The 57,671-nt window shown below is 69.3% G+C and carries 42 protein-coding genes (1 of these 42 running past the window's edge); 28 read left to right on the forward strand and 14 right to left on the reverse strand.

What is annotated here, in order from left to right; translation table 11 throughout:
* Nucleotides 1–271 precede the first annotated feature (271 nt).
* The 7 genes from mdeB to MKK67_RS31180 all read left to right on the forward strand — a co-directional run bounded on the left by mdeB (nucleotide 272) and on the right by MKK67_RS31180 (nucleotide 9,885).
* On the forward strand, nucleotides 272–2,947 hold the full coding sequence (gene mdeB / locus MKK67_RS31150; protein WP_243972872.1) for an alpha-ketoglutarate dehydrogenase: 2,676 nt from the start codon (nucleotides 272–274) through the stop codon (nucleotides 2,945–2,947).
* A gap of 256 nt (nucleotides 2,948–3,203) precedes the next feature.
* On the forward strand, nucleotides 3,204–4,556 hold the full coding sequence (locus MKK67_RS31155; protein ID WP_243972873.1) for a 2-oxo acid dehydrogenase subunit E2: 1,353 nt from the start codon (nucleotides 3,204–3,206) through the stop codon (nucleotides 4,554–4,556).
* Between the two features lie 294 nt (nucleotides 4,557–4,850).
* Nucleotides 4,851–6,533, forward strand: coding sequence for a dihydrolipoyl dehydrogenase (gene lpdA / locus MKK67_RS31160; RefSeq protein WP_243972874.1), 1,683 nt, complete (start codon nucleotides 4,851–4,853; stop codon nucleotides 6,531–6,533).
* 162 nt (nucleotides 6,534–6,695) lie between these two features.
* Nucleotides 6,696–7,373 carry a hypothetical protein gene (locus MKK67_RS31165; protein WP_409568465.1) on the forward strand — a complete coding sequence of 226 codons (678 nt, stop codon included), beginning with the start codon at nucleotides 6,696–6,698 and terminating at the stop codon, nucleotides 7,371–7,373.
* 35 nt (nucleotides 7,374–7,408) lie between these two features.
* A complete protein-coding gene (locus MKK67_RS31170; RefSeq protein WP_243972875.1) occupies nucleotides 7,409–7,807 on the forward strand; it encodes a DUF2147 domain-containing protein in 399 nt (132 codons plus the stop codon).
* Nucleotides 7,808–7,895: 88 nt separating this feature from the next.
* A complete protein-coding gene (locus MKK67_RS31175) occupies nucleotides 7,896–8,171 on the forward strand; it encodes a hypothetical protein (RefSeq protein ID WP_243972876.1) in 276 nt (91 codons plus the stop codon).
* 364 nt (nucleotides 8,172–8,535) lie between these two features.
* On the forward strand, nucleotides 8,536–9,885 hold the full coding sequence (locus MKK67_RS31180) for an IS4 family transposase (protein WP_243972878.1): 1,350 nt from the start codon (nucleotides 8,536–8,538) through the stop codon (nucleotides 9,883–9,885).
* Nucleotides 9,886–10,110: 225 nt separating this feature from the next.
* Here the strand turns inward: MKK67_RS31180 and alaS are convergent, their stop codons facing one another.
* Nucleotides 10,111–12,801, reverse strand: a complete 2,691-nt coding sequence (gene alaS / locus MKK67_RS31185; RefSeq protein ID WP_243972880.1) for an alanine--tRNA ligase — start codon at nucleotides 12,799–12,801, stop codon at nucleotides 10,111–10,113.
* A gap of 325 nt (nucleotides 12,802–13,126) precedes the next feature.
* Between alaS and MKK67_RS31190 the strand changes: the two genes are divergently transcribed.
* From MKK67_RS31190 to MKK67_RS31210, 5 genes are all read left to right on the forward strand, one after another.
* Nucleotides 13,127–14,293 carry a transglycosylase SLT domain-containing protein gene (locus tag MKK67_RS31190; RefSeq protein WP_243972882.1) on the forward strand — a complete coding sequence of 389 codons (1,167 nt, stop codon included), beginning with the start codon at nucleotides 13,127–13,129 and terminating at the stop codon, nucleotides 14,291–14,293.
* Nucleotides 14,294–14,474: 181 nt separating this feature from the next.
* A complete protein-coding gene (locus MKK67_RS31195; protein ID WP_409568469.1) occupies nucleotides 14,475–15,014 on the forward strand; it encodes a response regulator in 540 nt (179 codons plus the stop codon).
* A 75-nt stretch (nucleotides 15,015–15,089) separates the two neighbouring features.
* Nucleotides 15,090–16,019 carry a transglutaminase family protein gene (locus tag MKK67_RS31200; protein WP_243972886.1) on the forward strand — a complete coding sequence of 310 codons (930 nt, stop codon included), beginning with the start codon at nucleotides 15,090–15,092 and terminating at the stop codon, nucleotides 16,017–16,019.
* Between the two features lie 64 nt (nucleotides 16,020–16,083).
* The gene (locus tag MKK67_RS31205; protein WP_243972888.1) at nucleotides 16,084–16,902 is read left to right on the forward strand and encodes a transglutaminase-like domain-containing protein; all 819 of its coding nucleotides are present in this window, start codon (nucleotides 16,084–16,086) and stop codon (nucleotides 16,900–16,902) included.
* A 130-nt stretch (nucleotides 16,903–17,032) separates the two neighbouring features.
* Nucleotides 17,033–17,671, forward strand: a complete 639-nt coding sequence (locus tag MKK67_RS31210; RefSeq protein ID WP_243972891.1) for a L,D-transpeptidase — start codon at nucleotides 17,033–17,035, stop codon at nucleotides 17,669–17,671.
* 393 nt (nucleotides 17,672–18,064) lie between these two features.
* Here the strand turns inward: MKK67_RS31210 and MKK67_RS31215 are convergent, their stop codons facing one another.
* The 3 genes from MKK67_RS31215 to MKK67_RS31225 all read right to left on the reverse strand — a co-directional run bounded on the left by MKK67_RS31215 (nucleotide 18,065) and on the right by MKK67_RS31225 (nucleotide 20,351).
* Nucleotides 18,065–18,673: a Uma2 family endonuclease gene (locus tag MKK67_RS31215; protein WP_243972892.1), complete on the reverse strand. Its 609-nt coding sequence runs from the start codon at nucleotides 18,671–18,673 to the stop codon at nucleotides 18,065–18,067.
* A gap of 638 nt (nucleotides 18,674–19,311) precedes the next feature.
* Nucleotides 19,312–19,683, reverse strand: coding sequence for a hypothetical protein (locus MKK67_RS31220; RefSeq protein WP_243972894.1), 372 nt, complete (start codon nucleotides 19,681–19,683; stop codon nucleotides 19,312–19,314).
* A 179-nt stretch (nucleotides 19,684–19,862) separates the two neighbouring features.
* A complete protein-coding gene (locus MKK67_RS31225) occupies nucleotides 19,863–20,351 on the reverse strand; it encodes a phasin (RefSeq protein WP_243972896.1) in 489 nt (162 codons plus the stop codon).
* Nucleotides 20,352–20,571: 220 nt separating this feature from the next.
* Here MKK67_RS31225 and MKK67_RS31230 point away from each other — a divergent pair, with 220 nt between their 5' ends.
* The 6 genes from MKK67_RS31230 to MKK67_RS31255 all read left to right on the forward strand — a co-directional run bounded on the left by MKK67_RS31230 (nucleotide 20,572) and on the right by MKK67_RS31255 (nucleotide 30,718).
* A complete protein-coding gene (locus MKK67_RS31230; protein WP_243972898.1) occupies nucleotides 20,572–23,259 on the forward strand; it encodes a PAS domain-containing protein in 2,688 nt (895 codons plus the stop codon).
* Between the two features lie 269 nt (nucleotides 23,260–23,528).
* Complete coding sequence (gene acs / locus MKK67_RS31235; protein ID WP_243972900.1) at nucleotides 23,529–25,475, forward strand: acetate--CoA ligase; 1,947 nt, start codon at nucleotides 23,529–23,531, stop codon at nucleotides 25,473–25,475.
* A gap of 124 nt (nucleotides 25,476–25,599) precedes the next feature.
* Nucleotides 25,600–25,974 (forward strand): DUF485 domain-containing protein, encoded by a 375-nt coding sequence (locus tag MKK67_RS31240; RefSeq protein WP_243972909.1) that lies wholly within the window; start codon nucleotides 25,600–25,602, stop codon nucleotides 25,972–25,974.
* The gene (locus MKK67_RS31245) at nucleotides 25,971–27,653 is read left to right on the forward strand and encodes a cation acetate symporter (protein WP_243972911.1); all 1,683 of its coding nucleotides are present in this window, start codon (nucleotides 25,971–25,973) and stop codon (nucleotides 27,651–27,653) included. The genes MKK67_RS31240 and MKK67_RS31245 overlap by 4 nt, the downstream gene beginning before the upstream one ends.
* A 727-nt stretch (nucleotides 27,654–28,380) precedes the next feature.
* Complete coding sequence (locus tag MKK67_RS31250; RefSeq protein ID WP_409568466.1) at nucleotides 28,381–30,063, forward strand: MFS transporter; 1,683 nt, start codon at nucleotides 28,381–28,383, stop codon at nucleotides 30,061–30,063.
* 514 nt (nucleotides 30,064–30,577) lie between these two features.
* Nucleotides 30,578–30,718 carry a hypothetical protein gene (locus tag MKK67_RS31255; RefSeq protein ID WP_243972913.1) on the forward strand — a complete coding sequence of 47 codons (141 nt, stop codon included), beginning with the start codon at nucleotides 30,578–30,580 and terminating at the stop codon, nucleotides 30,716–30,718.
* Here MKK67_RS31255 and MKK67_RS31260 read toward each other — a convergent pair.
* From MKK67_RS31260 to MKK67_RS31275, 4 genes are all read right to left on the reverse strand, one after another.
* Nucleotides 30,710–31,150 (reverse strand): hypothetical protein, encoded by a 441-nt coding sequence (locus MKK67_RS31260; RefSeq protein WP_243972915.1) that lies wholly within the window; start codon nucleotides 31,148–31,150, stop codon nucleotides 30,710–30,712. The two genes, MKK67_RS31255 and MKK67_RS31260, sit on opposite strands and share 9 nt — an antisense overlap.
* A gap of 234 nt (nucleotides 31,151–31,384) precedes the next feature.
* Nucleotides 31,385–32,983 (reverse strand): bifunctional phosphoribosylaminoimidazolecarboxamide formyltransferase/IMP cyclohydrolase, encoded by a 1,599-nt coding sequence (gene purH, locus MKK67_RS31265; protein ID WP_243972917.1) that lies wholly within the window; start codon nucleotides 32,981–32,983, stop codon nucleotides 31,385–31,387.
* A gap of 68 nt (nucleotides 32,984–33,051) precedes the next feature.
* Nucleotides 33,052–34,788, reverse strand: a complete 1,737-nt coding sequence (locus tag MKK67_RS31270; protein ID WP_243972919.1) for a heparinase II/III family protein — start codon at nucleotides 34,786–34,788, stop codon at nucleotides 33,052–33,054.
* 231 nt (nucleotides 34,789–35,019) lie between these two features.
* Nucleotides 35,020–35,958, reverse strand: a complete 939-nt coding sequence (locus MKK67_RS31275) for a metal ABC transporter solute-binding protein, Zn/Mn family (protein WP_243972921.1) — start codon at nucleotides 35,956–35,958, stop codon at nucleotides 35,020–35,022.
* A 148-nt stretch (nucleotides 35,959–36,106) separates the two neighbouring features.
* Here MKK67_RS31275 and MKK67_RS31280 point away from each other — a divergent pair, with 148 nt between their 5' ends.
* The 7 genes from MKK67_RS31280 (at nucleotide 36,107) to MKK67_RS31310 (ending at nucleotide 47,395) form a co-directional block, all read left to right on the forward strand.
* Nucleotides 36,107–36,628 carry a Spy/CpxP family protein refolding chaperone gene (locus MKK67_RS31280; protein ID WP_243972923.1) on the forward strand — a complete coding sequence of 174 codons (522 nt, stop codon included), beginning with the start codon at nucleotides 36,107–36,109 and terminating at the stop codon, nucleotides 36,626–36,628.
* A gap of 119 nt (nucleotides 36,629–36,747) precedes the next feature.
* A complete protein-coding gene (locus MKK67_RS31285; RefSeq protein WP_243972925.1) occupies nucleotides 36,748–38,601 on the forward strand; it encodes an ABC transporter ATP-binding protein in 1,854 nt (617 codons plus the stop codon).
* A gap of 249 nt (nucleotides 38,602–38,850) precedes the next feature.
* Nucleotides 38,851–39,954, forward strand: a complete 1,104-nt coding sequence (locus MKK67_RS31290; RefSeq protein WP_279601936.1) for a branched-chain amino acid aminotransferase — start codon at nucleotides 38,851–38,853, stop codon at nucleotides 39,952–39,954.
* A gap of 289 nt (nucleotides 39,955–40,243) precedes the next feature.
* Complete coding sequence (locus MKK67_RS31295; protein ID WP_243972927.1) at nucleotides 40,244–42,037, forward strand: zeta toxin family protein; 1,794 nt, start codon at nucleotides 40,244–40,246, stop codon at nucleotides 42,035–42,037.
* Between the two features lie 150 nt (nucleotides 42,038–42,187).
* Nucleotides 42,188–43,474: an oxalate/formate MFS antiporter gene (gene oxlT / locus MKK67_RS31300; RefSeq protein WP_243972929.1), complete on the forward strand. Its 1,287-nt coding sequence runs from the start codon at nucleotides 42,188–42,190 to the stop codon at nucleotides 43,472–43,474.
* A 246-nt stretch (nucleotides 43,475–43,720) separates the two neighbouring features.
* Nucleotides 43,721–45,469: an oxalyl-CoA decarboxylase gene (gene oxc, locus MKK67_RS31305; protein ID WP_243972931.1), complete on the forward strand. Its 1,749-nt coding sequence runs from the start codon at nucleotides 43,721–43,723 to the stop codon at nucleotides 45,467–45,469.
* A 354-nt stretch (nucleotides 45,470–45,823) separates the two neighbouring features.
* Entirely contained in the window at nucleotides 45,824–47,395 is a 1,572-nt protein-coding gene (locus MKK67_RS31310) for an ABC transporter substrate-binding protein (protein WP_243972934.1), read from the forward strand.
* Nucleotides 47,396–47,404: 9 nt separating this feature from the next.
* Here the strand turns inward: MKK67_RS31310 and MKK67_RS31315 are convergent, their stop codons facing one another.
* From MKK67_RS31315 to MKK67_RS31325, 3 genes are all read right to left on the reverse strand, one after another.
* Complete coding sequence (locus MKK67_RS31315) at nucleotides 47,405–48,571, reverse strand: HPP family protein (RefSeq protein ID WP_243972936.1); 1,167 nt, start codon at nucleotides 48,569–48,571, stop codon at nucleotides 47,405–47,407.
* 82 nt (nucleotides 48,572–48,653) lie between these two features.
* On the reverse strand, nucleotides 48,654–49,904 hold the full coding sequence (frc, locus tag MKK67_RS31320) for a formyl-CoA transferase (RefSeq protein ID WP_243972938.1): 1,251 nt from the start codon (nucleotides 49,902–49,904) through the stop codon (nucleotides 48,654–48,656).
* Nucleotides 49,905–49,957: 53 nt separating this feature from the next.
* Complete coding sequence (locus tag MKK67_RS31325) at nucleotides 49,958–50,419, reverse strand: PAS domain-containing protein (protein ID WP_409568467.1); 462 nt, start codon at nucleotides 50,417–50,419, stop codon at nucleotides 49,958–49,960.
* 726 nt (nucleotides 50,420–51,145) lie between these two features.
* Here MKK67_RS31325 and MKK67_RS31330 point away from each other — a divergent pair.
* The gene (locus MKK67_RS31330; RefSeq protein WP_243972939.1) at nucleotides 51,146–51,799 is read left to right on the forward strand and encodes an ABC transporter ATP-binding protein; all 654 of its coding nucleotides are present in this window, start codon (nucleotides 51,146–51,148) and stop codon (nucleotides 51,797–51,799) included.
* A 184-nt stretch (nucleotides 51,800–51,983) separates the two neighbouring features.
* Nucleotides 51,984–53,225 (forward strand): capsule biosynthesis protein, encoded by a 1,242-nt coding sequence (locus MKK67_RS31335; RefSeq protein ID WP_243972940.1) that lies wholly within the window; start codon nucleotides 51,984–51,986, stop codon nucleotides 53,223–53,225.
* 12 nt (nucleotides 53,226–53,237) lie between these two features.
* Here the strand turns inward: MKK67_RS31335 and MKK67_RS31340 are convergent, their stop codons facing one another.
* Nucleotides 53,238–53,807 carry a hypothetical protein gene (locus tag MKK67_RS31340; RefSeq protein ID WP_243972942.1) on the reverse strand — a complete coding sequence of 190 codons (570 nt, stop codon included), beginning with the start codon at nucleotides 53,805–53,807 and terminating at the stop codon, nucleotides 53,238–53,240.
* Between the two features lie 166 nt (nucleotides 53,808–53,973).
* On the opposite strand from MKK67_RS31340, the gene flhA reads away from it, so the two are divergent.
* Complete coding sequence (gene flhA, locus MKK67_RS31345) at nucleotides 53,974–56,133, forward strand: flagellar biosynthesis protein FlhA (protein ID WP_243972945.1); 2,160 nt, start codon at nucleotides 53,974–53,976, stop codon at nucleotides 56,131–56,133.
* Nucleotides 56,134–56,310: 177 nt separating this feature from the next.
* Here the strand turns inward: flhA and MKK67_RS31350 are convergent, their stop codons facing one another.
* Both MKK67_RS31350 and fliJ read right to left on the reverse strand, forming a co-directional pair.
* Nucleotides 56,311–57,372, reverse strand: coding sequence for a lysylphosphatidylglycerol synthase domain-containing protein (locus MKK67_RS31350; RefSeq protein ID WP_243972947.1), 1,062 nt, complete (start codon nucleotides 57,370–57,372; stop codon nucleotides 56,311–56,313).
* A 196-nt stretch (nucleotides 57,373–57,568) separates the two neighbouring features.
* On the reverse strand, nucleotides 57,569–57,671 hold the end of the coding sequence (fliJ, locus tag MKK67_RS31355) for a flagellar export protein FliJ (RefSeq protein WP_092042766.1). It continues 305 nt past the right edge of the window; only the last 103 of its 408 coding nucleotides appear in the window; its start codon lies off the right edge, out of view — the gene reads right to left on this strand; its stop codon occupies nucleotides 57,569–57,571.

Genomic DNA, 57,671 nt, shown 5'->3' on the forward strand with positions numbered 1-57,671 from the left:
CGCAGCGAAGCAACCCAGTGCGGCGGGCGTTCGCAGGCCGTAGCGGTTCCCTGGGTTGCTTCGCTGCGCTCGCAATGACGGCAAGGGAGGATTTAACCGGACGTCGCATCGGAGGCCGGCGGATGGCTCGGCACCAACGGCGGTACGATCGACCATCCTCAACCGCATATCCGGCAAAACATGCCAATCATCGGCCTTTGACAACAAAAATTCGGCATGTCGCCCCGCGCGGCAATCCGTATGCTCCGGTCAAAAGCTGGGAGCCGCGCCGATGAACGCCATACCGCCGAGGACGATGATCGCGCGGTCCGCCGAGGTCGATCACGATCCGGCCGAGACCCAGGATTGGCTGGCTGCCCTCGAATCGCTGTTCCGCACCGAGGGCGCGGCGCGGGCGCGGTTCATCCTCGACCGGCTGGAGCGGCGCTCGAAGGAGATCGGCATCCTCGACGAGGCCCTGCCCTACTCGCCGTATCGCAACACGGTTCCCCTGGAGAAGCAGCCTCGCTACCCGGGCGATCTCGACATCGAGGAGCGGCTCACCTCGATCATGCGCTGGAACGCGCTTGCCATGGTGGTGCGCGCCAACATGGCCTACGGCGAGCTCGGCGGGCACGTGGCGAGCTACGCCTCGGCAGCCGAGCTGTTCGAGGTCGGGTTCAACCACTTCTTCAAGGGCGGCCCGGACGGCGACCTCGTCTATTTCCAGCCGCACTCGGCGCCGGGCGTCTACGCCCGCGCCTTCCTGGAAGGGCGGCTCTCCGAGGAGCAGCTGAAGCATTACCGCCAGGAGATCGCCGGCGACGGCCTGTGCTCCTATCCGCATCCCTGGCTGATGCCGGATTTCTGGCAGGTCCCCACCGGCTCGATGGGCATCGGCCCGATCCACGCCGTCTATCAGGCGCGGTTCATGCGCTATCTCGGCCACCGCGGCCTGGCCGACACCTCCGCCCGGCACGTCTGGGGCGTGTTCGGCGACGGCGAGATGGACGAGCCGGAATCGATCGGCGGCCTCGCGCTGGCCGCGCGGGAAAAGCTCGACAACCTCACCTTCGTGATCAACTGCAACCTGCAGCGGCTGGACGGCCCGGTGCGCGGCAACGGCCAGATCATCCAGGAGCTGGAGAGCCTGTTCCGCGGGGCGGGCTGGAACGTCATCAAGGTGCTGTGGGGCTCCGAGTGGGACGGGATTTTCGCCCGCGACACCAACCACGCCCTGCTGCGCCGCTTCGCCGACACCGTGGACGGCAAGTACCAGACGCTCGGCGCCAAGGACGGCGCCTACAACCTCGCCCACTTCTTCGGGGAGGACCCGGAGGTGCGCGAGCTCGTCGCCCACATGTCGGATGCCGACGTGGACCGGCTGAAGCGCGGCGGCCACGATTTCCGCAAGCTCCACGCGGCCTTCGCCGCCGCCAAGGCCACCAAGGGCCGGCCGACGGTGATCCTGGCCAAGACCAAGAAGGGCTACGGCATGGGCGGCGCGGGCGAGTCGCGCATGACCGCCCACCAGGCGAAAAAACTCGACGTGGATGCGCTGCGCGCCTTCCGGGACCGCTTCGCCCTGCCGCTGTCGGACGCGCAGGTGGAGGGGCTGGCCTTCTACAAGCCGGCCGAGGACGGCGCGGAGATGCGCTACCTGTGCGAGCGCCGCGAGATGCTGGGGGGCGTGCTGCCGGCCCGCCGGCGCACCGCGCCGACCGTGACGGTGCCGCCGCTCTCGACCTATGCCGGCTTCGCCCTGGAGGCGGCCGGCAAGGAGATGTCGACCACCACCGCGGTGGTCCGGCTCTTCGGCAACCTGCTGAAGCACAAGGATCTCGGGCCGCGCGTCGTCCCGATCGTCGCCGACGAGGCGCGCACCTTCGGCATGGCCAACCTGTTCCGGCAGGTCGGGATCTACGCCCCCGAGGGGCAGCTCTACGAGCCGGAGGATGCCGGCTCGATGCTGTATTACCGCGAGGCCCGCGACGGGCAGCTCTTGGAGGAAGGCATCACCGAGGCCGGGGCGATCTCGTCCTGGACCGCGGCGGCCACCGCCTACAGCGTCCACGGCCTGTCGATGCTGCCGTTCTACATCTACTACTCGATGTTCGGCTTCCAGCGGGTCGGCGACCTGATCTGGGCGGCGGCCGACCAGCGCGCGCGCGGCTTCCTGATCGGCGCCACGGCGGGCCGCACCACGCTCGGCGGCGAGGGCCTGCAGCACCAGGACGGCTCGAGCCACCTCGCCGCCGCAGCGATCCCGAACTGCCGGGCCTACGATCCGGCCTTCGCCTACGAGGTGGCGGTGATCGTCGATCGCGGCGCCCGGGCGATGATGGAAGAGGGCGAGGACGCCTTCTACTACCTCACCGCCATGAACGAGAACTACGCCCAGCCGTCGATGCCGGCGGGCGCGGAAGAGGGTATCCTGAAGGGGATGTACCGCCTCGGGGGTCCGGAATCCGGCGCAGCCGCGGTGCGCCTCCTCGGCTCGGGCGCGATCCTGCCCGAGGTGATCGCAGCCGCCGCCCTGCTGGCGCAGGATTGGGGCATTGCCGCCGAGCTGTTCAGCGTCACCAGCTTCAGCGAGTTGGCACGCGACGCGCGAGAGGCCGAGCGCCGGGCGATGCTCCACCCGGAGGCCGAGGCGCCGGTAAGCCACGTGGCGGCGCTGCTGCCGGGCGCGACACCGATCGTGGCGGCGACCGACTACGTCCGCGCCTACCCGCAGCTGATCGCCTCCTATGTCGGCGCCCGGTTCGTGACCCTCGGCACCGACGGGTTCGGCCGCAGCGACACCCGCAACGCGCTCCGCCGCTTCTTCGAGGTGGACCGGCAGCACGTGGTGGTGGCCGCCCTGCACGCGCTGGCTGAGGCCGGCACGGTGCCGCGCGCCACGGTCGCCGAGGCGATCCGGCGCTACGGCATCGAGGCGGACACGCCGGCGCCCTGGACGATCTGACGGCCAGTGCGACCTGAGGAATTCCCACCCGCGCCCTCATCCTGAGGCGGCGGAGCGAAGCGGAGCCCTCGAAGGAGCCCTCCAGCCGGCCGCGCGATCCCTGGAGGCCTCCTTCGAGGCTCGCTTCGCTCACACCTCAGGATGAGGGGTGTGGGTGGGAGGGAAGCCAGAGCGCGAACGCACTGCGCGAGGCCCGACTCCGGACCTCCGCCCCCCAAAAACCGTCCGCCCCAGACAAGCCACGGAAACCCGCCCGATGAGCGCCGCGCTGCAGATCGCCCTCCCGGATATCGGCGATTACCGGGACGTGCCGGTGATCGAACTCCTGGTGAAGCCGGGCGACCGCCTCGCCGTGGACGACCTGATCCTCAGCATCGAATCCGACAAGGCGACCATGGAGGTCCCCTCCCCGGTGGCCGGAACCGTGCGGGAATTGCTGGTCGCGGTGGGCTCGAAGGTCTCGGAGGGCACGCCGATTCTTTTGGTCGAGCCTGCCGAGGGCGGCGAGCCCGCACCGGCGCCGGCTGCCGATGCCGGCCAGAGCGCAGGTCCCCTCTCCCGTGCGGGAGAGGGACAGGGTGAGGGACCAGCCCTCTCCGGACACGGCGCATCCCTCACCCCAACCCGCTCCCGCACGGGAGAGGGGGACCGTCGCGCGCTGGCAGAGCCGTTGCGCCAGGACACGCAGCCAGCGAGCATCGGCGACGTCCACGCCAGCCCCTCGGTGCGCCAGCTAGCCCGCGAACTCGGAATCACCCTCGACCGGGTGCCCGCCACCGGCCCCAAGGGGCGGATCCTGCGGGAGGATTTGCACGCCTACGTCAAGGCGGCGCTCCAGGCCCCGGTCCACGCGCCGGCCGCGCCCTCGGGCATCGGCGCCGGCCTGCCGCCCTGGCCGCAGGTCGACTACGAAAAATTCGGTCCGGTGCGGCGGGAGCCCCTGTCGCGGATCCAGACCATCTCCGGGGCCAATCTCAGCCGCAACTGGCTGACCATCCCGCACGTGACCAATTTCGACCGGGCCGACGTCACCGAGATCGAAGCGTTCCGGGTCGGGCTCAACAAGGAGACGCGCACGCCGCCGGCGCGGGTCACCATGGTGGCCTTCCTGATCAAGGCCGCCGCCCTGGCCCTGCGGGCCTATCCGCGCTTCAACACCTCCCTGGAGGGCTCCGACCTCGTCCTCAAGGACTACGTCCATGTCGGCTTCGCGGTGGACACCCCGAAGGGCCTGATGGTCCCGGTGGTGCGCGACTGCGACCGCAAGGGCCTGATCGCGATCGCCACCGAGATGGCGGCGCTCGCCGACAAGGCGCGCGCGGGGAGCCTCTCGGGCGCCGACATGCAGGGCGGGTGCTTCTCGGTGTCGTCGCTGGGCGGCATCGGGGGCGACGGCTTCACCCCAATCATCAACGCCCCCGAGGTCGCGATCCTGGGCGCGGCGCGCTCGCGCATGGAGGCGGTCTGGGACGGAAACGCCTTCCAGCCGCGGCTGATCCTGCCGCTCAGCCTGTCCTGGGACCACCGGGTCGTGGACGGCGTCGCCGCCGCCCGCTTCCTCGGCCACATCGCGTCGGTGCTGTCGGATCTGCGCCGGGCGCTGCTGTGACGGCGATGATAGGTGCGCGACGCGCCGTGCCTCCGAAGCGCGGTCTCGTGAATCCATCCATTGCTGGGCATCGCGCGGGTCCCCTCTCCCGTGCGGGAGAGGGACAGGGTGAGGGGTGCGACCTCTCCGGAACGGCCCGGTCCCTCACCCCAGCCCTCTCCCGCACGGGAGAGGGGGCACGTCGCGCCTTTTAAGAGACGGGGTTGAACAACCTCTGCGTCTCTGTCGGAGGGCGTAGACCGTGACAGTCCCGATGCCTTCCGCCCATCCTCCTAGACTGTGATCGACGCCGCCATGCCTGAGACCCGCGAGATCCGCGTCCCCGATATCGGCGACTTTTCCGGCGTGCCGGTGATCGAGATCCCGGTAGGGCCGGGCGAGACAATCGCCCGCGACCAGACCCTGCTCGTGGTCGAGTCCGACAAGGCGACCCTCGACATCCCCTCCCCGGTCGCGGGTCGGCTGGTGGAGATGCTGATCGGCCTCGGCGACACCGTCTCGGCCGGGACGCTGATCGCCCGCGTGGCCGTCGACACGGAGACGGCGGCCCCCGTCGCGGCCCCCGCCGACGCGCCGGCGGACGAAACCTGCGACGTGCTGGTGATCGGCGGCGGCCCCGGCGGCTACGCGGCGGCGTTCCGGGCCGCCGACCTCGGGCAGCGCGTGATCCTGGTGGAGCGCGAGGCGACGCTCGGCGGCGTCTGCCTGAACGTCGGGTGCATCCCGTCGAAGGCACTGCTCCACGTCGCCGCAGTCACCGAAGAAGCCGGGCGCCTCGCCACCCACGGGATCAGCTTCGGCGCGCCGACGATCGATCTCGACAAGCTCCGGGCGTTCAAGGCCGGCACCGTGCGGCGCCTGACCGACGGGCTCGCCCAGATGGCGCGCCAGCGCAAGGTCGCGGTCGTGCGCGGCACCGCGCGCTTCACCGGGCCGAACGCGGTCTCGGTGGCGTTGCAGGCGGGCGGCAGCCGCGCGATCGGGTTCAGGAGCGCCATCGTTGCGGCGGGCTCGTCGCCGGTCAGCCTGCCGATTCTGCCCGACGACCCGCGGATCGTGAATTCCACGGGGGCGCTGGAGCTGCCCTTCGTGCCCCGCCGCCTGCTGGTGATCGGCGGCGGCATCATCGGCCTGGAGATGGCGACGGTCTACAGCGCGCTCGGCGCCCGGGTCGACGTGGTCGAGCGCCTGCCGAACCTCCTGGAGGGGGTCGACCGGGACCTCGTGGCGGTCTGGACCAAGCGCAACGCCCACCGGTTCGACCGGATCCAGACCGGCGCCGAGGTCGTCTCGGCCGCCGCCACCCCGGACGGCATCGCCGTGACCCTGGCAGGCGAGGCGGAGCCGCTTGTCTACGACCTCGTGCTCCAGGCGGCCGGCCGGCGGCCGAACGGCGACGCTCTGGGCCTCGACGCGGCGGGCGTTGCCGTGGAGCGGGGCTTCGTGCCGGTGGATTCGCAGATGCGCACGAGCGTGCCGCACATCCTGGCGGTGGGCGACCTCGTCGGGCAGCCGATGCTCGCCCACAAGGCGGTGCATCAGGGCCACGTCGCCGCCGAGGTGGCCGCCGGCCACAAGGCGGGGTTCGACGCGACGGTGATTCCCTCGGTGGCCTATACCGATCCGGAGATCGCCTGGGCCGGCCTGACCGAGACCGCCGCCAAGGCCGCCGGGCGGACGGTCGAGGTGGCGCGCTTCCCCTGGGCCGCCTCGGGCCGGGCCATCGCCAACGGCGCGGATTACGGCCTGACCAAGCTGCTGTTCGACGCGGACACCAAGCGGATCGTCGGCGGCGCCATCGTCGGCCCGAGCGCGGGCGACATGCTCGGCGAGATCGTGCTCGCCATCGAGATGGGCGCCGACGCGACGGATATCGGCCGCACGATCCACCCGCATCCGACGCTCGGCGAGACCATCGGGCTCGCCGCCGAAGCGGCGCTCGGCCTCTGCACCGACCTGCCCCCGGCGCGGCGCTAGCAGGCTCGACCCCACGGCCCGGTTTGGATAAACCGTCTGCCGCGAGGCCGGGGACGGCTCGGCTGAGCCGGCCCGTCCGCACAACAACAGGACGCCTCCATCCCGGGGGGATTCGGGCCGAGACGATGCGGTGTGCCGAATTAGCCGTTCCGGGACGTTCCGATGCCAAAGCTCACCTTCAGCGCGCTTGATCCGCGGGCGGTCCGACGCTGCGTCGCCTTCCTCGTGCGGCGCGACTGGGCGCTCCATCTCGGCCTCGCGGCGGTGCTGGCGGGGATCCCGATGAGGCCCGCCGCCGTCGCGGCCGAGGCGCCCGCCGCCACGCAGCCGCAGGCCGCCCTGATCGCGTCCCTGCAGAGCCGCGTGCTGGCCGCGCACAGCGCGACCCTGGCGCTGGAGAGCTGGTGCGCCGACCACAAGCTCGCTGGCGACCCGCATCTCGTCGCCCGGCGCATGGACGTGGCCGACAAGCCCCTCACCGCAGCCCAGCGCGCCCGCCTGGCGATCGGCCCCGACGAGCCGGTGCGCTACCGCCGGGTCCGGCTGGCCTGCGGCGACCGGGTCCTTTCGGAGGCCGACAACTGGTACGTCCCGGCGCGCCTGACGCCCGAGATGAACGCGACCTTGGAGGGCACCCGCACGCCCTTCGGCCGGGTCGTGCGCCCGCTGGAGCCGACCCGGCAGACCCTTGAAGTCCGCCCCTTCCCGCAGGCCGCGGCGCCCGGCCCCGACGATCCGCTGTTCGAGGTCGACGCGGTGCTGTCGACAGGGGCCGGCCAGCCGTTCTGCGAGGTCGCCGAGACCTATCTGGGCGGTGCGCTGCCCGAAGCTTCGCGGTAAGAGAGCCTCAAACGGCCGGTTCGGGAGGAACGAGGATGCGTCGCGCGGTCTTGGCTTTGCTCGCTTCGATGCCGGTCTGCGGCCCGGCCCTGGCCGCCGATCCGGCCGGCCTCTGGCTCACCGAGACCGGCAGTTCCCGGGTGAAGGTCGCCCCCTGCGGCGGCGGCTATTGCGGCACCATCGTCAGCGCCCCCGGCAAGGCCCTCGACGCCAAGAACCCGGACCCGGCCCTGCGGGGCCGCAGCGTCGTCGGCGTCCAGATCCTCGACGCTCGGCAGGCGGACGGATCGGGCTACAGCGGCTCGCTCTACAACCCGAACGACGGAAAGACCTATTCCGGCTCCCTGCGGCTGACCGGCCCGAACGCCCTCGAAGTCTCGGGCTGCGTGATGAGCGTGTTCTGCAAGCGCCAGACCTGGACCCGGGTGAACTGACCACCGCCCACGGTGACGCAGTCGCGGGCTCGTGACGGATCAATTGCGCACGACCGAAGCTTCCCTCTCGACAGAGACAGGGACCTTCATGACCAAGATGATTTTCGCCGCCGCTCTCGCGACCTGCTTGGTCGGACCGGCCTCCGCCCAAGTGATCGAATCCCCGACCGGCACCGTGGTGGTCGTGCCGCCCGGCGCCCCCGGGGTGGTGACGTCGCAGTCGAACGCGACCGGTGCCGAGGGTGCCATCACCTACTCGCCGACGGGACAGCCGGCGGATTCGATCGCCAACGATTCCGCGGCCGCCGGCAACGCCAACCAGCCCTCGCGGGTCGCGCCCCAGGGTGGCGGCGGCGGGAAGTAGGCGACACCGCTTTGCCCCGGACGCGGTTTCTGTGTCCGGGGCGAGGTTGTCATCGCGCGTGCAGCGATTCCGTTGCGCTCGATCATGGGATCGCGTGCCGCCCTGGCTTGCTTCGCTACGCTCGCCATGACGGTGAGGTCGCGACCGACCGGCGGATATCCAAACCTCTCCCCTATCCTAAGGTGCTGCGCAGCAGCCTCGAAAGAGGGTTCCAGGGCTACGGCTTCGACAGGCTTCGACCGTCGCCGCTTTCATGCGTGGGTGCAAAAGGCGTGGGTCCCCTCTCCCGTGCGGGCTACGGCCTGTACGGAAACGATTCGGGTGTTTTGAGTTGGCCGCCTTTGGCGTTGTGCTGGAGGTTGGGATGGAGGGGCTTGGGGTCGGGGACATTCGCACCGAGGCGCGGGGTGCGTGGCTGTTCGAGCGGATCGTGACGACGGGCAGCGTCGTCCTGAGCGAGATCGGGGGCGGCGAGGCGGGCACGGCCTCGGCCCATCGCTATCTGACCTCGCCGCGCACGAACGTGCGCAGCATCCTGCGGGCGTTCGGGGCGCGCACGGCGCGGGCGTGCACCGGGCGTCCCATCGTCGCCGTTCAGGACACGAGCGAGATCAGCTTTGCCCCGGCGGGGGGGCGCCACGGGCTCGGGCCGGCCGGGAACGGGTGCCACCCGGGCTTCTTCCTGCACCCGGTCATCGCCGTGGATGCCGAGGACGAAGCGGTTCTGGGGGTGGTCGATGCCGCGATCTGGACCCGGGCCGCGGCCCCGGTCGCCCCGCGTACGGCGCGGTCGATCGAGGAGAAGGAGAGCCTGCGCTGGATCACCGGAACCCAGGCCGCGGCGGCGGCCCTGGGCGGGGTGGCCGCGAGCCTGATCGTGGTGGCCGACCAGGAGGGCGACCTCTATAGCCACTTGGCCCGGCGGCCCGCGGGCACCGACCTTCTGGTCCGCGCCCGTCACGACCGGGCCCTGGCCGAAGGCGGGCTGATGCGAGCCCGGGCCGCCGCCTGGCCGGTGGAGGCCGAGGACACCGTGCCGATCCCGGCCGGGCCCGGGCGGCCGGCGCGCACCGCGCGGGTCACGCTGCGCGCCGGCCCGGTGACGCTGAAGCGTCCGGCCCGCGGGCCGAGCCATGAGCCGCCGAGCCTGAGGCTGCATCTCGTCGTGGTGGAGGAGCCGGAGCCGCCGGCGGGCCAGGCGCCCGTGTGCTGGCGGCTTCTGACCTCGCGATCGGTGACGGGGGCCGCCGAGGCGCGGGAGATGGTCCGGCTCTACCGGCTACGCTGGCGCATCGAGGAGGTGTTCCGTGCGCTCAAGCGCGATGGCCTGGGCCTCGACACGACCCAGGTGCGGGTTCCCGACAAGCTGTTCCGGCTCGCCGCCCTGGCCCTGGGGGCGGCGGTGCGCATCCTGCAACTGGTGAATGCCCGCGCGGGCGGGCGGCAGCCGATGAGCGATGTGCTGGACGCGGCGAGCCTGCCCTGGGTAGCCGCCCTCGGCCGAGCCCGCGAAGGCGGCACGGCGCGCCTGCGCAACCCGCATCCGCCCGGCTCCCTGGCCTGGCTCTCCTGGATCGTCGCCCGCCACGGCGGCTGGAACGTCGCCGGCAAGCCGCCGGGGCCCAAGATCATCGCCCGCGGATGGCAGACCTTCGCAGCTATGCTCGCCGGCGCACTCTTGGCCCCAACAGAATCACTTCCGTACAGGCCGTAGCCCGTGCGGGAGAGGGACAGGGTGAGGGATGCGACCTCTCCGGAAAGACCTGATCCCTCACCCCAACCCTCTCCCGCACGGGAGAGGGGGCGCGTCGCGGTCTGCAACAGCACTTGCGCCTCAAACCTATCAGGAAGCGCAGAGCGTGCTGGAGCCCTCCTTCGAGGGCTTCGCTGCGCTACGCCACCTCACGATGAGGCCGCGGACGGGACCTGCCGTCCCGCCTCACGCCGCCTCGGTCAGCGCCTGCTCGATCGCGTCGAGCGCCGCTTCCGCGCCGGCGCCGTTCGGGCCGCCGGCCTGGGCCATGTCGCGGCGGCCGCCGCCGCCCTTGCCGCCGAGCGCGCCGGCCCCGGCCCGGACCAGCCCGACCGCGTCGTAGCGGCCGGTCAGATCCTCGGTGACGCCGACCACCAGCCCGGCCTTGCCGTCGGCGGAGACGCCCACGATCGCCACGATGCCGGAGCCGAGACGCTTCTTCTCCTCGTCGATGATCGGCTTAAGGTCGCGCATGTCGAGACCCTCGACCACCGAGCGCCGGAACGCCACGCCGCCGACCTCGCTCTGACGTGACGAACGACCCGAGTCGGGGTCCGAAGACCCCATCGCCAGCTTGCGGCGGGTGTCGGCCAGCTCCCGCTCCAGGCGGCGCTTCTCCTCCATCAGGGCGGTGAGGCGGTCGGGCGCCTCCGTGACCGGCGCCTTGAGGATGCCGGCCAACGCCGCGAGGGTGCGGGCCTCCTCGGCCCGGTGGTGGCGGGCCGCGTCGGCAGTGAGCGCCTCGATCCGGCGCACGCCGGCACCGACCGCGCTCTCGCCGACGATGGTGATCGCCCCGATATCGCCGGTGCGCCCGGCATGGGTGCCGCCGCACAGCTCGATGGAAAAATTCTTGAGCCGGGCACGACCGGTCTCGGGGCCGTCCGCGTCCACCGGCAGGCCCATCGAGACGACCCGGACCTCGTCGCCGTACTTCTCGCCGAACAGCGCCCGGGCGCCCGACGCGATGGCGTCGTCCACCGCCATCAGCTTGGTCACCACCGGGGCATTCTGGAGCAGCACCGCGTTGGCGATGTCCTCGACCCGGGCCAGCTCCTCCGCCTCGATCGGCTTGGGATGGCTGATATCGAAGCGCAGCCGCTCGGAACTGACCAGCGAGCCCTTCTGCGCGACGTGATCGCCGAGCACCTGGCGCAGGGCCTCGTGCAGGAGGTGGGTGGCCGAGTGATTGGCCCGGATCGCCCTGCGACGGGCATGGTCGACCTTCAGCTCCACCGGCTGGTCGAGCCCGAGAATCCCCTCCTCCACGCTGACATGGTGGACGAACAGGTCGCCGAGTTTTTTTTCTGTGTCGGTGACGCGGACCTTCAGGCCGGCGCCCAGGATCAGGCCGGTATCGCCGACCTGGCCGCCGGATTCGGCGTAGAACGGCGTCTGGTTGACCAGCACGAGGCCGGTCTGCCCGGCCTCCAGGCTCTTCACCTCGGCGCCGTCGCGCAGCAGCGCGGTGACGATGCCCTCGGCGGCCTCGGTCTCGTAGCCCAGGAACTCCGTGGCGCCGACGCGCTCGCGGATGCCGAACCAGACCGTCTCGGTGGCGGCCTCGCCGGAGCCCTTCCAGGCTTCGCGCGCCGCCTGCTTCTGGCGCTGCATCGCGGCGGTGAACGCCTCCGTGTCGACCCCGATGCCCCGGGCCTTGAGGGCGTCCTGGGTGAGGTCGAGGGGGAAGCCGTAGGTATCGTAGAGGGTGAAGGCGGTGTCGCCCGAGAGCTTGTCGCCGGCCTTGAGCTCCCGGCTCTCGGAATCGAGGATCGACAGGCCGCGCTCCAGGGTGCGGCGGAAGCGGGTCTCCTCCAGCTTCAGGGTCTCGCCGATCAGCGCCTCGGCGCGCATCAGCTCGGGGTAGGCCTGGCCCATCTCGCGCACCAGGGTCGGCACCAGCCGGAACATGGTCGGCTCGCGGGCACCCAGGATCTCGGCATGCCGCATGGCGCGGCGCATGATCCGGCGCAGCACGTAGCCGCGGCCCTCGTTGCCCGGCAGCACGCCGTCGGCAACGAGGAACGAGGAGGCGCGCAGGTGGTCGGCGATCACCCGGTAGGACGCCATCGTGGCGGGCTCGGGCGCCCGCGAGACCGCATGCGCCACGGCGTCGATCAGCGCCTTGAACAGGTCGGTGTCGTAGTTGGAATGCACGCCCTGGAGGATCGCCGCCATGCGCTCCAGGCCCATCCCGGTATCGATCGAGGGCCGCGGCAGCGGGTTGCGCACGCCGGGCTCCAGCTGCTCGTATTGCATGAACACGAGGTTCCAGAACTCGAGGAAGCGGTCGCCGTCCTCGTCCGGTGAGCCTGGCGGGCCGCCCTGGAGCGACGGGCCCTGGTCGATGAAGATCTCCGAGCACGGGCCGCAGGGGCCGGTATCGCCCATCTGCCAGAAGTTGTCGGAGGTCCCGATCCGAATGATCTTGTCGTCGGAGAAGCCGGCGATCTTTTTCCACAGGGTCGCGGCCTCGTCGTCGTCGGCGTAGACGGTGACGAGCAGCCGGTCGGGCTTGAGGCCGAATTCCTTGGTGATCAGCGTCCAGGCCAGCTCGATCGCGCGGTCCTTGAAATAGTCGCCGAACGAGAAGTTGCCGAGCATCTCAAAGAACGTGTGGTGGCGCGCGGTGTACCCGACATTGTCGAGGTCGTTGTGCTTGCCGCCGGCGCGCACGCATTTCTGCGCCGTGGTCGCCCGGTCGTAGGCGCGCTTCTCGACGCCGGTGAAGACGTTCTTGAACTGCACCATGCCGGCGTTCGTGAACATCAGCGTGGGGTCGTTCTTCGGAACCAGGCTCGACGAGGGCACGGGCTCGTGTCCCGCACGCGCGAAGAAGTCGAGAAAGGTCGACCGGATCTCGTTGACGCCGCTCATCGGGGCAGAACTCTAAGCAGGGCTCAAGGGACTGGGCCGCCACCCGTTTCAGGCGCAACCCGCATGGCGTCCTCTTAGAGCCGTTCCCGATCGCGTAGCAATCGCGAAGGGCGCGCAAGGCCTTGCAAGGTCTTGGATGAGACGCGCCCCGATTGTGAGGGGCACGCTCGCAGAAGGTGATCCGGCCTGGGGGGCCGACACGGCTGCCGCGAAATCTCCCCAGCCGCCCCACGGCCGCCACAAGCACGGCCGTGTTGTCGCCACATCTGTCAAGCGATGGTGTGTCCAAGGCGCCATCACCGGCGCGTGAGGAATCGGGTAGACGATGCAGGGCCGCACGGTCGGATCGCCGAGGAACGTCACGGGCAAGCAGGGCCGGTTCGGGTCCGGCCGGGCCGATGCCATCACCGCACAGCCGATGGTCGGCCGTGCCCACGGGAGCGTCCCGGCGCTGGCTCGCTCGGTGCTCACCGTCTCGCTGATCGCCGGCGGGCTGAGCGCCGCCCTGATCGGTTCGGGGATCGACCTCGGCAAGGTCGGCCTGAATCAGGCGGTGTCCTCGGCGCAGGCCGCCACCGAATTGCCGATGCCGCGCCCGCGGATTCACACCGTGGCGCTGAGCGAGGAGCTGGAGCGGACCCCGCTGCGCGCCTCGGCGAGCTTCGCCGCCGTCCACGACCTCGACACCGCCGTCGGCTCCAACGGCGTCGACCGCGTCTCCTACGACTTCCTGCTCTCGGAGAGCGCCGGCGGCGACCCGAACGACATCCTCGAATTCGGCCCGATGAAGATCCGCCGCCACTTGGTGCAGACCATCGTGCGCGCCGCCCAGGCGGTCCAGACCGACCCGGTCCTGCTGATGGCGGTGGCCGACAAGGAGTCGAGCTTCGTCACCGCGGTCCAGGCCAAGACCTCCTCGGCCACAGGCCTCTATCAGTTCATCGAGCGCACCTGGCTCGGCGTGGTGCGCGATTTCGGGCCCCGCTACGGGTTGGCGAAGGAGGCGGCTTTGGTCACGGCCGATGCCAACGACCGGCCGGTGATCACGGATGCCGCCGACCGCGCCCGGGTGCTGGAACTGCGCCGCGATCCCTACCTGTCGGCCCTGATGGCCGGCGAGATGCTCAAGCGCGATGCCGGCCGCATCGCCCAGCGGATCGGCCGCGATCTCACCCTCGGCGAGGTCTACCTCGCCCACTTCCTGGGCGTGGAGGATGCCGGCGAGTTCCTGGCCAACGTCGTCAACAAGCCGGCCGCCGCCGCCGCCGGGCTGCTGCCCGGCCCGGCCCGCGCCAACCGCTCGATCTTCTTCGCCGCCGGGCGCTTCGTCGGGCGCGGCCGCCACCGCAAGCCGGCCAGCCTCTCGGTGGCGCAGGTCCACGAGAAGTTCGAGGCGATGATGAGCACGCGCGGCACGCGCTACCAGAACGTCCAGGCGGTCTCTGGGATCATGGCCTACGCGGATGCTGCAACCGGCATCGCCACGCAGTAAAACCTCAGCGAGCGGGCGGCCAATTCGCGGCCCCGCGCGCAACTCCCGGCGTCCTGCCGACGTTCGTCCACAAGCGCCGCGTTCGTGTGCGGCGTGAAACGGAGACTTCCGGGGGACGTTCTTGAGAAAGCCTCTGTCGAGCACGGCTACGCCGCTCACTGATACGCTCTCGCCGAGCAGCATCCCGCTCGACCAGATCGGCCAGACGCTGGCGTCGATCTACGACGACCTCGTCTCGGAGGGCGTGCCGGAGCATCTCGCCGCCCTGGTCCGTCGGGTCCGGCAGAACGAGGCCGAGGCCGCCGCGCCGCGCGAGGCGTCGCCCATCCTGGCCGAAGGTCCGGCGCAGCGCCTCGCCCTGGTGGTCGAGGACGATCCCGAGATCCGCGCCCTGGCCGAAACCCTTCTCGAAGAGACCGAGCTCGACGTGATCGGCTGCGACAGCGCCGAGGCGGCCCTCGTCGTGCTCCAGGCGCGGGGCGGCGACGTGGCCCTGGTCTTCGCCGATGTCCGGCTCGCCGGCGCGATGGACGGGCTGCAACTCGCCCGGGCGGTCGCGACCCTGTGGCCGCGCGCCCGGCTGGTGGTCACCTCGGGCCACGGAATCCGCCGCCCGGACCTGCCGAGCGAGGCGGTGTTCATCGCCAAGCCCTGGCGGCCCCTCGACGTGCTGGTCGAGGCCGAGCGGGCGACCACGGATCCGGCGCCGCCGGTCACCTGAAACGGCGCCCGCGGCGTCGGGCCCGGCCCTTGCATTGACCGCCGACGTATCGGCGCGAGCCCGGAGCCCCTGTCCTTGCCGATCCTGTCCGTCCGTCACCGCACGGTCTACCGGTACCGGCGTCCGGTCGCCTTCGGCGAGCACCGGATCATGTTCCGGCCCCGGGACAGCTATGATCAGCGCCTGATCGAGGCGTCGCTCGAGATCACCCCCGAGCCCGCCGCCCTGCGGTGGATGTTCGACGTGTTCGGCAATTGCGTCGCGGTGGCGACCTTCGGGGGCCGCGCGGAGACGCTGACCTTCGAATGCGGCATCACCCTCGACCACACCCCCGAGCACGCGCCGGTCTTCCCGCTGGCGCCGCACGCGACGCATTACCCGTTCGGCTACGGCGCCGAGGACATGCCCGACCTGTCCCGGTCGATCGAGCGGCAATGGCCCGACCCGCGCCACGAAGTCGATGCCTGGGCGCGCAGCTTCATCCCCGCCCAGGGCCGGATCCCGACCCAGGAACTGCTCGCCGACATGACCCGGAGCGTGCGGGCGAACTTCACCTATCTCGCCCGCTCCGAGAAGGGCGTGCAGGAGCCGCTGACGACGCTGCGCAGCAAGCGTGGCTCGTGCCGCGATTTCGCGGTGTTGATGATGGAGGCGGTCCGTGCGCTCGGCATGGCCGCCCGGTTCGTCTCCGGATACTTGTACAACCCGCGCAACGACCGGGCGCGCCATGTCGGCGGCGGCTCGACCCATGCATGGCTGCAGGTCTACCTGCCGGGTGCCGGCTGGATCGAGTTCGACCCGACCAACGGGATCGTCGGCAACCGCGACCTGATCCGCGTGGCGGTGACCCGCGATCCGGCACAGGCCGTGCCCTTGCACGGATCGTTCTTCGGCCTGGCCAGCGACGACCTCGGCATGCGGGTGGATGTCGATGTGGTCGAACTGCCTGACGAAGAGGCAAAAACACGCGGCTTTCAGGCGCATCCGCCAATACTGACGCGTTGAAACAAGAAATCTGGATTGCGCATGCGGGGCGACCCGCCGAGGCGAGAGGACACAGGTGGCCGCGATGAAGATCAGGACCGGTTACGATATCGGCTTCAGCCTGACCCAGCCGACGCCCATGATCCTGATGCTGAGCGTCCATCCGTCCCGGATGCACGACCTGCTGACCCCGCAGGTGATCAGCTTCGACCCGTGGATCCCCGCCCACGAGTACCGGGACGTGTACGACAACGTCTGCCACCGCATCGTTGCGCCGCCGGGCCTCCTGACGATCTCGGCCGACTTCACGATCCAGGATTCCGGGCTGCTCGACGCGTACGTGCCCGACGCCCGGCAGATCCCGGTGCAGGACCTGCCGGACGACGTGATGATCTATCTGCTGGGCTCGCGCTACTGCGACACCGACAAGCTCGCGCAGACCGCCTGGTCGCTGTTCGGCAACGCGCCGGAGGGCTGGGCGCGGGTGCAGGCGATCGTCGCCTACACGCACGAGCGCATCCGCTTCGACTACCAGCGCGCCGACGCCACCCGCACCGCCCATGACGGCTTCATGCAGCGCGAGGGCGTGTGCCGGGATTTCGCCCATCTCGCCATCGCGTTCTGCCGGTGCATGAACATCCCGGCCCGCTACGCCACCGGCTATCTCGGCGATATCGGCGTGCCGATCGACCCGGCGCCGATGGATTTCTCGGCGTGGTTCGAGGCCTACCTGGACGGCCCGGAGGGCCCGCGCTGGTACACGTTCGACGCCCGGCACAACCGCCAGCGGATCGGCCGCATCGTCATGGCCCGGGGGCGCGACGCCACCGATTGCGCGATCTCGACCAATTTCGGCTACGCCCATCTGGCGCGGTTCGACGTCCATACCGACGAGGTCGGTTAACGATCGGAGACTGCCACGGGCGAGCCCGCTTACGTATTCCACCGTCAAACAAAATCTTCTTCGCGGCGTGGAACTGCCAACCTATGCTCACGCTTGTAATGGCAAAGGTTATCGCACAGGCAGGCACCCCATGAAGACCTCGGCCACCGCGCTCGCGGCGCTCCTCGCCGCAACTGTTCTTGCCGCCCCGGCGCTGGCAGCTCCGGCCTACGATCCCTTCGGCGCCAACGGTGCGGAAGAGTATTACTCGGATCCGGGCCAGTACGGCTATCAGGGCACCCCGGGCTACGGCCAGGGCGTGCAGGACGCCCCGCAGGCCCAGGTCCAGCCGATCCCCCGCGAGATCGTGGCGTTCAACGCTCCCTACGCCCCGGGCACGATCGTCGTCTCCACCGCGGAGCGCCGCCTGTACTTCGTGATGGGCAACGGTGAAGCCATCCGCTACGGCGTCGGCGTCGGCCGCCCCGGCTTCAGCTGGAGCGGCGTCAACACGGTGACCGCCAAGCGCGAGTGGCCGTCCTGGACGCCCCCGAAGGCCATGATCGCCCGCCGCCCCGACCTGCCGCGCTACATGGCCGGCGGCATCGAGAACCCGCTCGGCGCTCGCGCCATGTATATCGGCAGCACCGAGTACCGCATCCACGGCTCCAACGAGCCGGACACGATCGGCCAGGCCGTGTCCTCGGGCTGCATCCGCATGACCAACGACGACGTCACCGACCTCTACGAGCGGGTGAAGGTCGGCGCCAAGGTGGTCGTTCTGAACTGAGCCTACGAAGGCTTCGGATCTTCAGAACTCGCCTCATCGTGCGGTTGAGGGTGAGATGATCCGGGCGCACAAAGCCTTTCGAGCGAGAAGCCGGGTGGTCACGAAGGTGACCGGCCGGCTTCTTTGTTGTCGCGCACCTGTTAGCGCCGCATCGTCGCCGGAGCGATCACCCCGTCATTCCGGGGCGCCGGAGGCGAGCCCGGAAACTAGAAACACAGGTGGGGCAAAGCCTTGCAGTGTCGGCGGCTCTAGATTCCGGGCACCGCTGCGCGGCCCCAGAATGACGTGGTGTCTTCACGACGGCTGCCCCCATGACGGTGAGTCACGGCGCCCGACTCCAGCCCGCGGCCATCCCTCCACTTCGGCCTTCGCGGGAGGCGCAGGGAGCGAGGCTCAGCGTCCCGAGCCAGCGTCCAGAATCGGCCGGAGCACCGGGACATCGAAATAGACCCGGTCGAGGTCGATCTCGAAATCGACCGCGTCGAACCGGAGAACGTCCCCCGGCCCGGTCAGGACATCGAGGCGCCACCCCTCGTCCGTCCGCTCGTAGTGTTCGACGCGCATCTGATCCTGGTAGATCAGAGCGATGTGACGGAGCGTCGGCAGGGACTTGTAGAACTTGAGCTTCCCACCCCTGTCATGATCCATCGTCGACGGCGAGAGCACCTCCACCACCACGAGCGGGTCGGTCAGGTAGGTCTGATTCTGCCGCGGGCCGCACCGGACGACGATATCGGGTCTGGTCTTGTCCTTGCCCCGGCTTTCGCTGGAGCGCTGGACACGCATGCCGCCCTGATAGCTTCGGCATCCGGCGGCATCCATCGCGAGCTTGAGAGGCGCGCCGATATTGCCGGCGATCTGCTCATGGTTCTCGGTCGGATTGCTCATCATCACGAGCTCGCCGTCCACGAGTTCCCATTCGCGGTCGTCGTGCTGCGCCTCCACGAACTGGTCGTAGTCGACGATGGTCAGAGGATGAGGCTGGTGGGCAGCGTCGGCCATGAAGCCCTCCGTCTCGACGGGACTACATCATCGGTGTGAAAGCCCATAGAGCCGCTGCCGATGGCTTGGATATCAGGCTGACTGCACCATCATGCGACTGCGAGGCTTTCGATCGGCTGCCCTTCGACCCTTGATGAGAGGAACGCAGGTGCGGCCATGAATGGACTCGCGCGCCTGACTGGGGCGTGGGTGTCCTCTCCCTGTAGGAAAGGGGCTACACAGGTTGGGAGATTCGTCTCTCCAGGATTGATGCCCCATACCTGATAACCCGCGCTGTCATTCCGGGGCGCCGCAGGCGAGCCCGGAATCCAGAAACGCTGCCGGCGCAAGAGTTTGGCACGTCGGTGGCTCTGGATCCCGGGCTCCGCTGCGCGGCCCCGGGATGACGGTGCGTGACGTCATCGGTCAAGCCTTTGCTTGAGGAACAAGACTGAACTTTCCGTGCCGGAGAGATGAAAATTCTAACCTGTGTAACCCATAGCCCTGTGGGAACGGGAGCCCCCACCTCATCCGGGCAAGTGCGCCTCCGGTGGCCCTGTATGCGGAGAGAGGCTCGCACAGACCTCGTCGGCCGGGCCGGAAGCGAGGGGCAAGCGGGAATCCGCTTCCCCCAAAATGATCCGAGACCCCCGAGCCCCTCAGGGCACCACGCGGCCGACCGCGGTCTGCGGCGGGCTGAACGAGGCGAGCGGGAGATCGCAGAAGCAGCGCAATCCGAGCGGGCGCGGCCCCGGCAGCGGGCAGGAGAACGGCTTCGGCCCGGTCAGGCCCTGCTGCACGGCATCGCAATTGAGGCCGACCGGCTGCTGACTCTCCCGGCGCCGCGGCGCCGGGCGGTAACCGCGCTCGTAACCCGGATCCTCGTAGCCCTGGGGCGGCCCGCCATAGCCCCCGCCACCATACTGCGCCCAGGCGGCCGAGCCCGGGAGCGCGGCGGCGAGCGCCAGCGCGGCGACGGTGAGCCGGAACAGGGTCCGCAGCCCGGACCGGCCGTGTGTGTGGAGGCGCATGCCTGATCCTTTCGCGCGACGCAGGCGCAGGATGCCTGCGCCGGTGCACATCGATGACGACCGAGAACCGAGCCCGATCGGGCTGGGCTCCCGCGGCTTCGATGCCAATACCGGCAAAAACGAGACGGCCCGCCTCCGGATACCGAAAGCGGGCCGCTGGTCCGATCTATGGGCGAGGTTCAGTGCGTCGAGCGGTCGGCGGCGTCCTGGACGTTCTGACCGGCCTGCCGGGCCGCATCCTGGCCCTGCTCCATGGCCTTGCGGGCCTCTTCGGTGCTCTGCTGCAGAGCCGACTTCGCGCGCTCGGCGCCCTGCTGCATCGCGCTCTGGGCGATGCCACTGAACTCCTTCGCCTGCGCCTGAATGGCGGCGAACTGGCTGCGCACGAACTCAGCCTGGTGCTGCATGGCCTCCTGCACGTCGCGCGAGCGGACGAGTTTCTGCGCCAGGTCGAACGCGGCGTTCACGTTCTGCTCGGCGTATTCGAAACCACGGGAGGACACGTCCTGCGCATTGGTGCGGGCGACCTCGGCCGAACCCTGGACCGTGTCGGCGGTCCGGCGGGCGGCGCCGATGAAGCTGTCGAAGGCCTTCCGGGCCTGCTCGACGCTCTTCTCGGCGAAATCGCGCATCTCGGTCGGGACTTCATAATTCGGGGGGTTACTCATAATCGTCTCCTCTCAATTCGGCTGTTAATGGCGCCTTGTGCACTGCACAATAACTGATTCGCCGCCATATGCCACCCGCGCCGCGTTCATTAAGGTTGACATGACGTAAACGTGTGACGGATGGCGCAAGAGTCCAGCGTCGCAACGCAGGTGCCTTTACAATAGGGGTACGGTTGCGCGTGTTTCTCGGGCAAAGCGGGCCGGGGACGAGGAATCGGGCGTGGGTTCGAGGTCGCGGGCTTTGCAGACGACACAGACATCGACCACCGGGGCGGCAGAGGCCGACCTGGCCGCAGCCTTCGCGGCCTGGGCGCGCCTGCCGAGCCTCGCGGCCGCGCTGACCGACCCGGACGCGCTCTATCTCGTGATCGATCCCGCTGACGGGCGGGTCCTGCTCGCCTCCCCGTCGGGGCAGGCGCTTGCCGCCGCCGCCGACACGGCTTCCCTGGGCCGCCAGATCGCCCGGGCCCATCCGCACGACACCGCGCCCCGGCTCGCCCGCCTCTCGCTCGACGCCAGGCGGATCGCCCCGCCCGCGCTGTGTCAGGTGGTCAGCGGGACCCGCGACGACGGCCGGCCGGCTGTCCTCGTGATCCCGACGGCCCCGGTGAAGCTGCCGCGCCCGCGGTCGGCCGCTCCGGCAGCTCCGCAGGTGGAAGCACCGGCGCGCGAATCGACACCTGCGGCCATACCGGTCGCACTCTCAGGCCTGAACACGGGCGACCGCTTCCTGTGGCGCAGCGATGCCTCCGGCGCGCTGACCACGCTGACCGGTTCCGAGGGCCTCGCCGGCCTCGTCGGCCAGCGTTGGCAGGATCTGGCCGAGACCGGCCGGATCACCGGCGCCGACGGGATGTTCGCGGCCTTGCGCGACCGGAGTACCTTCCGCGCCGAGCCGGCCCGCCTCGACCTCGGCGACGGCCCGTTCCAGGTGGAACTGTCCGGCGCCCCGCTCGGGCGGGGGGATGCGGCGTTTTCCGGGTTCGGCGGCTTCGGGCTGGTGCGTAGCGTGCCGGCGCCGCCGGTCCCGACGGAGGCGCCCACCCCGATCGAACCGGTTGCAGCGCCCGAAGAATCGCCCGAGCTTGTGCCATCGCGTGAGCCCGTGCAGGCGCCGGTCGCCTCAGCCGTGTTAGCCCCGGGGCCAACCGAGCGGGCACCCGCGAGGGTCGAACAGGCGGCCGCCGCGGGGCCCATGTCGGCCGAGACCCCGGCTTCGACCGCCCCGACCCCAGCCGAGCCGCAGCCCGCAATCGCCTTCGTCGAGCACCCACCGCATGAGCCGGCGGAGCCGACCGATGCGCCAGCGCCACCCACCCCCATGCCGGCCGCGCCCGAGCCTCCGGCCGCACGACCCGTCGAGCAGCCATCGCTATCGACCGACGAGCATGCCGCCTTCCGGGAGATCGCGCGGGCGCTCGGAGCCCGCTATGCCGGTGACGACGCGGCGGCCCCGATCCCGGCGCCCCGGGGCGGCGCGGTGATGCCGTTCCCCGGCCCGCATGCCGGCGTCGCGGAGGCACGCGAGGCCGCCGCGACGCGCGACCTCGATTTCCTGGCTGGGCTGCCCCTGCCGACCCTCGTGCATCGCGAGGGCGTGATCCTGGCAGCGAATCAGGCACTCCTGGAGATCACCGGCTATGCCGACGTTCCGGCCCTGACGAAGGCCGGCCTCGACCAGCTGTTCCGCGGCCTGCCTCAGTCGGACGGCCCGGATCCGGCCGCGCGCCGGACGGCCGTCGCGGCGGCAGACGGCAGCGCCCGCGCGGTCGAAGTGATGGGCGGCCCCTGCACCTGGGAGGGCCGACCGGCGACCTGCCTGGTGCTGCGCCCGATCGACGAGGCGGATCCGGCCGGCGCACTCACGGCCGAGCGCCTCGCCCGCGCCGCGCAGGCGGAGCGGACCGCCGCCGCGGAAGCCGCCCTTGACGCGCTGGAGGCCGGGGTCCTGACCTTGGACGGCGCCGGCCGGATCGTGGCGATGAACCGGGCGGCCGCCGAGCTGTTCGGGTGCGACCCCCGGGAGATCGTCGGCGGCAGCTTCGTCGCCCTGTTCGATCGGGAGAGCGTACTGGCCGTCGCCGACGCCCTGCGGGGCGCGGCGGGGGCGCCGAGGCCAGTCTCGGTGGCCGGTCGGGCGCTGACGATCGGCGTCTCACCGGCCCGGGAGGACGGACGCCGGGTCGCCGTGCTGAACGCCGCGCCGGTGGAAATCCTGCCGAGCGCCGAGCCGCCGCCGGCCCCCGCCTCGGGCCTCGACGGAGCCCTGGCGCGCCTCGACCGGGCCTTCCGGGGTCCGCTGAACGGGATGGTCGAGCTGGCCGACGCGATGCTCAAGGAGCCGTTCGGCCCCCTGGGGGACGTGCGCTATCGCGGCTGCCTGGCCCAGATCAAGACCTCGGGTGCGCTGATGCTGGAGCGCGTCGGCGAGCTTCTGGACCTCGCCACCGTCGAGGCCGGAGCCCTGCGGCTCGATCCGCGCCGGATCGCCCTCAACGACGTCGTCGCGGGTTGCGTGGCGCAGCTGCAGGGTGAAGCGGCCCGGGGCCGGATCGTGGTGCGCACGAGCTTCTCCACCGGCCTCGACGACCTCGAGGCGGACGAGCGCTCTGTGAGCCGCGCCGCCTGCCTGGTCATCGAGCACGCGATCCGTCGCTCGGCGGCCGGCGGGCAGGTCATCGTCTCGACCGGCTCGACCGAGAGCGCCGCGGTGGCTCTGCGGGTGCGGGATACCGGCGCCGGGGCGACCCAGGCCGCGTCCGGACCGGCAGGCGAAGTTGAGGACGGCCTCGCTTTGCCGCGGGCCTTGGTCGAGGCCAATGGCGGGCGTCTCCAACTGTCGGCGCGCCCGGAGGACGGCACGCTGGTGGAGATCATCATGCCGACGCGTCGCGCCGCGAACGGGTGAAAACGCGACGCGGTCGAGCTGTCTTACAAGTATTCGGAAACAGTCGGCCGCAGCTGACGGTTCGGCCGCCGCGCTCCGCTTGACAGCGCTTCGGGCGGGCTTCAATCAAGCCTTACATTGCGCCCAATTGAGTTCCGGGTCTGAGGACTCGGCTTGAGCGGGGCGGCGACGATATCGTCGTCGCACGATGTAGGCTACGTTACTTTGGAAGTCCTGGCTGCGCGGCCCACGCCGCGATACGATCGGGCACCAAACAGGGATGGAATGCCATGGAAGGCAAGGTCGTCGAGGTCCAGGCTGCGTGGCGTGAGGGTGCTCACGTCGACGACGCCCAATATCGTTCGCTCTACGAGGCATCGGTCAACGATCCCGACGCGTTCTGGGGTGAGCACGGCAAGCGCATCGACTGGATGACGCCGTTCACCAAGGTCAAGAACACGAGCTTCGAGCCCGGCAAGGTCTCGATCAAGTGGTTCGAGGACGGCAAGACCAACGTCGCCTACAATTGCATCGACCGGCACTTGGAGACCCGCGGCGACCAGACCGCGATCATCTGGGAAGGCGACAACCCGGACGAATCCAAGCACATCACCTACCGGGAGCTGCACGCGCAGGTCTGCCGGATGGCCAACGTCCTGCGCAACCGCGGCGTCGGCAAGGGCGACCGCGTCACCCTCTACATGCCGATGATCCCGGAAGCCGCCTACGCGATGCTGGCCTGCGCCCGGCTCGGCGCGATCCACGCCATCGTGTTCGGCGGCTTCTCGCCGGATTCGCTGGCCTCGCGCATCCAGGGCTGCACCTCCAAGGTGGTGATAACCGCCGACGAGGGCCTGCGCGGCGGCCGCAAGGTGCCGCTGAAGGCCAATGTCGACGAGGCGATCAAGCGCCTGGGGAATGATCTCGTCGACCACGTCATCGTCGTGCGCCGCACCGGCGGCGATGTCGCCATGGAGGCCGGCCGCGACGTCTACTACGACGAGGCCGCCGAGCAGGTGACCGACGAGTGCCCCGCCGAGGCCGTGGAGGCCGAGCACCCGCTGTTCATCCTCTACACCTCGGGCTCGACCGGCCAGCCGAAGGGCGTGGTGCACACCACCGGCGGCTACCTGGTCTACGCGTCGATGACCCACCAATACGTCTTCGATTATCGGGAGGGCGACGTGTACTGGTGCACGGCCGATGTCGGCTGGGTCACGGGCCACAGCTACATCGTGTACGGGCCGCTCGCCAACGGCGCGACCACGCTGATGTTCGAGGGCATCCCGACCTACCCGTCGACCTCGCGGTTCTGGGATGTGGTCGACAAGCACAAGGTCAACATCTTCTACACCGCGCCGACCGCGATCCGCTCGCTGATGGGCGGTGGCGAGGGGCCGGTGAAGAAGACCTCGCGGGCCTCGCTGCGCGTGCTCGGCTCGGTGGGCGAACCGATCAATCCGGAAGCCTGGGAATGGTACTACAACGTCGTCGGCGAGGGCCGCTGCTCGATCGTCGACACGTGGTGGCAGACCGAGACCGGCGGCATCCTGATCACCCCGCTCCCGGGCGCCACCGCCCTGAAGCCGGGCTCGGCGACCCGGCCGTTCTTCGGCGTGAAGCCCGAGATGGTCGATGCCGAGGGCAAGGTCCTGCAGGGTCCCTGCGAGGGCAACCTGTGCATCGCGGATTCCTGGCCGGGCCAGATGCGCACGGTCTACGGCGACCACGAACGGTTCGAGCAGACCTACTTCGCGACCTACCCGGGCAAGTATTTCACCGGTGACGGCGCCCGCCGCGACGCCGACGGCTATTACTGGATCACCGGCCGGGTCGACGACGTGATCAACGTCTCGGGCCACCGGATGGGCACCGCGGAAGTCGAATCCTCCCTGGTCGCCCACCCGAAGGTCGCCGAGGCCGCGGTCGTCGGCTACCCGCACAACGTCAAGGGCCAGGGCATCTACGCCTACGTCACCCTCAACGACGGCGAGGAAGGCGACGACGCCCTGCGCAAGGAGCTGGTGACCTGGGTCCGCAAGGATATCGGGCCGATCGCCTCGCCGGACCTGATCCAGTTCGCCCCCGGCCTGCCGAAGACGCGCTCGGGCAAGATCATGCGCCGCATCCTGCGCAAGATCGCGGAGGACGATTTCAATTCGCTCGGCGACACCTCGACGCTGGCGGAGCCGGCTGTGGTCGAAGACCTGATCGAGAACCGGCAGAACCGACCCTGATTGGTCCGGCCGCGCAGAAACGACGAGGCGGGTGCCGGTCCGGCGCCCGCCCCCAACAAGAACCACGAAACTTGTTCTCAAGAAAAACCGGAAGGCCGGAGCGCCTTCGCGGGAGGAACACGCCATGAGCGGCTCGACACTCGGCCTTCGCGGGGGCACGGCGCCCCCACCATCCCGCAACGCCGCCGCGGCGGTCGATCCGCAGATCGACCGGATCGTCCGGACGCCGGAATTCCAGCAGCTCGTCGCCGAGCGCACCCGGTTCGGCTTGATCCTGACCATCCTGATGCTGGTCGTTTATTTCGGCTTCATCGGCCTGATCGCCTTCGACAAGTCGCTGCTCGCCGTGAAGGTCGGGGGCGGCACCGCCTCGCTCGGCCTGTTCATGGGCGTGTTCGTGATCCTGTTCGCCTTCGCGCTCACCGGGATCTACGTGGCCCGGGCCAACACCCGCTTCGACGCCCTGAGCGACGCCCTGAAGCGGAGCGTCGGCCGATGAACCGGATCCTCCTCGGCCTGACGCTGGCCACGATCACGGCTTGCGCGGCCTACGCGGCCGGCCCCGATCTCGGTGCCGTCACGCAGTCGGCGACGAACTGGCCGGCCATCGGCATGTTCCTGTTCTTCGTCGTGCTGACGCTCGGCATCACCTACAAGGCCGCCAAGGGCACCAAGTCGGCCGCCGACTTCTACGCCGCGGGCGGCGGCATCTCGGCCGGCACGAACGCCCTGGCGATCGCCGGCGACTACATGTCGGCGGCCTCGTTCCTGGGCATCTCGGGCCTGGTCTACACCTCGGGCTTCGACGGGCTGATCTACTCCACGGGCTTCCTGGTCGGCTGGCCGATCGTGCTGTTCCTGATCGCCGAGCGCCTGCGCAACCTCGGCAAGTTCACCTTCGCGGACGTGGCGAGCTTCCGCCTCGACCAGACCTCGATCCGCATCATCTCGGCGGTGGGCACCCTGGTGGTGGTGGCGTTCTACCTGATCGCCCAGATGGTCGGCGCCGGTAAGCTGATCCAGCTCCTGTTCGGCCTGCCCTACCTCTACGCGGTGATCATCGTCGGCGTGCTGATGATCGTCTACGTCGCCTTCGGCGGCATGAAGGCCACCACCTGGGTCCAGGTGATCAAGGCCTGCCTGCTCCTGGGCGGCGCGACCTTCATGGCCGGCGCGGTGCTGTTCAAGTACGGCTTCAACCCGGAGACCCTGTTCGCGGCCTCGGTGCAGGTCCACCCGAAGGGCGACGCCATCATGGCGCCCGGCGGCCTGGTCTCGAACCCGGTCGAGGCGATCTCGCTCGGCGTCGGCCTGATGTTCGGCACCGCCGGCCTGCCGCACATCCTGATGCGGTTCTTCACGGTCTCGGATGCCCAGGCGGCGCGCAAGTCGGTGTTCTACGCCACCGGCCTGATCGGCTACTTCTACATCCTGACGTTCATCATCGGCTTCGGCGGCATCGCCCTGCTGATGTCGGATCCGAGCTACTTCAAGCTCGGCGCGGCCGGCACCTTCGACAAGCTGAAGGACATGATCGGCGGCACCAACATGGTCGCGGTCAACCTCGCCAACGCGGTCGGCGGCCCGTACTTCCTCGGGTTCATCTCGGCGGTGGCCTTCGCGACCATCCTGGCGGTGGTGGCGGGCCTGACGCTCGCGGGCGCCTCGGCGGTCAGCCACGACCTCTACGCCCAGGTGATCGCCCGCGGGCGCACCACCGAGAAGCACGAGGTCAACCTGTCCAAGCTCTCGGCCGTGGTGATCGGGATCGTGGCGATCTATCTCGGCTACGTGTTCGAGAACCAGAATGTCGCGTTCATGGTCGGGCTGGCCTTCGCGGTGGCGGCGAGCTGCAACTTCCCGGTGCTGTCCATGTCGATCCTCTGGCGCGGCACGACCACCTGGGGGGCGCTCGCGGGCGGCCTCGTCGGGCTGATCTCGGCGGTCGGGATGGTGGTGCTGTCGAAGGCCGTCTGGGTGGTGACGTTCGGCAACGCCGCGGCGATCTTCCCCTACGACAACCCGGCCCTGTTCTCGATGCCGCTGGCATTCGTGACGATCTGGGCCGTATCGAGCCTCGACAACTCGCGCCGGGCGCAACGCGAGCGCGCCGCCTTCGAGGCGCAGTTCGTGCGCTCCGAGACCGGCATCGGCGCGTCGGGGGCGCACGCCCACTGACCCCGAGGCTGATTTGCGAGAACCGGGGGGCGCGGCGCGAGCCGTGCCCTTCGTCGTTTCAGGGACGTCGTCTGAGCGGGGCGGCAGCACGTCTTCCCGGCGGGCGACGGGTTCGCAGCAGCCCGGTAGTGGCCAAGACCGCTCCGCCGGCGCCTGCGAAGTACACAGATCGGCTTGTGCCGGCGGCGATGCGCCCTCTCCCGTGCGGGCTACGACGTTCACACTTCGCGTTTGGGATCACCGTCCGATCGACGGGTATGGCACTCCAGAACGACCCCGCGCCTTCCCTCCCCCCTCTGCGGGGGAGGGTGGCCTCTGCGTCAGCAGGGGTCGGGAGAGGGGAACCCGGCTTCCGGATGAAGCAGAGCGGGCATGAAGGCCGCAGCCCTATCCTGCACCGTCGCTCCCCTCTCCCGACCCCCTTCGGGGGCCACCCTCCCCCGCAGAGGGGGGAGGGAGACGCGTGTGCGCCTGGCCGTCAGCCTCATTCAGCAGCGATGTATGACCATCGTAGCCCGCAGAGGGGGGCGAGCCGCCTTATTCCAGGCACCGGACATCCTCCGCACGCCGCCATGTTGATGACCCGCACCATCCCCAGATTACGGATTGACCGAGCGGTTCCTTACAGTCACGCATATGTGATCTGCGCGCTATGCACGGCGAGCAGCCCAAATATCGACGGCCGACGCCATCGGCCGCGCACGCGTTGTCTTGGAGGGACCGGGTCATGGCTGTGGCAACTGCGATCCCGCGGGCGGGGGATGCCGCGCGGCCGATGAGTTCGGCGGAGAAGCGGGTGATCTTCGCCTCCTCACTCGGCACCGTGTTCGAGTGGTACGATTTCTACCTCTACGGCTCACTCGCGGCGATCATCGGCGCTCAATTCTTCTCAGCCTATCCGCCGGCGACCCGGGACATCTTCGCGCTGCTCGCCTTCGCGGCGGGCTTCATCGTCCGTCCGTTCGGCGCCCTGGTGTTCGGCCGCATCGGCGACCTCGTCGGGCGCAAATACACCTTCCTGATCACGATCCTGATCATGGGCCTGTCGACCTTCATCGTCGGCATCCTGCCCAACGCCGCCACCATCGGCATCGCGGCGCCGATCATCCTGATCGTCCTGCGGCTGGCCCAGGGGCTGGCGCTCGGCGGCGAGTATGGCGGTGCGGCGACCTACGTGGCCGAGCACGCGCCCAATGGCCGGCGCGGCTTCTACACCAGCTGGATCCAGACCACGGCGACGCTGGGCCTGTTCCTGTCGCTGCTGGTCATCCTGGCGACCCGGACCTTCACCGGCGAGGCGGCCTTCGCCGAATGGGGCTGGCGGATCCCGTTCCTGGTCTCGGTGCTGCTCCTCGGCATCTCCGTGTGGATCCGCCTCCAGCTCTCCGAATCCCCGGCCTTCCAGAAGATGAAGGACGAGGGCAAGACCTCGAAGGCGCCCCTCACCGAGGCATTCGGCGAGTGGAAGAACGCCAAGTTCGCGGTGATCGCCCTGTTCGGCCTCGTCGCCGGTCAGGGTGTGGTCTGGTACACGGGTCAGTTCTACGCGCTGTTCTTCCTGCAATCGATCCTGAAGGTCGACGGCTACACCGCCAACCTGCTGATCGCGTGGTCGCTGCTCCTCGGCACCGGCCTGTTCGTGCTGTTCGGCTGGCTCTCGGACAAGATCGGCCGCAAGGTCATCATCCTGGCGGGCTGCGCCATCGCGGCAGCGACGTTCTTCCCGATCTTCAAGGGCATCACCGCCACCGCCAATCCGAAGCTCCAGGCCGCGATCGAGAATGTGAAGGTCACCGTCACGGCCGACCCAGCCGCCTGCGGGACCCTGTTCAACCCGGTCGGCACGCGGGTGTTCTCAGCGCCCTGCGATCTGGCCCGCGACTTCCTGTCGAAATCCTCCGTGAAATACGACACCGCGCCGGGTGCCGCCGGCCAGCCCACGGTGATCCGGCTGAACGGCACCGAGATCGCCTATCCGCAGGGGGGCGCCCCCGAGGCCAACAAGGCCGTGACCGCGGCGCTCCAGGCGGCGGGCTACCCGAAGGCGGGCGATTCCGAGATCGTCAAAATGGCGAACCCGTTCGACATCTTCCGGCCGCAGGTCGCGCAGGTGATCGGCCTGCTGTTCGTCCTCATCATCTTCGTGACGATGGTCTACGGCCCGATCGCCGCGATGCTGGTGGAGTTGTTCCCGACCCGGATCCGCTACACCTCGATGTCCCTGCCCTACCATATCGGCAACGGCTGGTTCGGCGGGCTGCTCCCGGCCACCGCCTTCGCAATGGTGGCCCAGACCGGGGACATCTATTACGGCCTCTGGTACCCGATCGTCATCGCGGTCGCGACGGTGGTCATCGGGGTGATCTTCGTGCCCGAGACCAAGGATCGGGACATCTTCGCCGACACCTGAACGCCGTCCCACAGGTCGCATGACGACACCCGGGCCGCCTCCGCGCGGTTCGGGTGTTTCCGTTTGCGGCGTGGCGTGCGGCGCTGGACGGACAGGCGATCCGGATCCGGGTCGGGGCGACCATCACCGCGAGCGCAGCGATGGCGGCTGGCGCCGAATCGGTAGCCGGGATCCGGCGCCAGTGGACATCGCGCGGGGCATTGGCGCTCTAGGTGCGCCTTATCACGCATGCCCCCCGCCAATGCAGGTACGGCTGTCTTGCCAGCTCGAAGGCGATCCTGCGTCAGTGTGAAGCGATGGCCGGCCAGAGATTGACATTCCCCCGCAAATCCGGCGCGCGAAGGCTATTATTATTTTCTGTCTAATGGTACGGGCAGCGCCGAAGCCCGGCGATACAGACATACAGGTTGTAGTCTGACAACCACTTGTTGCCGATTAAAAATCAGTCTTGGCGGAACCGATGGCCGGCCTCAACCGTCTTGGAAACGATTTACAGTCAGACAGGAAATCAAACGTGACCGACGCCTTGACGGAGCTTCATCGCAAGAGCGGCAGCAAGCCGCCTCTATCTCTGGTTGTCGGCGCCCATATCACGACGATTGCCGTCTGGATCGCGATCTACACCGTCGCCGACGGCCCGATCTGGCTATGGTAACGGTGACTGCCGCTTGCGCTTATCGTCGTAACACCCGCTGCAATACGCGCCGAGCAGGTATCCGGACTGGTGCGCGGTGAGATAGCCCAGCACGATCAAGGCATGGAGCATATCGAGCCCAGGGCCGAACGCGAAGAGAAGAACGGCGCCGATCAAGATCAGAACCGACGTCGCGATCATGACCAGCATGGTGTACGACCAGCCGATCAGAAACCCGATCCCGAACAGCACTGCAGCGAGTAACATCGCGTCACCTGGCTCAAGGTTGTTCAGCGCAGGATGCTGAGACAACATCCCCGAAAAGGGGTTCCGAAGCCCTATGTCACGGGCACCGCACACTCGATCCACGAACAGATCGCGCGATCCGACGACAAAGTTCCGTCGCGCCGCATATTTTTCATGCCGCGCAGGCGCTGAAATATCAAGCCCCACACATATCCGGATCAAATCGCTTCAAATACGACGCGTTTGCCGATCTGGTATTTGATTTTGCAAAATCGATATTGGGAAACTGCTCAATCGGCAGTCGTTGCATCGCCAATAGATCCATCGTCGAACTCCGGCGCGGGGGTCCGGGTGTCCGCACGGCGGCGCGCGATCGAACGTTTTTCCGCAGAGCGTTAACGCCGTGCCGAGCCCCGGCCGAACGGCCGGGGCGGTCCGGCGTCAGTGCCGGAAGTGGCGGTGCCCGGTAAACACCATGGCCAGCCCCGCCTCGTCGGCGGCCGCGATCACCTCGGCATCGCGCATCGAGCCGCCCGGCTGGATCACAGCGGTCGCCCCGGCTTCGGCCGCCGCCAACAGGCCGTCCGCGAAGGGGAAGAACGCGTCCGAGGCGACCACGGACCCGACCGCCAGGCTCTCGGCGAGGCCCAAGCGCTTGGCGCCCTCGGCGGCCTTCCAGGCGGCGATGCGGGAGGAATCGACCCGGGACATCTGCCCGGCCCCGATCCCCACGGTGGCGCCGCCCTTGGCGTACACGATGGCGTTCGACTTCACGTGCTTGGCGACCCGGTAGGCGAACAGCAGGTCCGCCGATTCGGCCGCGCTCGGCGCGCGCTTGGTCACGACCTTGAGCGGCATGTCGTCGACCACCACCGCGTCCCGACCCTGGACCAGCAGCCCGCCGGACAGGGTGCGGACGGTCTCGCCGGGTGCCCGCGGGTCGGGCAGGCTGCCGGCCACCAGGAGGCGCAGGTTCTTCTTGGCGGCGACGATCGCGGTGGCCTCCGGCGTGGCGTCCGGGGCGATGATCACCTCGGTGAAGATCTCGACGATCCGGCGCGCGGCCTCCGCGTCCAGCGTCCGGTTCAGCGCGACGATGCCGCCGAAGGCCGAGGTCGGGTCGCAGGCGAGCGCCCGCTCGTAGGCCTCGAGCAGGCTCGCGCCCTCGGACACGCCGCAGGGATTGGCGTGCTTGATGATCGCCACCGCGGCGGAGCGGCCCGGGTCGAACTCGGCGACGCATTCATAGGCGGCGTCGGTGTCGTTGAAGTTATTGTAGGACAGCTCCTTGCCCTGGAGCTGGCGCGCGGTCGCCACCCCGGCCCGGACCTTGCCGGGCGCCCGATAGAAGGCGGCCGCCTGGTGCGGGTTCTCGCCGTAGCGCAGGCTCTGGGCCAGCGTGCCGCCGAAGGCCCGAAACCGGCCGGGCGTCTCGGTGCCGAACTGGACCGCCATCCAGTTGGCGATGGCCGAATCGTAGGCCGCGGTGCGGGCGAACGCCTTCTGGGCCAGTTGGCGGCGCAGGTCACCGCCGAGTGTGCCGTCGTTTTGCTCCAGGGCCGCGAGCACCGCGGAGTAATCCGAGACGTCGGTGACCACGGCGACGTCGGCGTGGTTCTTGGCCGCCGCGCGAATCATCGCCGGGCCGCCGACATCGATGTTCTCGATGCAATCGGCCTCCGGCTTGTCGGCCGCGATGGTCGCCTCGAACGGGTAGAGGTTGACCACCAGCAAGTCGATCGCCCCGATGCCGTGGGCGGCGAGCGCGGCCTGGTGCTCGGGATTGTCGCGGATGGCGAGCAGGCCGCCGTGGACCGCCGGGTGCAGGGTCTTCACCCGCCCGTCCATCATCTCGGGGAAGCCGGTCAGGTCGGCAACCTCGGTGACCGGAAGGCCGGCTTCCTGGAGCGCGCGATGGGTGCCGCCGGTCGAGACCAGGGCGATGCCGCGGGCATGCAGCGCCCGGGCGAAATCGACGAGGCCGGTCTTGTCCGAGACCGAGAGGAGCGCGCGGGAGACCCGCACCTGATCGTGCGCCATAGCTGCTTGCCGAACCTTGAGATTTCGGCGCGCGGTAGCATGGAACCGGGGCGCGGGGCCAGCCGGGATCAGGGAGCCGTCGCACCCCGCATCGGCGCCGAGGCCAGGCGCTCGAAACTCCAGCGCACGTCGACATCGTCGGAGACGCGCAGATGCAGCACGATCTGGTCGGTGCGGCGTGGCCCGGTCAGGCCCGAGAAATACACGCTCTCTTCCAGCGCGATCTCGGCCCCCGACGCCCGGAACACCCAGACCTCGCCGAGCGCCGAGGCGAGTTCGAGCCCCTCGGGCACGCCGCGCACGGCGATGCCGGGATGCAGGTGGAAGCGGATCGCCACGTCGTGGCCGCGCACCCGGCCCTTGCCCTGACGCAGGAAAGCGTCCCGGCCCTCCAACCGCGCATCGGCGGGAAAGAGCTGCCAGCGCCGCTCGTGCACGATGCCGAAATCCTGTGCGTAGCCGTCGTGCCGGGCGGCGAGCACGGTGCTGTCGCCCTCCTCCACACGTTCGGCCGCCACCGCGGTCGGGCCACGCAGGACCACGGCGCCGCGGCGGCGGATCAGCCACGCGGCCACGATGCGCTCGCCCCACCAGCCGGTGGCGGTGAGGAAGCGGCAGGAGGAAGCGTGGGCGACGCTCGCCGTGGAATGGGCCGGGGTGGACCGGGCCAGCAGCCGCAGGTCCGGCCCGCTGGCCGGCAGGCCGCAATTGACCACGATCCGCTGCGGACCGCTCGACATCTCGAAGGCGAGGCAGCCCGCCCCGGCATTGAGCGCGTAGGGCAGCGGCGGGCTCTTGCCGACATCGGCGACCACGACGACCCGGCCGCCCTCCAGGCGCTCGTAACCGGAATTCGGCGCGTGCATCATCGGCCGGGCGAGCGCGCCATCATAGACAAGCAGCGTCGCGAGATGGTCCGCATCGGTGGCGCCCATGCCGTTGAAATGGCTGAGCGAAGCGTCCGGGTGGCGCAGGAGCCGCAGCAGCGGCAACATCCGGTCCACCGCCCGCAGCAGGGCGGCGGGGGGCTCGACGCTGCGGCTGAGATAGCTCTGGCGCAGGGGCAGCAGGTCGAGCAGCAGCTCCATGGCGAAGCGCGGGTCGCGGGAGCGGTGGCCGCCATCGGTCAGGATCTGGCGGTCGAGCTCGCGCGACAGGATCCGGGTCGCCCGGCGCAGGATCGGCTGAATGCCGTCGCAGCACAGGCCGGCATAGCAGAGCGCCACGGCGGCGTTCAGGCGCCATTGCGGCGCCACGCCCCGCCGCAAGTCCCGCTCCAGCTGCTGGGCGTTGCGGGCGATGGCCTTCAAAAAGTTCTGGTAGAAGCCGTGGTCTGCGCCCTCGAGCACGAGGGGCGACTGGCACAGGAACGAGATCAGCCGCCGGGCCGCCACCGGGGTGTGGCGGGCCAAAGACGGATCGCCCCGGCCGGCGATGAAATCGGCCACGAAGGCGCGGGCGTTGGCCCGGGCCAAGGCCGTGTCGGCCGCCCGCAGGTGGCGCAGCCAGCCGAAGCCGTAGAGCTCGTCGGCCCATTCCGGCGAGGGCGGGGCGTAGTCGAAGGGCGAGCCGCCGCTCGCCGCGAGCGACCGCCCGGCGAACACGAACAGACCGGCATAGATGTCGTCCGCGAACGTCGCGTCGGAGGTGCGCAGGTCATGCGGGGCGATCACCAGCCCGGTGACCCGCATCCGCGCCAGGATGTCGGGCGAGGCGGTGAGGCTGGCGCCGACCGCACGCAGGGTCCGCGCGGTCTCGCGCGCCACGAGCCGGTAGAAGCGCCAGCGGTCAGGCCCCCAAGCCACGCGATCTCCCAGCCACGCGATCTCCGAGCCACGCGCTCCCGCCAGGCCCCAAGGACCCGAGCCCTCGGGTACGAGGATCGGCTGGCACCCGTTTCGTTTCAGGTTAGAGGCGGCCTCTTAACCGGCGGTTTACGCTATGTCATTCCCGCGGCGGGAAAGAATGCGGGATCGCGCACGCTCCGGTTGAACCGGCGTGAGGATTTCGGCTGTGGGAACCGGGTTTTTCGCGCCTCAGCCCGGGGCCAAAGCCGCGTCGAACGCTCGCAGGTTCGAGCGCATCATGTCGAGATAGGTCGCGGCCGGCCCGTCCGGTCCCGACAGGGCGTCGGAATAGACCTTGCCGCCGATCCGGGCGCCGCCCTCGCGGGCGATCAGCTCCATTTGGCGGGGGTCGCTGATGTTCTCGAGGAACACCGCCGGCACCTTCTCCCGGCGGATCTGCCGGATGATCTCCGCGACATCGCGCGGGCTGGCCTCGCTGTCGGTGGACACGCCCTGGGGGGCGATGAAGCGCAGGCCGTAGGCGTCGGCGAAATAGCCGAACGCGTCGTGGGTGGTGATGATCCGCCGGTTCGCCGGCGGGATTTTTTCCACCGCCTGGCGCACGGCCTGATCAAGCTCGTCGAGTTGCGCCGTGTAGGCCTCGGCCGCGGCCCGGTAGGCGTCCGCATGGACCGGGTCCACCTTCGCCAGGCCGTCTCGGATGTTGGCCACGTAGATCCGCACATTGGCGACGCTCTGCCAGGCATGCGGGTCGAGCGCGTGGTCGTCGTGGTCGTGTCCGCCGTCGGCATGGGCATGCGCGTGCACGGCAGCGATCGTCTTCACCCCCGCGGAGGCGACGACGACCGGCGCGCGGGTGCCGGACGCCCGGATCAGCCGGTCGAGCCAGCCTTCGAGCCCGAGGCCGTTGACGAACACGATGTCGGCCCTCGCCAGCGTCTTGGCGTCGGCCGGGGACGGGCTGAAGCCGTGCGCGTCGGAATCCGGGTCGACCAGATTCGTCACCGCCACGTGCGGGCCGCCGACGGCGCGCACGAGATCGCCCAGGATCGAGAAGCTCGCCACCGCACGGACTTTTTCGCCGTCCGGGACCGCCCGGGCCGGGAGAGAGACGCCGAGCCACAGGGCGAGGCCCGCGAGCCACGCCAACCGAACCGTCCCGCGCACCTGTTGTCCTCCCAATCCACCGGAGCCTCGGAGCCTGTAGTGTAACAATGTTACATACACAAGCGGGATACACGGCTGGCGCCTGATGCGGATCGTGGGTCGCCGCCGGGTCATCGCCGCGTCGGCCGAGCGTGAGATGGAGCATGCCATGTCCGGACGTTTGAGAGCCGCCCTTCTCGTCACCGGTGCCCTCGGCCTGGGACTCGTCGGCGCGGCCGCCGCGCGTGACCGCGGTCCCGACGGATTCCGGGGTCCCGGGCGTTGGAGCGCCCTGACCCCCGAGGATCGGGCCGCCTTCGCGGATGCCCGCATCGCCGGCCTGCATGCCGGCCTGAAGCTCAACGCCGACCAGGAGAAGCTGTGGCCGCCGGTCGAGGCCGCGCTGCGCGACATGGTCAAGCTGCGCCAGCAGCGTCGCGAGGCGATGCGCGATCGCCCGAAGATGTCCGACGACGCGCCCGCCGCCCTGCGGGCCATGGCGGATGCGACGACCGCCCGGGGCGAGGCCCTGCGCAAGCTCGCCGACGCCTCGCAACCGCTCTACGCCAGCCTGGACGAGGGCCAGAAGCGGCGCGCGATGATCTTGGCCCGTCCGATGGGTGGCCATCGCCAAGGCGGCTGGCATCACCACCGCGACGACGCGCGCGGCCCGGACGGCGATCAACGCTGAGCGCGTAGCTGAACCCGAAAAACCAAAAACCTTGATCCGCGGCGGCAGCGGCTGCAAACCGCTGCCGCCGCGCGTTCTGCCCCAGGGAGCCCGGTGACAGGACCCAACCGGTAAGCTCCATGGCGCGCCTCCCCGGCGACACCTTCCCCCTCTTGGTCCGCCTGTGGCGGATCTGGCTCTACCCCCATCGCGGGACGCTCGCCGTGGTGCTGGTGCTGATCGCGCTGGTGGGCGGCTCGACCGGGCTGTACCCGGCGCTGATCAAGGCCGCCTTCGACGCCTTCGACCGCAAGGATGCGGCGGCGATCGCCTACGGGCCGCTGGTGGTGATCGTGGTCACGGCCCTGCGCGGCTTCTCGCTCTTCGGCCAGACGGTGCTGACCAACCGGGTCGTCACCCGGGTCGAGGCCGACATGCAGGCGGCGCTCTACGGCCACCTGATCGAATCCGACTTGGCGCAGCTCGGCCGCGAGAGCCCAGCGGCGCTGACCCAGCGCTTCACCACCGATTTCGCCTTCATCAAGGAGGCGCTGACCCGCATCTCCACCGTGCTGCTGCGCGACATCGCGATGCTGATCGGCCTGGTCGCGGCGCTGATCTGGATGGACCCGGTGCTGACGCTCGTCGCCGGCCTGACGGTGCCGTTGGTGGCGGGCCCGATCGGGCGGATCGGAAAAAAACTTCGGCGGGTCTCGACCACCACGCAGGAGCAGATGGGCGCCACCGCCAGCCTGATTTCCGAGAGCCTCCAGGGCGCCCGGGTCGCCAAGACCTACGCCATGGAGGGCTATCTCAAGGGCCGGGCAGCCCAGGCACTGGACGAGGTGCGCCGCCTCAAAATGAAGGCCGCCAACGCCCGCGGGCGCCTCGACCCGCTGCTGGAGGTGGGCGGCGGCATCGCGGTGGCCGGCGTGCTGGTCCTGGTCGGGCAGCGGGTGCTGGCCGGCGAGCGGACGGTGGGCGATTTCACCGGCTACGTCGCGGCGCTGCTGCTCGCCGCGCAGCCGGCCCGGGCTTTGGGCAACCTCAACGCCATCCTGCAGGAGGCGGCGGCGGCGCTCCGGCGCTACTTCGACGTGATGGACGAGGCGCCCCAGATCCGCGAGGCGCCCGATGCGGCGCCGCTCGTTGTCACCGCCGGGGCGATTCGGTTCGAGGGCGTGCAGTTCCGCTACCGCCCGGACGCGCCGGCCCTGGAGGGGATCGACCTCACCGTACCCGCGGGCGCAGCCACCGCGCTGGTCGGGCGCTCGGGATCGGGAAAATCCTCACTGCTCAACCTCGTGCCGCGGCTCTACGACGTCACCGCCGGCCGAGTGACGATCGACGGCCAGGACGTGCGCGCCGTGACGCTCGCCTCCCTGCGGGCCGCCGTCGCGGTGGTCTCGCAGGAGGTGGTGCTGTTCGACGACACGGTCGCGGCCAATATCGGCTTCGGCCGCCCCGGGGCGAGCCCGGTCGAGATCGAGGCGGCGGCACGCGCCGCGGCGGCCCACGCCTTCGTCACCGCCCTGCCCGAAGGCTACGATTTCCGGGTCGGACCGGCCGGTAACCGCCTCTCCGGTGGCGAGCGGCAGCGGGTCGCCCTGGCCCGGGCCTTCCTCAAGGACGCGCCGATCCTGCTCCTCGACGAGGCGACCTCGGCCCTCGATTCGGAATCCGAGCGCCTGGTCCAGGAGGCGCTGACCCGGCTGATGCGCGGCCGCACCACGCTGGTGATCGCCCATCGCCTCTCGACGGTGCGGGAGGCCGACCGGATCGCCGTGATGGAGGCCGGCCGGGTGATCGAGACCGGCCGGCACGACGATCTGATCGCGGCTGGCGGCGCCTATGCCCGACTGCACCGGATGCAGCTGTCGGATCCGACGCCGACGATGCAACCGGACTCTTTCAGTGCCGGACGAGGCACAGGTCCCCTCTCCCGTGCGGGAGAGGGACAGGGTGAGGGGTGCGACCTCTCCGGACAAACCTGATCCCTCACCCCAACCCTCTCCCGCACGGGAGAGGGGGCGCGTCGCGGCTTTCGCAAGCCGATGTGTGAACATTGTAGCCCGCACGGGGGAGGAGGCGCGTCGCGGACGTCACAGGTCGACGCGTGAACCCCGTAGCCGGCAGCGTGAGGCGCGCGCCACGCAAGCCGCCGGCAAGGCATGAGCGACACCATAGGCATGCACGCGCTCCGTAGATTCGTCCGCCGGAGCGCGGCATAAGGACTTGAGTCTATGAGGACCCCACCCGTGAGCGACCTGACGTTCGAGACCCAAGCCCATCCCGCCCGCCGGACCGATGCCGAGCGGGCCGCCCTGATGACGAATCCGGGTTTCGGCAAGGTGTTCACCGACCACATGGTGGTGGCGCGCTACGCGGCCGGGCGCGGCTGGCACGACGCACGGATCCAGGCGCGCGAGGCGATCCCGCTCGATCCCGCCGCCGCGGTGCTGCACTACGCGCAGGAGATCTTCGAGGGGCTCAAGGCCTACCGCACCGCGGATGGCGGCGCCGCCCTGTTCCGCCCCGACGCCAATGCCCGCCGCTTCCGGCTCTCGGCCGAGCGCATGGCGATGGCACCGTTCCCGGAGGACGCCTTCGTCGAGGCCATGCACAAGCTGGTCGAGATCGACCGCGACTGGATCCCCGACACCCCCGACGGCAGCCTGTACCTGCGGCCGTTCATGATCGCCAACGAGGCGTTCCTGGGGGTCAAGCCGGCCTCGGAATACCTGTTCATCACCATCGCCTCGGCGGTGGGGTCCTACTTCAAGGATCCGAACGGCACGGTCACGGTCTGGCTCTCCGAGCACTTCACCCGCGCGGCGCCGGGCGGCACCGGCGCGGCCAAGTGCGGTGGCAACTACGCGGCGAGCCTCGCCGCGCAGGCCGAGGCCACGCGCCAGGGCTGCGAGCAGGTGGTGTTCCTCGACGCGGCCGAGCGCCGCTACATCGAGGAGCTCGGCGGCATGAACGTGTTCTTCGTCTTCGAGGACGGCTCGCTGCTGACGCCGCCACTCTCGGACAGCATCCTGCCCGGCATCACCCGCGATTCGGTGATCACCCTGGCCCGCGAGGCCGGCCTTACCGTCAAGGAAGAGCCCTACACGATCGACGCCTGGCGGGCCGACGTCCGGGCCGGCCGGCTCACCGAGGCCTTCGCCTGCGGCACCGCCGCAGTGATCACGCCGATCGGCACCGTGAAGGGCCGCGAGGACAATTTCACCATCGGCGACGCCGTGGCCGGCCCGGTGGCCCGCCGGCTGCGCAGCCTGCTGGTGGATATCCAGCGCGGCACGACCCGGGAATCGCGCGGCTGGTTCCAGAAGGTCTTTTAGGGTTTTTTTCGCCGCGGGAGTGGGGTCGGTTTGCCCGGTTCGCTTTCAGGACTTGCGGCGCGTCCTCCCTCCCCGCTCTGTGGGCTTCGAGCGACATAGATTTGGGGCGCGATCGTCCTTGCAGGCCGCGACGCGCCCCCCTCTCCCGTGCGGGAGAGGGCTGGGGTGGGGGACCCGGTCTTTCCGGAGAGGTCGCATCCCTCACCCTGTCCCTCTCCCGCACGGGAGAGGGAACCCGCGCCTCCCACGGGCAAGGTGGTGGCCCACGGAGGCGAAGGGCTACGCGCGGATGACGGAAGCGGCAGCCAGCACCCCGGAAACAGCCGCCGGCCCCTGGAATCCCGGCGTCCAGTCCGACCTGCCGGCCGCCTTCACGCCGCTGATCACCGTCTACCGGCCCGAGCACGTCGAGACGCCCCTGCGCGACGCGCTCGAGATGAGCGACCTGTGCGGGCTGCCGGCCCGTCAGCTCACCCGGATCCGGCCCGGCCGTCTCGTCGTCCACGAGGTGCTGATCCGGGTGATGTCCGACCTGTCGGTTCCGGTGGGCGCGGTCTACGCCGATCTGGGCGTCAATTTCCGGTCGATCGTCTCGGCCATCCTGCGCGAGGGCATCGAGCCCCGGCTCGACGAAGTCGAAGCTGCCCTGGCTGCGCTCCAGGCCGAGGCCGACGCGGTGCTCCGGCGCGAGATCGCCGCGATCTTCGACGACCCGCCCTCCCCGCCGCCACCGGAAGCCGGCTGGCTCGACCGGCTGCTCGGGCGCCGGCCGCCATCGCGCAGCCCACCGCCCCGCCAGGATCCCGCGACCCGGGCGCTCGGCCATCTCGACGCCTGGCACCGCCGGGCACTCCAGGCCGGCGACGGCCTGGAGATCGCCGCCTGCGAGGCCCTGCGCAGCGTCGTCTCCGGCATCCTCGCTCGGCAGAACATTCTGATCCGCGATCCCGCTCTGCTGCGCGGCGTCGCCGGGACCCTGGTCTCGAACGGCTACGGCAGCCGCCGCATCGGCGAGCTGATCGAGCCCTGGATCGCAGCGGTGGTCGAGGCCCGGGGCTACCGACGGCTCGCCCCGCAGGCCCATCCGGTGGTGATGAACGTCAAGGGCGCTTCCGCCTCCGGCAAGAGCACGATCCGGCCCTACCAGCTCGGGCTGGCCCGGCGTCTCGGAATGGCCTGGTCCGACTTCGCGGTGATCACCCCGGATGTCTGGCGCAAGTTCTTGCTCGACTACGACAGCCTCGGCCCGGCGACCCGGTATGCCGGCACGCTCACGGGCTACGAGGTCGAGATGATCGACATGAAGCTCGACCGCTACGTCACCCGCAAGGCGGCCGAGCGGCGGATCTCGAACCTGCTGATCGACCGGTTCCGGTTCGACAGCTTCCAGGCCGAGGCCGGCTCGGATGGCGGCGGCCAATTGCTCACCCGGTTCGGCGAGCGGGTCTACATGCAGTTCATGGTCACGCCGCCGGCCGACACGGTGGAGCGCGCCTACAAGCGGGGCGAGCAGTTCGGCCGGTTCAAGGCGGTGGAGGATCTGCTGGCCCACAATGTCGAGGCCTATACCGGCATGCCGCGCCTGTTCTTCAACTGGGCGCTGGCCCGGGACAAGCAGGTCGTCTGCGAGTTCCTCGACAACAGCGTGCCGCAGGGCGAGCGACCCCGCACCATCGCGTTCGGGGCCGGCGGGGTCCTGAACATCCTGGACGTGAAAGGGCTGATCGACATCGACCGCTTCCGCAAGGTCGACATCTTCGCCCACGGGCCGGACGAAGTCTTTCGCGGGGTCGACCTCGCGGCCGGCGCCAATACGAGCTTTCTCCGCGAATGCCTTCGCCGGATGGACGCGGTCCGGTTCGCCCGAGCTGAAACCGGCCGCGTCTTCGTCCGCCTCGATCGCGGGCGCATCACCGGCCTTGACCGTACGGTCCTGTCAGAGGCCGCCGATGATCCGGATTGGGAAGCGGCCCGGGCGGTGATCGGCATCCCCTCCGACGACGCGGGGATACCGAACCTCGATGAGACGCTTATCCCGGCGGACGAGCCGACCCTCGGCGCGTGGGGACCTCGCCAAACCTGATCGGCAAGCAGAATAATATTGCCGAAAATGACAGCGGACCGAAGCTCAATCGCTCTGGTATATTGCATACCTAAACCGGATATGCATGATTGAGCCGGCACACCGGACGCGCCAACGCAAGGACGCGCCGCCCACGGGAGAGGCTCAGGGATGGAACGCCAGGATTCGCCGTCGGCGAAATGGTGGCAGCTCGCCTTCGGGGTGATCTGCATGGCCATGATCGCCAACCTGCAATACGGCTGGACGCTGTTCGTCGATCCTATCGACCAGCGCTACCACTGGGGGCGGGCGGCGATCCAGCTCGCCTTCACGTTGTTCGTCGCCACCGAGACCTGGCTGGTTCCCGTCGAGGCCTGGTTCGTGGACCGCTACGGCCCGAGCCTGGTGGTCGCCTTCGGCGGCGTGATGATCGCCCTGGCCTGGACCATCGACGCCTACGCCGACAGCCTCGCGCTGCTCTATCTCGGCGCGGTGGTCGGCGGCATCGGCGCCGGCTCGGTCTACGGCACCTGCGTCGGCAACGCGCTGAAGTGGTTTCCGCATCGCCGCGGACTCGCCGCCGGCGCCACCGCCGCCGGGTTCGGCGCGGGCGCGGCCATCACGGTCGTGCCGATCGCCCGGATGATCGCCACCAGCGGCTACCAGGACGCCTTCCTGTATTTCGGCATCGGCCAGGGCGCGGTCGTCCTCGCCCTGGCCTTCCTGCTGCGCAAGCCCACCTCCGCCGCCCCGATGCAGCGCAAGAGCCTGCGCCTGCCCCAGACCAAGGTCGATCGCAGCCCTCGCGAGGCCGTGCGCACGCCGGTCTTCTGGGTGATGTACGCGATGTTCGTCATGGTCGCCTCGGGCGGCCTGATGGCGGCGGCGCAGATCGCCCCGATCGCCCAGGATTTCCACGTGGCCGGCGTACCCGTCAGCCTGTTCGGCCTCCAGATGGCGGCGCTGACCCTGGCGATTTCGCTCGACCGGATCTTCGACGGGTTCGGCCGGCCGTTCTTCGGCTACATCTCCGACCATATCGGCCGCGAGAACACGATGTTCATCGCCTTCTCGACGGCGGCGCTCGCGGTGATCGTGCTCCTCACCTACGGCCACCACCCGATCGTGTTCGTGTTTGCCACCGCGGTGTATTTCGGGGTGTTCGGCGAGATCTACTCGCTGTTCCCGGCGACCTGCGGGGACACGTTCGGATCGAAATACGCCGCCAGCAATGCCGGCCTGCTCTACACCGCCAAGGGCACCGCCGCGTTCCTGGTGCCGTTCGCCAGCCTCCTGTCGGCGGCCTATGGCTGGTCGGCGGTGTTCGCGCTGATCATCGGGCTCAACGTCGCCGCCGCCGCGCTCGCGATCTTCTTGCTGCGGCCGCTGCGCGCCCGCTACCTCGCCGAGGGCGAGCATCCCGCGGCCCTCGCCGCCCAGCCGATCCGGGCGGCCTGAACGGTCTCCGATCTCACGAATTCCAAGAAACGACGAGCAAACTCCACGGATCTCCCACCCTCCCCCTCATCCTGAGGTGACGAAGCGAAGCGGAGGCCTCGAAGGAGGCCTCCAGGGATCGCCGAGACTTCTGGAGCCCTCCTTCGAGGCTGCTACGCAGCACCTCAGGATGAGGGCGGAGGGTGGGACGTTCTCCGGCTCACCGGCTCAGGAAGCCCCTGCATCAATCCTCTGGGAGACACCGCGATGACCGCTCTGGCAAAGATCGTCCACACCGCCCCCGAGATCGAGGCCGAGCCGGATCTCACCGACGGCTTCCACCTCGTCATCGATGCGCTCAAGCTCAACGGCATCGAGACGATCTACGGGGTCCCGGGCATCCCGATCACCGATCTCGGCCGCATGGCGCAGGCGGCGGGCATGCGGGTGGTGTCGTTCCGGCACGAACAGCATGCCGGCAATGCCGCGGCGATCGCGGGCTTCCTCACCCAGAAGCCGGGCATCTGCCTGACGGTCTCGGCGCCGGGCTTCCTGAACGGCCTCACGGCGCTCGCCAACGCCACCACCAATTGCTTCCCGATGATCCTGATCTCGGGCTCGTCCGAGCGTGAGATCGTCGATCTCCAGCAGGGCGACTACGAGGAGATGGACCAGCTCGCCATCGCCAGGCCCCTGTGCAAGGCCGCCTTCCGGGTGCTGCACGCGGCCGATATCGGCATCGGCGTCGCCCGGGCGATCCGCGCGGCCTGCTCCGGCCGTCCCGGCGGTGTCTATCTCGACCTGCCGGCCAAGCTGTTCTCGCAGGTGATGGAGGCCGAGGCCGGCCGGACGTCGCTGGTGAAAGTGATCGATCCGGCTCCGGCCCAGCGCCCCGCCCCAGAGGCGATCACCCGGGCCCTCGACGTCCTGAAATCTGCCCGCCGCCCGCTGATCGTACTCGGCAAGGGCGCCGCCTACGCCCAGGCCGACGACGCGATCCGCAGCCTCGTGGAGACCAGCGGCATCCCGTACGTGCCGATGAGCATGGCCAAGGGCCTGCTGCCCGATACGCACCCGCTCTCGGCCGGCGCCGCGCGCTCCACCGCGCTGAAGGATTCGGACGTAGTGCTGCTGATCGGCGCCCGGCTCAACTGGCTGCTGTCGCACGGCAAGGGCAAGAGCTGGGGCGAGCCGGGCTCGACCAAGTTCATCCAGATCGACATCGAGCCCCGCGAGATGGATTCGAACGTCGAGATCGTCGCCCCGGTGGTCGGCGACATCGCCTCCTGCGTCCAGGCGCTCCTCGACGGCATGGGCCAGGGCTGGCAGCAGCCCCCGGCCGACTGGATCGACACGCTCAAGACCAAGCGCGAGGCGAACATCGCCAAGATGGCGCCCAAGCTCATGAGCAACGCCTCGCCCATGACCTTCCACGCCGCGCTGGGCGCCCTGCGGACCATCGTGAAGGAGCGGCCCGACGCGATCCTGGTCAACGAGGGCGCCAACACCCTCGACCTCGCCCGGGGCATCATCGACATGTACCAGCCGCGCAAGCGCCTGGATGTCGGCACCTGGGGCATCATGGGCATCGGCATGGGCTTCGCCGTCGCCGCCGCGATCGAGACCGGCAAGCCGGTCCTGTGCGTGGAGGGCGACAGCGCCTTCGGCTTTTCCGGCATGGAGGTCGAAACGATCTGCCGGTACGGGCTGCCGATCTGCATCGTCGTGTTCAACAACAACGGCATCTACCGCGGCACCGATTCCGACCCGACCGGGCGCGACCCGGGCACCACGGTGTTCGTGAAGGATTCCCGCTACGACAAGATGATCGAGGCCTTCGGCGGCGACGGCTACCACGTCACCTCGCCGGACGAGCTGACCCGGGCGGTCAACGCGGCCATGGATTCCGGCCGGCCGTCACTGGTCAACGCCGTGATCGACCCGGCCGCCGGCAGCGAGAGCGGCAATATCGGCAGCCTCAACCCGCAGAGCGGGATCAAGAAGAAGGCGGTGTGAGGGGGACGACTTCAGGGAGACGATTTGCTCTCCCAGAAGGCCGAGAAAGTCTCCGGCGCTGGAATATACTCCGTGTCATCCCGGGGCCGCGCAGCGGAGCCCGGGATCCAGAAACGCAGGTGGAGCGAGGTCTTGCACTGTCGACGTTTCTGGATTCCGGGCTCGCCTGCGGCGCCCCGGAATGACGGGGTGGTCCATAAGGCGGATCGATGGGAGTACCGAGCCAACCAGCTTAATTCGAATGAGACAGCCAACAACCACCGGTAATCCTCCCGCGGATACGGGCCGCCCGCCCCTCCCCGTGGCCCGCCTCATGCTAAGCTTCGGCGACACGCACAGCAGGGGCGAGCCGACATGCTGACCAGACGATCCTTCGTGGCCCTGTCGGGCGCGGCGCTCGCCGCCCCGGCGCTTGCGCAGGGCGGGTCCTCCCGGGTGCTCAAGTTCATCCCGCAGGCCGACCTGACGGTGCTCGATCCGATCTGGACCACCGCCTACGTGACCCGCAACCACGGGCTCGCGGTGTTCGACACCCTGTACGGGACCGATGCCAGCTACGCCGCGCAACCGCAGATGGTCGCCGGCCACGTCGTCGAGGATGACGGCAAGCTGTGGCGCATGACCCTCCGGCCCGGGCTGGTCTTCCACGACGGCACGCCGGTGCTCGCCCGCGACTGCGTCGCCAGCATCGGTCGCTGGGCCAAGCGCGACCCGATGGGCCAGACGCTCATGGCCTACACCGACGAGCTCTCGGCCCCCGACGACCGGACCATCCAGTTCCGCCTGAAAAAGCCGTTCCCGCTCCTGCCGGACGCGCTCGGCAAGGTCGGCTCGCCGATCTGCGCGATCATGCCGGAGCGGCTCGCCAAGACCGATGCGTTCACGCAGGTGACCGAGATGGTCGGCAGCGGCCCGTTCCGGTTCAAGGCGGACGAGCGGATGGTCGGCGCCCGGGTCGTCTACGAGCGCTTCGACAAATACGTCCCGCGCGAGGGCGGCGAGCCGCAATGGACCTCGGGCCCCAAGCGCGCCTTCCTCGACCGAGTCGAGTGGCACGTCATCCCCGACCAGGCCACCGCCGCCTCGGCGATGCAGACCGGCGAGATGGATTGGTGGGAGCAGCCGCCCTCCGACCTCGTGCCGACGCTCGGCAGCCTGAAGACGTCGATCAAGGACCCGACCGGGCTGATCGGCTGCCTGCGGATGAACCAGCTGCTGCCCCCCTTCGACAACCCGGCGATCCGGCAAGTGCTGCTCAAGGTGGTCGACCAGACCGACTTCATGCAGGCGGTGACCGGCGACGATCCGAAGCTGAGGCACGTGCCGACCGGCTTCTTCTGCCCCGGCCTGCCGATGGCGAGCGAGGCCGGCCTCGACGTGCTGACGAGCAAGCGCGACTTCGACGCCGCCAAGAAGGCGTTGGCCGCCGCCGGCTACAAGGGCGAGAAGGTGGTGCTGATGGGCGCCTCCGACTTCCCGAGCCTGAAGGCTTTGGCGGACGTGGCGGCCGACATGCTGACCCGCGCCGGCTTCAACGTCGATTATCAGGTCATGGATTGGGGCTCGGTGGTCCAGCGGCGCGCCAAGCGCGACCCGATCGCCCAGGGTGGCTGGAGCATCTTCTGCACCTTCTGGGCCGGGCTCGACCAGGCCAACCCGGCGGTCAGCGCGTTCCTGCGTGGGACCGGGCCCGATGCGCCGGTGGGCTGGCCGACCAGCCCGAAGCTTGAGGCGCTGCGCCAGGAATGGCTCGACGCCCCCGATATCGCCGCGCGCAGGACGCTGGCGGACGCCCTGCAGAAGCAGGCCTTCGTGGACGTGCCCTACCTGCCGCTCGGGCAGTACTTCAACCAGACCTCGTACAAGCCCTCGGTGACCGGGGTGCTCGACGGGGTGCCGGTGTTCTGGAACGTCAAGAAGGGCTGAGCCGGCGGGTCAGGCGGGCACAGCGTCCGGGGGCGCGGCGGCCAGCGCGGGGTTGCCGGCATCGGCGATCAGCGCCGGGACCAGATCCGTCTGCGAGACGATCCCGACCAAACGGCCATCCGCCTCCACCACAGGGAGGTGGTGGAGGCCGGCTTCCGCCATCCGCAGCACCAGCTCGGCCACGGGCGTGTCCGGGGTGACGGGCTCGACCGCGCTCATGATGTCGGCGGCGCAGCCATGGGGGGCGCGCCCGCGCTCCACGGTCAGCCGCAGGCGGCGGCCGAGGCCGAGCCGCGGGCCGCTCCGGTCCCAGGACGCCTTATCGAGAAGGTCGGTCTGCGTGACGATCCCGAGCACCCGGGCACGCTCGTCGGTGACCGGCAGGGCCTTGATCCGATGGCGGCGCAGCAGGTGCAGCGCCTGCGCCAGGGAATCGTCGGGGGCCACCGCGATCACGTCGCGGGACATGATCGCCGCGCAGGTGGTCTGCCCCGATCGGCGGCCGTAGACGCGCATCTGCACCCGCCGCAGGATCTGCTCCAGGTCGCCCCGGTCGACATCGAGCAGCTGGTCGAAATCCTCCAGCGCCGCGTCGAGATCCGAGGCCAGGAAGCCGAGCCGGGAGGCCGGAGCCGGGTCATCGGTCCGCGGGCCGGCCGGGCGCAGATGCGGATAGGCGCGGCCGGTGAGGTTGTTGAACACCAGCGCCACACTCAGCAGCAGCAGCGAATTGGCCGCCACCGGCCAGAGCACGAAGCCGTAGCCGAGATCCCGGATCGCCGGGCCGCCCAGCACCGCCGTGAGCGCCACCGCTCCGCTCGGCGGGTGCAGGCAGCGGAGCGCCATCATCAGCGCGATCGCCAGCCCGATGGCCACGGAAGCCGCCACGAACGGGTCCGGCACCCAGATCGCCGCCGTAACGCCGACCAGGGCGGCCACGAGGTTGCCGCCGAGGATCGACCAGGGTTGCGCCAGCGGGCTCGCCGGCACCGCGAAGAGCAGCACCGCCGAGGCGCCCATCGGGGCGATCAGGACCGGGGCGGCCTCGCCCACGGCGGCGCGGCAGACCAGACCAGTCGCCAGGATCCCCAGCAGGGCGCCCGCGGCCGAGCGCAGTCGCTCACGCGTGCTGACGGGCGTCAGCTCGGGAAGGAGACGGCGGAGCAGTGATCGCATCGGATCCGGATCGTGCAGACGAGACGGGACGGCGCAGGGCACGCCGTCCCGCTTCAGGATAGCGGAGGTTCGGAGCCGCTTATCAGACCGCCTGAGCCTCGTGCATCGCCTGGATCTGCGTGGGACTATAGCCGAGGCCGGTCAGCACCTCGTCGGTGTGCTCACCCAAGAGCGGCGAGGCCTTCACCTCGACGGTCATGTCGGAGAACTTGATCGGGCTGCCAACGGTCAGGTAGCTGCCGAGCTTCGGATGCGGCACCTCGACCACGGTGCCGCTCGCCCGCAGCGACTTGTCCTCGGCGATCTCCTTCATCGACAGCACCGGTGCGCAGGGGATGTCGTAGGTGCGCAGGATGTCCACCGCCTCGAACTTGGTCTTGTCGGCAAGCCATTCCTCAATGGTCTTGAAGATGTCGAAGATCTTGTCCTGCCGGGCCCGCGCGGTGTTGTAGGCGGGATCGGTGATCCACTCCTCGCGGCCGAGCACCTTGCAGATCGGCGCCCAGGCATGGCCCTGGATCGTGAAGTAGATGTAGGCGTTCGGGTCGGTCTCCCAGCCCTTGCACTTCAGCACCCAGCCCGGCTGGCCGCCGCCGCCGGCATTGCCGCCGCGTGGCACCACGTCCGAGAATTCCCCGTGCGGGTATTGCGGGTATTCCTCAAGGTAGCCCAGGGCATCGAGGCGCTGCTGGTCGCGCAGCTTCACCCGGCAGAGGTTGATCACCGAATCCTGCATCGAGACGGCGACCTTCTGGCCGGTGCCGGTTTTGTTCTTCTGGTGGAGCGCCGTGAGGATGCCGATGGCGAGGTGCATGCCGGTGTTGGAATCACCCAGTGCCGCGGCGCTGACGGTGGGCGGCCCGTCCCAGAAGCCGGTGGTCGAGGCGGCGCCGCCGGCGCATTGGGCGACGTTCTCGTAGACCTTCAGGTCCTCGTAATGGTGGCCTTCGGAGAAGCCCTTCACGGAGGCCAGGATCATCCCGGGATTGAGTTCCTGGATGCGCGCCCAGGAGAAGCCCATCCGGTCGAGCGCGCCGGGACCGAAATTCTCGACCATCACGTCGGAATCCTGGATCAGCTTCTCCAGCACCTCCTTGCCGGCCTGGGTCTTGGTGTCGAGCGTCAGCGAGCGCTTGTTGGAATTGAGCATCGTGAAGTAGAGCGCGTCCGCATCCTCGACGTGACGCAGTTGCGTGCGGGTCACGTCGCCAGAGCCTGGGCGCTCGACCTTGATGACGTCGGCGCCGAACCACGCCAGCAGTTGCGTGCAGGCAGGACCGGCCTGCACGTGGGTGAAGTCGATGATCTTGATCCCATCCAACGGCTTGCTCATCTGGCGTTCTCCCTTGCACGGTGAGGCTTGCGATCTTCGGACGGTCCCGTTTGTCAGGATCCGTTCGGAAGGGCTTCGAGGTCTGCCACGCGCTGGCGCAGGCGCTTTTCCTCGGTCCAGCGCTCGGTCTCGTCGCGGATCACCGCGACGATCCCGGTCACCCGGTCCGACGCGTCCCGGATCATCCCGACCGTGAAGGCGATGGAGAGCTGGTGGCCGTCCTTGTGGATTGCCGGCACCCGCAGGGTCTCTGCCCCGTAGCGGGTGACGCCGGTCCGCATGGTCTTGGCGTAGCCGTCCCAGTGACGGCGCCGATGACGCTCCGGCGTGATCAGGTCGAGGGTTTGCCCGAGGGCGTCTTCGGCGGTGAAGCCGAAGATCCGCTCGGCCGCCGGGTTCCAGACCGTGATCGCGCCGTCCGGATCGGCCACCACCACAGCGTCGCCGATGGCCGCGACGAGGCCCGTCAGATCGTCCGCGGGCGGGCGATCGAGCAGGGTGTTAGCGTCCGCCACGGATCGCCCCGTATGCTCGCCGCCGACGAACGCAGCTCTGGAGGAGATGTCTGCCGAAGCGAACGTTGCTCGGATTCGTCATCAGGGCCTCCCTGGCGGCTATGGCGCTAAAGTTCCGGATCGTCCGGAACGCCGCACCGCGTTCCCTCACTCGTTTGGTATCTGGTATGCCAAATACCTTACGCCGTCAACCAGAGCGGCTGGAAACGGCACTTTGTTGCAAGATTTTGTTCGGGCGGTCTGAAGGCCTGTTTGACTGCGCGATCGCAGTCGCGTGACGGTTCTGTTCGACGGAGATCCTGATCTCTCCCCTCATCCTGAGGTGCTGCGCAGCAGCCTCGAAGGAGCCCTCCAGGGATCGCGCGGCTGGCTGGAGAGCTCCTTCGAGGGCTCCGCTCCGCTACGCCACTTCAGGATGAGGGCGAGGATGGGAATGACCGGTCAAACAGGCGCTGAGGCGATTGCCGGTCGGAGTGAGCATCCGGTCAGGCCGCCTCGTCGTCACACTCGCATTGAAGCGACTCAGCGATTCGAGGCGGGGTGGGACCATGCGCTGCCCTCGCAATGTCGCTGAGGCTGCGGGCCGTCCGGCGACCCCATCAGCGTAGCCGGCACGGCGCGGCTCAGCGGGCCGCCTTCTCAGATTCGCCGCTTTCCGGGGGCAGGAGCCGAGCAGCCAGACAGCACGGGCCGGCGTTTCGGCAACCCGCCCTGGAGACCACCCCGGTGATCCGTTTCGAGAAAGTCAGCAAGGTCTACCGCACCGACGGCCACAAGCGGACGATCCTGGAGCAGGTGTCGTTCACCCTGAAGCCTGGCGTTTCCTACGGGATCCTCGGCATCAACGGCGCCGGCAAGTCGACCACGATGCGGCTTATCGCCGGCACCGAAGACCCGACCCGGGGCAAGATCCACCGCGGCCTGCGGATCTCCTGGCCGCTGGGTTTCGCCGGCGGCTTCCATCCCAAGATGACCGGCCGCGACAACGTCATGTTCGTCGCCCGCATCTACGGCGAGGATCCGCGTCGCGTGCTCGACTTCGTCGAGGACTTCTCCGAGCTCGGCAGCTATCTCGACGTGCCGATCTACACCTACTCGTCCGGTATGGGCGCCCGGCTCGCCTTCGGCATGAGCATGGCGATCCCGTTCGACTGCTACCTGATCGACGAGATCACCTCGGTGGGCGACGCCCGCTTCTCCAAGCGCTGCGACGAGGTGTTCTCCCAACGGCGCAAAAACGCCGACATCATCATGGTCTCGCACTCGATGGAGACCATCCGCCAGTGGTGCACGCAGGGCCTCGTCCTGCTCAACGGGCGCGCGATCGTCTACGAGGACGTCAACGACGCGATCGAGGTCTATCGGCGCCTCAACGCCTGAGCGATCACGAATCAGCCCGCGAAAGGCCGCCACCGTCGTTCGGAGGGACGCAGACTGGAAACCCTCGCGAAGACATGCTTTTGCCGCCTCCCCGTGCGAGAGGCATCCGACGCGAGCGTTTCGGCGCGGTCGAGAGCCCGGTGACGGGCCGGCCGTCGAGTCCGGGGAGGCCGGGGATCAGGTCATGAACATGGAGATCCGGAAAGCCGAGGGGCAGCCGCTGACGACCGCGGACCGCCAGCAGGCGGTCACCGAATCATTGCGGCAGATCGCGCGCATGTCGCGGTTCGTTGACCGCAAGAAGGGCATCCGGTCCTACCAGAGCCACGTCAAGAACGATCCCTGGATCCCGATCCTGTTCGTGCTCTGCTTCGTGCTGCCGACGCTGGCCGGAGCGGTGTATTTCGGCCTGATCGCGTCGGACCGCTACGTCAGCGAGGCGCGGTTCGCGATCCGTCCGGCACTGGGAACGGCCGACAAGGCGGCGCCGGACTCGGTCGGCACCTCTTCGGGCGTGCCGAGCCAGATGGTGGCCCAGGACAGCCTGATCACCTACGAGTACATCCTCAGCCGGCCGATGCTGGAGACGATGGAGGCCAAACTCCCGATCCGCGAGTGGTTCAGCCGCGACAGCATCGACTACTTCTCCCGCTTCGATCCCGAAAAACCGGTCGAAAAATTCCTCCGCTACTGGAAGCGCCGCGTCGGCGTCGAGATCGAATCCGGTTCCGGCATCATGTCGCTCACGGTCGAGGCGTTCGACCCCGACGAGTCCCTCGCCATCGCGAAAGCCGTGATGACGGAGGCCGAGCGGATGGTGAACGACCTCAGCATCAAGGCGCGCGAGGATGCGGTCGCCGAGAGCACGCGCGAGTTGAAGCTCGCCGAAGAGCGCATGACCAAGATCCGCGTGGCGATGCGCGACCTGCGCAATCGTGAAGGCGTGCTCGACGCGCAGAAATCGAACGAGGCCAATCTCAAGATCGTCTCTGAGCTGCGGGCGGCCCGGATCAACCTGGCGGTGCAGCTCGCCATCGGGCAGCGCGACCTCGGCCCGGAGTCGCGTCGGATCATCGACATCAAGCAGCAGATCAAGGATCTCGACGACAACATCGCCCGGATCGAGCGGCAAGCGGCCAGCCAGGACCCGGAGCAGAAGCGCCTGCTGTCTGACGCCCTGACCCGGTTCGAGGCCCTCGAGAACGACCGCAAGAACGCCGAGAAGTACTACCAGCAGGTGCTGACCGCCCATGAGCGCGCCCGCATCGTCGCGGCGCGTCAGATCGAGTTCTTCAGCCCGATCGTCGAGCCGGTGAAGGCGGAATCCTCGGTCGAACCGCGGCGGATCCTGATGATCAGCCTGGTCACCGCGGGAGCGGCCGTGCTGTTCGCTGCCTCGATGTTCGCCCGGAAGATGATGAACTGACCCGATCCGGGTTCAGCCATTCGTGGCTGACCCGCCGCTCCAGCCCTGGGCTCGCCAGCCCTCGGCACGCTCGTCGAGGTCGATCGATCCGGCACGGTCGAGGATCGCCATCACGCCGTCGGCCAGGTGGTCTTCGGCCCGGACCGTCACGAGGGTCCCGCCCCGGCGCACGCCTTCCGCATAGGTCTCGGCTTCGCCCTCTGTCAGCCCGGCGCCGGTGAGACCGCCGATCAGGCCGCCCGCCGCAGCGCCGACGCCTGCACCGGCCGCGGCCGCCACCAGCCAGCCCGCGGCGACCACCGGCCCGAGGCCCGGAATCGCCAGCAATCCGAGCCCGGCCAGCAACCCGGCCCCTCCGCCCAGAACCGTGCCGACCGTTGCGCCGGTCCCGGCGGCATCCACCGGATCGACCACGTCGGGATGGGGATCGCCGAACGGCCGATCCTGGATCGCGGCCGGCTCGGCCCGGTTGGCCAGGATGCTGATGTCGGCGTGGGGGATGCCCGCGGCCTCCAGCTGATCGACCACGCCCGTGGCGGTGTCGTACTCGTCGAACAGGGCGGTGAGGACGCGCGCGGCCATGCGGGCTCTTTCGATCGGTGGGCTGCCGCCCGGACAAGTGGCGAAGGCCGTGCGGGTTCCGCCCGCGCCGAGCCGGTTCTTAACGGCGCGCTAACCATCCACTCGGCAGATCTTGCCGGGTGCGTCCCTCGGATCTCCCGGGGCGGACGGCGATGGATCGAGAACGATGGCGGAGACGGCGAGCGCGCCGGCCAGCGGCGGGGCTATGAGCGGGGCCGCATCGGTCCTGAGTCAGCTCGCGCTGCCGACCCGCGGCGACCTTCACGCGCTGTCCAAGCGCTCGGATCTTATGTTCGCCACCGGCGTCATGGGCATCCTGGCGGTGCTGATCTTTCCGCTGCCGGCGGTGCTGCTCGACCTGCTGCTGGCGGTCTCGATCATCGTCTCGGTGCTGATCATGATGGTCGGCCTGTCGATCGACAACCCGCTCGAATTCACCGTCTTCCCGACGCTGCTGCTGATCGCCACGATGCTGCGGCTGGCGCTGAACCTCGCCTCCACGCGCCTGATCCTGGGCCACGGCCACGAGGGCACGGCGGCGGCCGGCCACGTCATCGAGGCGTTCGGCAACTTCGTGATGGGCGGCAACTTCGTCATCGGGATCATCGTGTTTGCGATCCTGATCATCGTGAACTTCGTGGTCATCACGAAGGGCTCGGGCCGCATCGCCGAGGTCGCGGCGCGCTTCACCCTCGACGCGATGCCCGGCAAGCAGATGGCGATCGACGCCGACCTCTCGGCCGGCCTGATCGACGAGAAGGTCGCCAAGGCCCGCCGGGCCGCCCTTGAGGAGGAATCCTCGTTCTTCGGCGCCATGGACGGCGCCTCGAAATTCGTCCGCGGCGACGCGGTGGCGGCCCTGCTGATCACGTTCATCAACGTGGTCGGCGGCATCGTCATCGGCGTGGCGCAGCAAAGCCTGAGCTTCGGCGACGCCGCCAAGAGCTACACCCTGCTCACCATCGGCGACGGGCTGGCGAGCCAGGTCCCGGCGCTGATCGTCTCCACCGCGGCCGGCATCCTGGTCTCGAAGGCGGGCGTGAAAGGATCGGCCGACAAGGCGCTCGGCAAGCAGCTGGCGCATTATCCCAAGGCGCTCGGCATGTCGGCCGCCGTGATGTTCCTGATCGCGCTCCTGCCGGGCATGCCGATGCTGCCGTTCCTGCTGCTCGGCGGCGGGGCGGGCTACGCCGCGTGGCGCACCAACAAGACCGCCAACGAGGCCCCGCCGCTGGACGCGGAGGGCGTCCCGATGGACGCCAAGGCGGTCGCGGCCGCCGCGACGGCCAAGGAGGAGACCGTCACCGACCTCCTGAAGCTCGACGACTTGAAGCTCGAGATGGGCTACGCGCTGCTCGCCCTGGTCAACGGCGAGGGCCAGGACCGGCTCACCGACCAGATCAAGGCCCTGCGCCGCCAGCTCGCGGCCGAGCTCGGCTTCGTGATGCCGTCGGTGCGCATCCTCGACAACGTCCAGCTCGATGCCAATTCCTACGTGGTGCGGGTCAAGGAGATCGAGGCCGGCACCGGCCGGATCTTCCCGGGGCAGTTCATGGCCATGGATCCGATGGGCGGCCAGGTTCAGCTGCCCGGCCAGCACATGCTGGAGCCGACCTTCGGGCTGCCCGCGACCTGGATCGACGCGTCCCTGCGCGATCAGGCGCAGCTCAAGGGCTACACCGTGGTGGATGCCGCCACCGTCGTCTCGACGCACCTCACCGAGCTGATCAAGGCCCACGTCTCCGAGCTGCTCAACCACGTCGAGGTCTCGAAGCTCCTGCGCGAATTGCCCAAGGAGCACGCCGAGCTGCTCAAGGAGATCATGCCGTCGCAGATCTCGACCACCGGCGTGCAGCGGGTGCTGCAATTCCTGCTCTCCGAGCGCGTGTCGATCCGCGACCTCGGGGCGATCGTCGAAGGGATCGCAGAGGTCGCCGGCGCCGTGAAGAACCCGCGCGACGTGGTCGAGCATGTCCGCGCCCGGCTCGGGCGGCAGATCTGCGCCCAGTACCAGGACCAGAACGGCACCCTGCCGATCATCACCCTGTCGCCCGCCTGGGAGCAGGCGTTCATGGAGTCGATCGTCGGCGAGCGGGAGGAGCGCTACCTGGCGATGCAGCCCTCGAAGCTCAGCGAGTTCGTCACCACGGTCCGCGACCGCTTCGAGACCGCGGCCCGCCAGGGCGAGATGCCGGTGCTGGTGACCTCGGCACAATCCCGGCCGTTCGTGCGCTCGATCATCGAGCGCTTCCGCCGGGAGACGCCGGTGATGAGCCAAGCGGAGATCCACCCGCGGGCGCGGCTGCGCACCGTGGGGTCGATCTGAGGGACGGCGGCCTGACGCCCTTGATCAGGCTGAGTGCCACCTTTCACCGTCCTTGCGAGCGTAGCGAAGCAACCCAGGGCAGCGCGCGCTTCCAGACTGAAGCGTGTCCCTGGGTCGCTTCGCTGCGCTCGCGATGACGATGCGGGTTGATCGAACGAGTGGCCCAGGTGGTCCCCGTCAGATCGCCTTCTGTTTCAGCTCCCGCTCCAGCTCGTGCGCGTCGAGACCGGGCACGACCACCGGCGGCTCCGGCACGGTCGAAGGCACCGTGGCAGGCGTCGCGATGGCGGCGGCGAGGCGGGAACGCTCGAACAGCACCACGACGACAACCGAGATCAGCGCCGGGATCCAGAAGTAGAAGATCCGGAAGATGATCACCGCCGCGATGATGGCGTCCTTCTGGGCGTCGTCGGTGATGTGCATCGCGGTGATGAACACGATCTCGAACACGCCGAGGCCGCCCGGCGCGTGCGAGGCGAGCGCCACCGAGAACGAGGCCAAGAAAATCGCGAGCACCGGGATGAAGCCGGGGTTCATCGCCTCCGGCAGGGCGAAGTAGATGATGCCCGCCGCGCCGAGCAGCTCCAGCGGCGCCGCCAGCAGCTGCCGGGCCATGATACCGGGCCGGGGATATTCAAGCTTGAACGAGCGGATGTGAAGCGGCCGCAGGTGCAGGATCGAGCCGAGCACATAGAGCGCCACGAAGCCCAGCATGCCGATGCCGACCACCAGCGCCGTCTTCGGGTCGGTGAGGAAGCCCGGGAGCCGGCCCTCGAGGCGGGTCAGCAGGTTCGGATCCACCACCAGGGTGAAGCCTCCGAGCAGGATCGTGCCCAGGAAGAACGTGAACGAGCACAGGGCCACCAGGACGGCGACCTGGGCTGCCGACAGACCCTTGGCCGTATAGGCCCGGTAGCGCACCAGGGCGCCGGAGAACACCGAGGCGCCGATATTGTGCGACAGGGCGTAGGTGGTGAAGGAGCAGAGCGAGACGAACAGCCACGAGATGTGGCGCACGCCCAGATGCAGCAGCGCGATCCGGTCGTACCAGGCCAGCGCGGCGTAGGCGACCAGGGTCGAGACTGCCGCCAGCAGGATGCGGTGGGGCGGGATCGCCAGGATTGCGGACCAGATCGCCGACAGCGACGTGGTCTTCAACTCTTGATAGAGAAAGTAGCCCGATACGACGACTGCGGCGAGGCCGATCAACGGCCAGATGAACTCGCTGAGCTTCTTCATGTACACCGACGCCCCGGGGAGAGCCCCTGATGCGCCGCCCTGCAACGCGCCGCAAGCGGATCGAGGCCATCCCGATCCCCTTGTCAGGCGATCATGACGGTTTCGTGCCGCGTTGCCGGCACATCACACGCGGACTCGGAGAACCCGGCGCCGCACGAGGTGCAACGCGTGGGTGCGTAAGGCCCCTTCGACCGCGTCAGCCGCGAGCGCGGTTGAGCCCGATTCCGTCCATCGCGGCCTGATCCCGAATCGCGTCGGCGGCACGCTCGGCGGTGCGCTCGCGATCGTTCAGGATCTCG

The sequence above is a fragment of the Methylobacterium sp. J-072 genome, assembly GCF_022829425.1.
GTDB lineage: Bacteria > Pseudomonadota > Alphaproteobacteria > Rhizobiales > Beijerinckiaceae > Methylobacterium.

Excerpts from the sequence above, each read along its gene's own strand:
- oxlT (WP_243972929.1), top strand. The coding sequence starts at position 42,188 with ATGGAACGCCAGGATTCGCCGTCGGCGAAATGGTGGCAGCTCGCCTTC.
- flhA (WP_243972945.1), top strand. The coding sequence starts at position 53,974 with ATGGCGGAGACGGCGAGCGCGCCGGCCAGCGGCGGGGCTATGAGCGGG.
- MKK67_RS31210 (WP_243972891.1), top strand. The coding sequence starts at position 17,033 with ATGAAGACCTCGGCCACCGCGCTCGCGGCGCTCCTCGCCGCAACTGTT.
- MKK67_RS31290 (WP_279601936.1), top strand. The coding sequence starts at position 38,851 with ATGAGGACCCCACCCGTGAGCGACCTGACGTTCGAGACCCAAGCCCAT.
- mdeB (WP_243972872.1), top strand. The coding sequence starts at position 272 with ATGAACGCCATACCGCCGAGGACGATGATCGCGCGGTCCGCCGAGGTC.
- MKK67_RS31175 (WP_243972876.1), top strand. The coding sequence starts at position 7,896 with ATGACCAAGATGATTTTCGCCGCCGCTCTCGCGACCTGCTTGGTCGGA.
- lpdA (WP_243972874.1), top strand. The coding sequence starts at position 4,851 with ATGCCTGAGACCCGCGAGATCCGCGTCCCCGATATCGGCGACTTTTCC.
- MKK67_RS31335 (WP_243972940.1), top strand. The coding sequence starts at position 51,984 with ATGAACATGGAGATCCGGAAAGCCGAGGGGCAGCCGCTGACGACCGCG.
- MKK67_RS31285 (WP_243972925.1), top strand. The coding sequence starts at position 36,748 with ATGGCGCGCCTCCCCGGCGACACCTTCCCCCTCTTGGTCCGCCTGTGG.
- MKK67_RS31225 (WP_243972896.1), bottom strand. The coding sequence starts at position 20,351 with ATGAGTAACCCCCCGAATTATGAAGTCCCGACCGAGATGCGCGATTTC.
- MKK67_RS31295 (WP_243972927.1), top strand. The coding sequence starts at position 40,244 with ATGACGGAAGCGGCAGCCAGCACCCCGGAAACAGCCGCCGGCCCCTGG.
- alaS (WP_243972880.1), bottom strand. The coding sequence starts at position 12,801 with ATGAGCGGCGTCAACGAGATCCGGTCGACCTTTCTCGACTTCTTCGCG.
- MKK67_RS31155 (WP_243972873.1), top strand. The coding sequence starts at position 3,204 with ATGAGCGCCGCGCTGCAGATCGCCCTCCCGGATATCGGCGATTACCGG.
- MKK67_RS31245 (WP_243972911.1), top strand. The coding sequence starts at position 25,971 with ATGAACCGGATCCTCCTCGGCCTGACGCTGGCCACGATCACGGCTTGC.
- acs (WP_243972900.1), top strand. The coding sequence starts at position 23,529 with ATGGAAGGCAAGGTCGTCGAGGTCCAGGCTGCGTGGCGTGAGGGTGCT.
- MKK67_RS31220 (WP_243972894.1), bottom strand. The coding sequence starts at position 19,683 with ATGCGCCTCCACACACACGGCCGGTCCGGGCTGCGGACCCTGTTCCGG.
- MKK67_RS31180 (WP_243972878.1), top strand. The coding sequence starts at position 8,536 with ATGGAGGGGCTTGGGGTCGGGGACATTCGCACCGAGGCGCGGGGTGCG.
- MKK67_RS31205 (WP_243972888.1), top strand. The coding sequence starts at position 16,084 with ATGAAGATCAGGACCGGTTACGATATCGGCTTCAGCCTGACCCAGCCG.
- MKK67_RS31315 (WP_243972936.1), bottom strand. The coding sequence starts at position 48,571 with ATGCGATCACTGCTCCGCCGTCTCCTTCCCGAGCTGACGCCCGTCAGC.
- frc (WP_243972938.1), bottom strand. The coding sequence starts at position 49,904 with ATGAGCAAGCCGTTGGATGGGATCAAGATCATCGACTTCACCCACGTG.
- MKK67_RS31240 (WP_243972909.1), top strand. The coding sequence starts at position 25,600 with ATGAGCGGCTCGACACTCGGCCTTCGCGGGGGCACGGCGCCCCCACCA.
- MKK67_RS31350 (WP_243972947.1), bottom strand. The coding sequence starts at position 57,372 with ATGAAGAAGCTCAGCGAGTTCATCTGGCCGTTGATCGGCCTCGCCGCA.
- MKK67_RS31310 (WP_243972934.1), top strand. The coding sequence starts at position 45,824 with ATGCTGACCAGACGATCCTTCGTGGCCCTGTCGGGCGCGGCGCTCGCC.
- MKK67_RS31250 (WP_409568466.1), top strand. The coding sequence starts at position 28,381 with ATGGCTGTGGCAACTGCGATCCCGCGGGCGGGGGATGCCGCGCGGCCG.
- MKK67_RS31280 (WP_243972923.1), top strand. The coding sequence starts at position 36,107 with ATGTCCGGACGTTTGAGAGCCGCCCTTCTCGTCACCGGTGCCCTCGGC.
- purH (WP_243972917.1), bottom strand. The coding sequence starts at position 32,983 with ATGGCGCACGATCAGGTGCGGGTCTCCCGCGCGCTCCTCTCGGTCTCG.
- MKK67_RS31170 (WP_243972875.1), top strand. The coding sequence starts at position 7,409 with ATGCGTCGCGCGGTCTTGGCTTTGCTCGCTTCGATGCCGGTCTGCGGC.
- MKK67_RS31190 (WP_243972882.1), top strand. The coding sequence starts at position 13,127 with ATGCAGGGCCGCACGGTCGGATCGCCGAGGAACGTCACGGGCAAGCAG.
- MKK67_RS31215 (WP_243972892.1), bottom strand. The coding sequence starts at position 18,673 with ATGGCCGACGCTGCCCACCAGCCTCATCCTCTGACCATCGTCGACTAC.
- MKK67_RS31165 (WP_409568465.1), top strand. The coding sequence starts at position 6,696 with ATGCCAAAGCTCACCTTCAGCGCGCTTGATCCGCGGGCGGTCCGACGC.
- MKK67_RS31340 (WP_243972942.1), bottom strand. The coding sequence starts at position 53,807 with ATGGCCGCGCGCGTCCTCACCGCCCTGTTCGACGAGTACGACACCGCC.
- oxc (WP_243972931.1), top strand. The coding sequence starts at position 43,721 with ATGACCGCTCTGGCAAAGATCGTCCACACCGCCCCCGAGATCGAGGCC.